Genomic DNA, 55,542 nt, shown 5'->3' with positions numbered 1-55,542 from the left:
TGCATATTGCACGGCACAGCTTCGGTAATATTTCAGGGGATAAAATCCCAATTCAAATGCTTCAGAAATTATATAGGCATTCTTCTATTACAACCACCGTCAATTACCAGTCAAATTTCATGCACAAAGAAACGGATGATGCTTTGGAGAAGGTTCTAAACTTTGATTGAGATGTTACCGTTTGACCATTCGATTAACGCTTATACCTAAATTATTGGTAAAGAATGGACATAATACGTATATTATAGGGTGAAAAATCAAGAATATTACCATACCTTTAACTTTTAACCATTAATCCGATGCAGGTAGTATGTCTACAAGAAGAAGCTTTTTATGCTTTATTTGATAAGGTAGTAGAGCATTTGGAATCTAAACGCAGTGATAAGCCAGCTAAATGGATTGATGGTGAAGAAGCAATGTTATTGCTAAATATAAAATCTACAACCACTTTGCAGAAATTAAGGGATGAAGGTAAGATTAGATTTTCTCAACCGCAAAGGAAAATAATTCTCTATGATCGGGATTCCATTTATGAGTACATTGAAAGGTACGCCCGTGAAACTTTTTAATTATGGAAGAACATCTAAAAGTTGATAAAGATTACCTGGAAGCATTCAATCTTGGCTATGAACTTGCCAAAGAATTAAAGCTAAAGTCTCCAATGTTTAAAAACATTGAATCGGATATTAGTCGTATACACACACTGCAAATTGGTATGGAAGAATACTGTAAGGAAATTACCTTAAATAAAAATATTACTTTGGATGACAGCAAAATCATTCAACAAAAAAATAAAGATAACCAATATGGGAATGAACTCTCCCTTTAAGTAGTATTGTAAAATGCTCGCACATTAAATCAGTCTTCTTGAATCGATATCTTCCGCCTAGAACACTTCTGCAACAATCACGACCCATAAACCTTCTTAAAAATGATGATTCCGTGAATTTTCAGAAAGTTTAGAGATAGGAATGGGAAAAATGAACTTTATAATTAAGTGGCAGATAAGTATATTAAAAGGTGGGAATAATTGCACTATGTTGAATTTAGCGGTGTTCCAAAAAACGTTCATGGCTATTGCGGAACTGGTTTGAAGTATAGGTAGTGTCCCAAAAATGGTTCCGTTTAAGAAACTAGGCTGGGGCTTTTCATAAGATAAGTAGCCAACTGTGACACTATCCCATTAACTGTGTAAGTTAAAAATAACAGGGGTTCGACTTTTATCTAAAGTCTGACCCTTTTTTCATAGATCGTAAGGAACTGGTTTAAAATGATGCCCCAGTTCCTGATGGGCAGCGACCACTTTTTGGTGGCCTCCCTTGTCGCCAAATATACGGATTTCATCACCGCATCGTCCGTCGGGAACGACAGTTTGTTCTTGGTGTACTTCCTGATCTTGCCGTTCAGGTTCTCGATAAGGTTGGTGGTATAGATGATCTTCCTTATCTCTAACGGGAACTCGAAGAACACGGTCAGGTCCTCCCAATTGTCCCTCCAGCTCTTTATCGCATAGGAGTACTTGGTCTCCCATTGTCCCGCAAAATCTTCCAGGGCGGCCTTCGCGGCCTTTTGGTTGGGGGCATTGTAGATATGTTTCATATCGGCGGTGAAGGCCTTCTTGTCCTTCCATACCACATATCTGCATGCATTGCGTATCTGGTGCACCACGCATATCTGGGTCTTTGATTCGGGGAACACGCTTTTGATGGTATCCGTGAACCCGTTAAGGTTGTCGGTGGCCGTGATCAGGATGTCCTCCGTGCCACGGGCCTTCATGTCGGTCAGCACCGACATCCAAAAGGCGGAGGATTCGTTCTTGCCCAGCCAGAGGCCGAGGACTTCCTTTTTTCCGTCCCTGCGCAGGCCTACGGCCACGTATACGGTCTTGTTGATGACCTTGGAACTTTCCCTGACCTTGAAGACGATACCGTCCATCCAAACGATCAGGTAGACCGGCTCCAACGGACGGTTCTGCCAGGCTAAGATATCGTTCGACACCTTGTCGGTGATCCTCGATATGGTGGAGGTGGATACGTCGAAATTATAGACCTCCCTTATCTGCTCCTCGATATCGCTGTTGCTCATGCCCTTGGCATAGAGCGATACGATAACGTTCTCGATACCGTCGACCATGTTGCCCCGCTTGGGGACGACCATAGGGTTGAAGGACGCGTCCCGGTCCCTGGGGACGGCAATCTCGGATTCCCCGAAGGAAGTCCGGACCTTTTTTGACGAATAACCGTTACGGGAGTTATTATCCTTGGATTTTTGGTGTTTGTCATAATCCAGGTGACCATCAAGCTCCCCTTCGAGCATCTTCTCGATGCCACGTTTCTGGAGTTCCTTCAAAAACCCATTGAGTTCGTCGCCGGATCTGAACTGCTTTAAAAACTCATCATTGAACAATTCCTCTTTTTTCATAAGGTGTAAATATTTAAAATTAAACAAAAAAATAGCGGGGGCATGCCCCCGCTATTTTCTATTTACACACTTTATGAGATAGTCCTCCAACTGTTTTTATTTGTCGTCATAATGAAATCGACATTGAATAATTGTACATTTCTGGTCAATTCCCTTTTTACCAGAAACACGGTAAACAAGTCTGTGCTCTCCAGTAATTCTCCTTGACCAAAACCCCTTAAGTCCGTGTTTTAGTGGTTCAGGCTTTCCTAATCCTTTAAAGGGGTTTTGTTTAATTGCCTTTATCAGCTCCTTTATTTTAAGAGCTGTATCAGCATCATTTTCTAACCAATATGTAAAGTCATCCCAAGCGTGTGCGGCGAAATCAATGTTCATTATTGTGCCAGTTGAATTTCATCCTCATTATAAGGAACTAACTCTCCATTGGAAATTTGTTCAATTGATTCTGCAAGTCGTTTTCTATTGGCGTTTGTAGATAATAAATGCTCTGTTTCTTTCAGTGAATTATATTCGCTAATAGACATTATTACAACAGCATCATCTCCTTTAGTTCTTGGAACGATTATAACTTCCATTGATTTAGAAACATAATCAAACTGCTTTTTCATACTCTTTCTTAAAGTCGATATTGTTATAGCTTTCATAATAATATATTTTTATGTACAAAAAAATGTACAAGTAAAAGTACAATATTTATATCAAATGTCCAAATATTTCTTTCTTTGTTCGAATTTAAGCTTTTATGTAAAAAAATAGTTCTTTAAATCGGCCCATAAAAAGTGAGAATGAATAAAGTTGGTGTAGCTGGAAAATCCGGTGATATTGACCACCTAATTCCGGTTTAAACTGACCATGGCATTCCTGAGTATGTTGACCACCCCATTCCGGGGCATGTTGACCACCTAAAATCAAGCGAATTACAGAGAGCTATCGAGGGTTATCTTCGAGCTGTTATTAAACCAAACAGCAAAGGAGATGGCCGGAAAATCGATAGAGATGAGTAAACTAAGAAATGTTATTAAACTACACCTTCAAGGAAAGAGCAAGGTGTTTATCAGTCAGTACCTAGGTATTTCCCGAAACACGGTGAAGAAGTACATAAGGCAATTTAGTGCCTTAAAAATGCCGTATGAGGAGATTGAGGTTTTGAGTGACCTATCCCTAGAGGCTTTATTTATAAATGCTCCCCAGCGGGAGCTCCCTGAGCATTTAAAGGCCTTGTACGCTTTCTTTCCTTATGCAGAGCGGCAACTCAAGAAAACTGGATTTACCAAGATGCTGCTATGGCAGGAGTATAAAGGGCAATACCCGCAAGGAGTCCAAAGTAGCCAGTTTTGTGAACATTACAACCGGTGGAGCCGTAGCATTCATGTCAGGCCTACCATGCACATGACCCACAAGGCCGGAGACAAGATGTATGTGGATTATGCAGGTGAGACCCTTGAACTTATTGATAGGGAAAGCGGGGAGATCATTGATATACAATTCTTTGTAGCTATACTTGGGGCGAGCCAACTCACCTATGCAGAGGCAAGTTTGAGCCAGAAAAAAGAGGACTTTATATCCTCGGTAGAAAATGCGATGCATTATTTTGGCGGAGTTCCGGCTGCCATAGTCCCTGACAACCTTAAGTCGGCCGTGACCAAAAGCAATCGTTATGAGCCTACTTTGAACGAAACGTTTTTGGATTTCTCCGAACACTATGGCACAACGGTATTGCCGGCAAGAGCCTATAAACCCAGAGACAAGTCTTTAGTAGAAGGAGCCGTTAAGATCCTCTATACGCGTATATACAGCATATTAAAGGAACAACAATTCTTCGACCTCAAGTCGCTCAACCAATCCATATTGATTCTTTTGGAGAAGCATAACAATGCAAATATGACGGGAAGGCCATACAGCCGTAGACAGCTCTTCGAAGAGCTTGAAAGGGATCAACTCTGCTTACTTCCCCAACAGTATTATGAGGTCCGTAAACAAGCCCTTGTGACCGTTCTCAATAATGGACATGTTATTTTAGGAGAAGACAAGCATTACTATAGCGTTCCATATCAATATATCCGCAAGAAGGTAAAGATTCTCTATAGCGCAAAAAACGTTGAGATTTTTTATGGCTATGGACGTATCGCCGTGCACCCAAGGGTAAAAAGCCCCCATCATTACAGTACGCTGGCCGAACATATGGCCTCAACCCATCGCTTTGCCAGAGAGTGGACACCCCAGCGTTTTATAGATTGGGCGGCCTCCATCGATCAGGATGTAAAAGTATTGATCACCAACATTCTCAATAAAAAACAACATCCGGAACAAGCCTATAAAAGTTGTATGGGCATACTTTCCCTTACCAAAAAGGTAGGTAAGGAACGTTTGGTCAAAGCCTGTGGAAAATCCCTTGAATATGGGATCTACAATTATATGATGGTGCAAAACATTCTCGATAGAGGACTCGACCAAATGGAAGAAGAACAACAGGAAGAATCAATCCCTTCCCATAAAAACATCAGAGGAAGCAATTATTATAAGTAATCAATAAACACATCTATATGAATCAAACCACGTTATCGAAAATGAAAACCCTTGGGCTTCACGGCATGTACGAAGTCTTTAAAACAACCATTGAAAGCGGCAAGAGCGATCATTATACCATTGACCAACTCATGGCCCAGCTTATTGAAACAGAATACGATTATCGTCAAAATCGAAAGATTGAACGCAGTGTACAAAGTGCCCAGTTCCGCTATAGGGCAGCTTTAGAAGACGTAATCTTTGATGCCTCTCGCAATTTGGACCGTACCAAACTCTTACGCTTAGCTCAAGGAGATTATATCTCTAATGGACAGGACGTTCTCATTACCGGAAGTACCGGGGCAGGTAAAAGCTATCTCGCTACCGCATTAGGCTACCAGGCATGTATAGATGGATATAGGATAAAATATTACAACACCAACCGTTTGATGGCTAAACTAAAGATGGCCAAAGCTGATGGGTTCTATTTGAAAGAACTGGCCAAATTGGAACGTTTGCAGCTTATCATCCTAGATGATTTTGGCCTACAACCAATGGATCAACAAAGCAGAATAGCACTTTTAGAGATTATCGAGGATCGACATGGTAAGAACTCAGTAATCATCACTTCCCAATTACCAGTAAGCCGCTGGTATGATATTATTGGGGAGAAAACCATTGCAGATGCAACTATGGACAGACTTGTGCACCATGCACATTGTTTTGAACTTCAGGGGGAATCTATGCGAAAAAAGAAAAGCAGAGTAGAATAAAAAGCAGCTAAAAAAATCAATAAATTTGTTCAATATGATAGCTCACAAATCGTTCTTTTAGAAACCTGAAAATGACTGGTCAACATACTCCGGAATGGGGTGGTCACTATGACCGGAATATCCATGATAATAAAGGCTTTGTTATAACCAATAAGCGACTTCAGACCAACATCCCGAACATATATGCAATTGGCGATGTAATCGGGGGGGCTATGTTGGCCCATAAGGCAGAAGAAGAGGGAACATTCGTTGCGGAAACCATAGATGGTCAAAAACCTTATTTAGACCACAAATCCATCCCTAATGTAGTATATACTTGGCCCGAAATTGCTTCAGTGGGTCTGACAGAACAGGAACTGACACAGAAGAAGGTTGATTTCAAATCATCAAAAATTCCCTTTTCAGCTTTCGGCCGTGCCCGGGCTGCAGGTGAAAAAGACGGTTTTGTAAAAATATTGGCCCACCCAAAATATGGTGAAATATTAGGTATGCACATTTTTAGCCCAAGAGCGGCAGACATGATCAGCATTGGTGTAACAGCTTTGGTTTATGAAATTACAGATCGGGATATGACCAATATTTCCTACCCACACCCAAGCTATACCGAGGTTATGAAAGAAGCCTTCCTTGAAATATCCGGAAAGGGAACAATTAACCTTTAAGTTGCTACTAATGATGAATTTGAAATTCAGATGTAAGTGTTAACTCGCTTAAGCCTCGAAATATCCTAAAATATAATAAGGCTGAGGAGATAATAAATTTACTTAAAGGGAAGTACCCCAAGCAATTGAATTAAAACAATACATATTTATTATAGGATGTCCATTGTTACCGATTCGCCGATAATTTTGGCCATCCTTTTATGCAAGCCATTTTTAAATAACAAAAGAATATGACAATTGAAATTCAGTCACATTCCAAAAACTGGAAAAGAAAGTATGAACTGGAACGCAAGGTATTAGAGGATATTTTTGGGAAAGAAATTAAAGCGATTGAACACATTGGTAGTACATCTGTTCCTAAATTAAGTGCAAAACCTATCATAGATATTTTTCTTGCTGTTTCTCCATTACATAATGTGTCTTATTACAATGACAAACTACAGGGCTTAAATTACAGATATTCTATTACAGATATGTCAAACAGGCATCTATTCTCCAAATGTACTGCGGCAGAAGTCTGGACGCATAATTTACATATACTCCCATATGATAAAAATTTTTATTTAAGAAGTGAATTATTATTTCGGGATTATTTAAGAAAAAACCCAGAATTTGTTAGTAAGTACACCTCATTAAAGGAGCAATTGGTTTTAATAAATTACAACAACATAGAAGAATACACTAAGTCAAAATCAGAGTTCATTCGGTTTGTTATGGAGCTTGCACGAACAGAGAAAGGTTTGGTAAAATGAACAATCGTTTAAGTACAAATAGTTACAAAAATGGATCCGCAATGTACTAACCACATAAACTTAAAGGATATACCAATTATGGCGGAATACAAAATAGAGGGCTGATTTAAAAACTGGAATATCTTAACAGCTATGTGCCAATGCCAGTTATAGTATTAACCTCTCTATAAATCCTTTCAAAATTCATTCTCAAATCTTCCGGGGTAAAGTAATTCGTTTTAGGTGGAATTTCTTTTTTAATGTTCTGTAATTTGAACCGCAGTTTTTTGTCCCTTCCATCGACAAAGGCAATAAACTCGCCTTGTTGTAGCCTAAAGAACAGATCTGCTCGTCGTTTTGCTACTTCCTTTTCGCCGGTGGTAATGCGCGTATCAAAATTGAGATTATGTCCACGTTTGACACTGGTGGTCTCTTTGCTTACAAATTCAAAAAAGCGTTCGTAGTATTTGGCGGTAGGCCGTACCCTTTGTACCTATATGCATAGATCAGGGGTAAGTTCGACATGGAATAGTCCAAACCAGTTTTGCGAATGATACTGAATGCGATGTGTTTTTCGTGGGCAGGAAGTCCCGATAGGATAGAGATATATAAACTCCGATAAAAATATTCGTCTTATTATCAATTATTAAAATAAACCTAAAGGTGGTTCTGCCGGTAATTCTAACTTTGGCCTATTTTACATTAATCAACTTAGGAATAACCAATAATAAATCACTTCGCGATAATAGCAATGGTAATGTAATTTATGGTTAAGAAAAATAAAGCCCCTAAAAGGGGCTTTATACTTAAGCGAGAAGCCTAAAATCATCTCAGGTCTTCCAACGTTTTTATTCGTTTCAGATCTTCATTCAGATGGTCACGCTGTCTTCTAATTACATTTGCGATGTCAGCCGGCAAACGACCATCAACTAAAATTTCATTATATTCTTCTATTGCAGAATTATCCCCTCTAATAGCTTCCTCCAACATAGCCTCGGCATCATCACCTGAAAAGAATGCTTTAATATCCATCCAAGTTCGGTGCATGGCCCCTAACGTACTACCATCAATTTTTTCCCTAGTAGTTAATGCCGGGGCTACAGATTTTAACTCTTCTAAAAATATACGGCGCTCTCGAGCCTTATTGTGAAAATAGGTCTGCAATCCTGATTCAGTGGTATTCTCAGCAGCCTTTTCGTAACCCTTAATGGAGTCCTCATTTTTCTGAATGATATCATTCAGACGTTCCTCTATATCTCTTACAATATTATTCATGATTAATAATTTAGTGCGGAAACCAATAATGCCTACCGCTTAGCATATTCATAAAATTACAATGCAACGTTAGTCTACTTTAATTCAAATCATATTAATATGAACTCTAATAATTGTGGATTACAAATTAATTGAATAATATGGTTTTTAATTCACCAGGCGCATAGTCCGTTTCTATAAGTTATCTAATCCCACAAGGATGCATTCATTATTAATTAGTTGTAGATGACGAAATGGATATATCCTTAATACGCTCCTCCAAGATAATTATACAGTAAATCGATTTTTTTACTTTAGAATTTATTTCATATTAAATTATAAAATATATTTTTTATCCTCACTTCAGCTGAATCTACTTTTTGGTTTTTCTTCTTGATTGCATGTAACGATAACTAAGATACGCCAATTGAGCACCCACAACCATTATTTTCCATTTACCATTTCTAATGAAAGTAGATGTCAGTCCTAATAAATTTGAAGTTTTCATATGCTTAAAATTTTATATTTTATTAAACCACCTCAGCTCAAATATCACAGTTAATCATCCAATTTATTCCATATTTATCCGTAAAACGGGCAAAAAGGGCTTTCCATTCTCTTTCGCGCAAATCATGGTGAATCCTGCCGCCGGAAGATAATTTTTTAAAAAGGTCCACTGCATTTTTCTTTTGATCCAAGTCAATACTCAAATGTATTTTACTACCAGCTGTCAAAGGAGTATCCGGTGTGGCATCATAGGCCATTAAATGCACTCCATTTCCCTTCAGTTCAGCATGTTGAAGTTTACCTCTGTAAGAAGAAGGGACATCTAATTCCTTATCTGCATAAGTTTGTCTATTCTTAATTTCTGCATTGAAACAATCCGCGTAAAAATTAAGGGCCTCCTGACAATTGCCCCCAAAAGCCAAGTAAGCTTGTACAGTCATATCTTTTATTATTTAGTTTACATTAAAAATACTATAGGACAACCGTTCAAATTGATCGTAAAAGAAATGTTCTTAGTTCTAAAGCAAAAAGGGGTTATTTTATTTTACTTTACTCAACCAATCACATTTGTGTCTTGGATTGCTTAAAAATGTAAGCATTGAATTGAAAGCACTACGCTCTTAAAATTCCTGTAACCATCCAAAAACTTATAGCATGTTTATCTTTTCATCAACAGATATCCAATCTATAATTAGTAAAGGTTTAAAGAATGGAATCCAATAACTACTTATAAAATATATTTGAATATTTCTAATGTACAATTAGACTTATAATCACTTGTAAAATTTAAAATAAAAAAGAATCATAATACCATTCAAGATAGAGGATAACCCATTGGTTATAATTATTGGCCAATCCATTTTTATTGTTCCGTAAATTGTCCATAGGATAACACCGGTTAGTATGGTTACAAACATCCATAACGATATATCACCCACACTTTTGGTTCGGTATGCCTTAATTATTTGTGGCAGCGCACCTATGGTTGTAAAAAAACCCGCAAAAATTCCGATATTATCGACCATTTATTATATTATTTAAGGATTGTTCGGACACATCATTGCATGAAATTGACAATCATTAATTTAGAATCAAATCGTCTACTAAAATTTCAGGCGGTTTTTTATCTTTAGTATCAAGAATATATAGGTTTGTGGACAGCTCAAAAAGGTGTGCTTCGGTTTCATAAAAATGCATCATGTAACCACCAGTATTAATAAATACTACAAAATCACCGATTTCAGGTAATTTTGGAAAAGTTAGTTTTCTTTTCAATATTACGTCCTGCTCCAAACAATATGCGCCAGTAAGATAAAGTTCTACAGCATTACCGTCATTTACCGGTTTCTGATATACTATAAATGGATCTAATAAGAAATCAGCACTTGAGCTTTTAAGCTGACTCATGTTCATTTCCAATCCAACAAGCCAGGTCCCGTTGGCATCTTTCTTTCTATGCGCAACTTTCGCTATAGTCATGCCAACTTCTTGCAATAATGCTCGTCCAGGTTCAATTCTTAATTGGATTTTTCTGTCATTAACCAGTTCATAAACAGACGGACCCGAATTTTTCTTATAAGTCAATATTTTCTCAAGAAATTGCGATCCATTTATTTCATTGTAATAGGGATATGTGTTCAATTCTCCAACTACAGAATTTTCATTATCAGCCTTTCTTAAACCCAAACCGTTGTTCATAAAAGTTATTGGAGAACTTCTTTCCAGAACCGCCATCTGTAACCCTTCCTTAAAATTTTCCCATTCCTCTTTGGAATCCAGGTAATTTATCAGTATACCGCCCCCTATATCCAGAAAAGTAATTTTGCAGCCAGAATTGTTTAATTCGTCCAAAAGTTCCAAAGTTTGCAATATCGCTTCAGCACGTTGTACAATGGAATAGCCGTCTAAATGAAAATGGAAGCCCTTTAAATAAATATTATGGAATTCAGATATTTGTGAAAACCATATCTTTAAATGCTCAATATCTTTATCGATATCGAATCCAAATCTACTGTATAATTTTTTACCATCAACCTTAAAGCCGCTCAATCGTATTCCTATACTTGCAATTACATTTAGATCCTTTGCTATTTTTTGGGTCAATCTTAGCTCATCATGGTTGTCAATAATTATTAATACATTGTTTTCTATGGCATATTTCAACATAGTGGTTGTTTTAACTGCTGCGGTTAAAACCAAATCGTCTGAGCTTGCTCCAAGATCTATGGCCTCTTCAAGTTCATTATAGCTGGCGGTATCAACACCTATTTTAAAATCAATCGCCGCTCTAACCAAACTTTTTGATTTATTGGCCTTCCTGGCAAAGTAAATCTTAGAATCGATATTATATGTTTTAAAGACTTGATTTAAATTATCGATATTTTTTCTAAAAGAAGGTATGTGGTGAAGATTTATTGGGGATCCATATTGCTTTGTCAACTCTTCCAAAAGTTGTACCTCTGCCATAATATCCTTCATCCAATCACTGGTGATAGGAGTCAAAGGGTATTTGCCTTTAGATTTTGAATAGGTCATATTTATCTTAGCGTTTTTATATAACTATTTAATCCGATGTTAGAGTAACTCCTTGCTGTTCGCAAAGCCCAATCGGAAGCAAAATTATTTTTTGTTCGAGAGAGAGAATCATTATCATAGGTTATGCCTTCCGTCAAAGTTCCATATAAAGTAATATCAGGGTTGATATTTCCCTTAGAATCGATCAACCTTCCACTTCTATCTACCTCAGGACAACCTGTATTGTAGCTTTCCTTTCCAGGGACAATAAACTCCCTTAACAGTTCATTATTTTGTAAGCCAATGAGCAATTCAGACCAATTATCCCTGGACGTATTTGTTGGAATCCGCGCATCTACAAGCACTTCGGCATTAACAGGACCTCTATTGGCAACTTTTAATGTCCATTTGTTATTTTTTCTTTTAACAACTGGATTTTTAGAATAATCCAAGTTTAAAATTCCATGCTCTAATAAGGCCAATATCTTTTTCATATTCGTCAAGGGTGGACCATAGGATATGCGATTGAGCTGGGAACGATAATTTAGATCAAAAAAACGATGGGATTCTGCAGTCATTCCTCCAAAATTATATATTTCACTAAACTGTTCACTAATATTTCCCCAGGTCATTACCGCGGCCATGAATGGACTTTTCTCTGAACCCAATTCCGCTTCAGACATCACATATCTCAAATAGGCCAATGGCCCAAGATTATCTGTAGGATTTTGGAAGTCGACAGGTTTGAAGATATTCTCGAAATTAAATGTCTGTTCATTAGGGTAGTCTTTATGGAATTTCAGGATTTGGCATCTAAATCTATCTACATTGTCATCGGGGTCAAGGTTCAATCCTTTTTTATGAAAAGCTACCTTGTAGAAGTTGTATTCAGCCTCCAAAATATAAAGTGGCAAGATATTCTTTAAAAAACTTGGTTTTTCCCCATTTACTATCCGCCCATATATGGATCTTAGAGTAAAAAATACGGGTAGATAAGGCTTTTTTCCTTCTCTGGTTGAGCGTGGGATCATCGGAAGTCCACTACGGCAAAAACCATATATTTTACCAGGTTCCCTTTTCGAAGGCTCATAAATATAGGACTCATCATCCTTTTTTATAAAACGTCCTCCTCGACCTTCTGTCAATGCCAAAAGAGCGTCAATAAAAGTTAATCCCATACCTTTGATTGCTACTTGGGTATTGCTTTGTATTACAGACAATTTGGAATCAACAGGATAAATAAATGGGATAAATGATTTCCGTGTTTCACTAGTGCTTTCGGGCTTTTCTTTTTCTTGAAGTTGTCCCTTCCAACTACAATGACCAGTGGAAATTAATATATTATTTACTGTAAGGAATTGATCCTTTGCATCTAATTCGTCTAGATATCCCAACTCGTATACACCTGCTTTCTTGATTATACTGACAACAGAACTACGATGTTTAACAATACGATAGGAACTAATACCTGCTCTGTACAATTTTTCGAAACACTCCGTTAAATAATATCCCACCATCGATCTTGAAGCAAAATGATCGTTTAAATTTGAATCTTTGTTATAAGTTCCTTTTGCTATCCAATCAGCGAACGATAGTCTATTATCGACCACAGGCTTTAATATTTCCGATGGCCATACATTGATATTGCGGTTAGGATAGTTCATCAGTAAATAACTGGGTTGAACCGGGTCATAAATCTCTCCAGCCCCGAAATTTCCTGATTTTTCAAATAAATGCACTTCAATGTTTTTATCAATTTCCAAGTTGCCAAGTTGTGCTAAAAGACGCTCGAAAGCGTAAAGACCTTTTGGCCCTAAACCCACAATAGCAATTCTATAAGCTTTCATGTTCGATAAATTGATTATAATTTTTTAACACTCTTTCATTTTGAAATTCAGAGGAGATTTGGTCAGAAATAAAATTTTCCCTTATCCATTTAGGGTTGTAGACCGTATCAAGGTAACGTTCACCCTTATCTGGAAATAAAAGCACCGACACTGAATTTTCAGGCAATTTGTATTGATATCTTAAATAAGCAGATACTACTCCACCAGATGAACCTCCAGCAAGAATAGCTTCCTCCTTCAATAATTTCATACAACCTTTAATGCAATCGATATCGGCAACATGCATAACGTCATACACTCTATCAGGGATAAGAAACTGAGAGGGCATGCCTGCGCCATGACCGGGAATTTTTCTCAATTTGGTAGGCCCACCAAATAAAACACTACCAATGGCATCGACTGCCACTAATTTTGTATCAAGTTTCTGTTTCTTGATATAATCTGAACACCCCATCAGACTTCCGCACGTACTTGTAGCAATAAAAATATAATCTACCTGTTTATTGAGTTGCTGCATAATCTCCCGCATAGTTTGGTGGTACGCTTTTGGATTGTTTGGGTTGCGGTACTGGTTTGACCACACACTATTGGGCACGGAATAAAGCAATTCCTTTACTTTATTTAATCGTGCCCCCAAAAAACCACCCTCCGAAGTTGGCTGGTGAACGACAATTATTTCTGCTCCGTACACTTCCAATAGTTTTTTGGTGTGGGGATTAAGGTTTGGATCGACAACTACTTTTAAATTTAATCCATGAAATAAACAAGCTTGAGCAAGGCCAACTGCCATATTACCAGAACTAGATTCGATGACTGTCCCCCCTTTTTGTAATTTACCTTCTCGCATTAATTCGCAGACAATTCGACTGGCCGATCTATCCTTCATACTACCGGCGGGATTAAAGCCCTCCATTTTAGCATAAACCAATCTGGTGTCTTCAAACATTCTATTCAAGCGGATAAGTGGTGTATTACCTATTGAATCCATAATATGAGATGCTATCCTATTCATAGTAGTTATGTTAAAGTTCTAATAAATCTCCGGGCGCATTTAGCCTTGAGTTAAATTTCGAGTAAGATAAATCTTCATTACCTCTAATATTAACTTGATGTCCATAATTATTGATTCGAAAGATAATCTTGTGTAAAAACAGAATATAGGTGATATGCATTTTACATTTTTCCGCTGCATTAAGTTGTCACTATAAAGGTATTTCACTGTATCTGTCTATTCATTTAGGCACATAAGATTATATCAGTTTCCTATTTAGCAAATAGCACTGAATTCTTAATAATGACAAATGAGATAATTTAATTGCTTTATCGGGGTACATTAGGAATTTTTAATTAACTATTTTGCTGACCAATACCCCCGAATATGTTCTGAATACTTTATTAAGTTTTATCAATTTAAATTAACCATATTCCAGAAATACCTTAGAGATGGAAATGAATAAATATACTAGACGAGCTTTTATTGGTGGTTTAATATGCATGATAGTAATTGCACTGAGCACCTTTCTTTTAGGTAAGTTAAGTGGGTACGAAGCCAAAATCCTTATTAAAAGCTCTTTGGATGGAATTAACACATTATGTAATACGATTGCTTTGGCATCAGCAACAATTTTAGCTCTTTTATTAACTTTATTAGGACTTAGTTCTACCACTAAATCAGAATTAAAAAAAGACTATTATCGTGAGGTACTAATAATAGCCAAACTCGATACAACTATTTTTATCGCAGCGGTAATAACATTTCTTATATTCAACTTACCAATTACAGAATCGAGTAATGTGCCAGATAATTGGTTCAGCACACTTTATTATATTTCATTAGGCATTTCAAGTCTATTGAGTGCTGGACTTATTGTAGTTGTACTTTTACTTTATAATACAGTAGTTAATATTATAAAAATAGTCGGTTTAGGCAGAAAAGATCATCCACTAGTTCGTGATGAAAGTAACAAGATAGAAAATTGAGTCAATGTCAAATTCTATATTCCAAACAACCCAATTAATTCATTAGTTGACTTTTTCCTAATTATAAAATTAATAGAGCCATCAATTGAATTCAAGTGACAATATATTGGTTCATGGCTTAGCCTTCCCACAATATTATATTTCCAATTTTCCGATCATTTTTTATGGCGATTAATCTAAAATGAAATTTTTTAATTTGCCCCAAACTTTGTTAGTGATAGCCTTATTTGTCGTTTTGTTTTTGACATTCTTTTGTCAAATCTTTATTTCTCCTTCCAAGCCCATGTCAGTTTGTTCCCCGGGTTTGGTTGCCATTCCTCCTGTCTGGAAAAGTGCTACCATAGAATTTGTTGTGCTATCCCAATAATATCCTTCTGTTGGTTTGATTTGGATAGCTGTAAGATTTGGATCATCAATTCCTTTAAACCAAATGTCGTCATTTTTTTCATAAAGATCTTTTAAAATGTGCATATCGGTTCTAATTAGGGCATCCCCATAAAGAGTCATAAATTGCTCGGATTTAGGGTTCACATAAATCAGTTGAGCCCTTTCCTCATTCCTTATATGGGAGTTATGTTTACTTTGCTTATTACTTAAAAACCAAAAAGCACCCATGTCATCAACTTTTTTTGTGCTCATTGGAACAATGTGAAGAGGTGAAATTTGACAATTAGTTCCCATCATGGCTATTTCTATAGACTCAGCCATTTCTTTCATTATTTTACGTGCTTCTTCATCGTGCATATTATTTGTCCCCATAATTTCAATTTTTTTATAAAGTTATTCATGAACCTTTAGAAGATTTAATTCAAAACAGAAATATGTTAATACAATGAAGTCTTGAAAATGCCATAACCCTCAAAAAAATTAATAAAAGTTATTAGTAAGCAGGAAGTGTAAAAGCATTGAGAAGGTATTGCTTATGCGAATCGTATTGATTTACAGCTCGGCATTGGGAACAAGTACCTTAAGTCGTCCAATCTGGATGATCTATGATCATAATTCAGCTCATTTGCTAATACCTGATCTAGAAAGTTTTACAGGCAATTTTCATCTCTATACTGTTAATAAAGTCCCAAACCAGACTATAATTTTGATGAATAATTAAAAATATACAATTATGAGAAAAGCATTTAGGATATTAAGTTCAGCATTAATAATTATATCATTATTTACTTCATGCAGTAAAGATAATGATCCGGTGGACGACAATCTTTTTGTTGGGACCTACAATGGAACTGTAAGTTATTCCAATAGTGAAGACAGTACCGAAATTTCAACAGATGATGGAAGGGTTACATTGGTTAAGGTAGGTGATTCCTACAATTTTGATTTCTCGGATGGCATTCCCAGTTTAAACGGAATTAAAATGGAAAAAAATGAAAATTTATTTATCAGTTCGGATGGGGCCATTAAAATCGATGAAGGCACTTTGTTAATCGCTTATTCAAAAGACGGTGAAACTTGGGGTGCCAACTGCGACAGATAAATACGATTAATGTAAAATTTGTTAGAGCCGCTGAAGTTCAGTGGCTCTACTATTTTTGTTAATTATCCGCTTATTTCAAAGGATTTCATTTTTGTATGTCCATAATATTATGAAACTGATTATCTATCTGATTGAAAACCGTGTCTTGGAAGAATTCTTTGTTCGCAATAAAATTTTATCACTTCTCGGATAAAAAGCATAACCCTAAAAAGGCTAAAATAGAATATGAATTTCGATCTTATGTTCTATATTCTTGAATCACCATTAAACTTATATCATTGATCCATTTTTTTCAAAAACTCAGGATAACTCATGGATTGTTTCAAGGTAAGGTGTGTTTTCCCGAGAATATCATCAACCAAATCTTGGTTTAATTTAACTAAGCTTTCACCGAACCATTCCAAACCAAAAGTAAACCATTGTGCACCTTTTAAACTAAAATTGCTATATTCAACTTGGCAGCCGAAATCCAAATTTTTATCAGGTGGGAAAACTACAGTTTTATCTGATATGTTCGCTATATAAACAGTATTTCTATTTTTTGAAATGGTTATCCAATTTTCACGCTCCCCGTTTATAATTCCTAAATATTCTAAATCATTAGGATTTGAATTAAAACTCCATCTCGTCCAATCTTCTAAATAACCGGAGGCAAGAGAGGTTAAACAATTTCGGTAACGAGTATTTACACGATGTTTTATTTCTATTTTTTCTTCCCTGAGTTTTATACCGATATTATTATTAGCAATGTTTAAATAGATATCCTCTCTACGTTCCATAGAGTTGAAATCAAGGGAATTAAACCACTGTTGGAGATATTTGTTTTCTCCCTTAAAAAACCACCGCATTTCTTTGCTTATATACATAATCGGATAATTACTTTAAAAAATTAAATGTTTACACTTAAATGGTATCTTGGCAATTATTTGTTTAGCCCGTTCATTAAGGACAAGTAAATCTTTATATACTATAGTTGAAATATTTTACTTCATCATTTCTATTAAAGCCCTGCAATTATGTTAACTGTATATTTGGGTCAAACACAAATGATTAGCCTTCTAAAAATACACTTCATTTCCAAACTGATTTAAATATGGATTCTCTCCATCATTAATGTAAATAAATCAAGATTTACCTCAAAAACCAGTTTTTTTCAAAGATCAAAAACCTCTAATTTCTGTTCGATGGAATATTAACTATGGAAATACAGCCAGATTCATATGAAACTTTCTTCATCCGTCATTGAGGTCGTGGTTGGAGGTTCATGGGCCATACGTTTCTTAAGTCCTGCTGAATCAACGCCAAAAAAATGCAATATTTCCGATCGATTTGAAAGTAATTTGGCTTTATCGCCATTTATCACGATTGGCCGCTGTAGAAGAACCGGGTTGTTATTAATTATTTTCAACCAATCATCAGTTGCAAAATTCTCTTTTCCATTCAAATCAGGAAGGTGTTGGTCTATATCCATGAAAACTTCCCTGAATGGCAAACCAAGATATTCAATAACTTCGAGCCAAATGGTATCGCTTATTTTTTCTTGGGCAATGTCAATGCATTCTACATTTTTTTTAGCCCCTTCTAAATAACCCAGCAGTTGTTTGCCCAAATTTGATAATGAGCTGTAAATAAATGTAATCTGATTTTCATTTCGTGCAAGGACAGGCATATTGACAAATTTTAATTTGGGCCAAAATAGGTAATGGCTTAAAATTATTTTATCCTGATTAACACAAAAATTAGTTTAAATAATTAAATATTCATTTTGACAAGAAATATTATATACTTCAATTCGTATCTTAAAGTATTATTTAACCCCTTTTTTTTTGGATTAAGTAGTAAGGTGTAAGGAAAATCCATTCAAATGATACTTATTGGGCATTGTTCAAATTTGAGTGGTCCGAATGGGGTAAATCACCTTGAATCGAAACTGGCGGGGATATTTAGGGCGAGGCTGAGTGAGTTCAATTCTCTTACATATATTGGAATATGGATTGGAGTTCAAAAAACACAAAGGGAACGAAATGCTTTACGCATTTTACATTCCCTTTGCTAGTATATTTTCCTTAGACAGCATTATCTATCCAGTCACGAGTATCATCTCAGCCATTGCTAATACAATAGCACCCCGAAATATACAGTTTAAAAATAAGAAAAAAATAAATCATAATCAAAACTGAAGCCCAATTTTGCATCGAATTATATGATTTGAGTTAAAGAATTTATTGAATCAGCACATTTCTTCATTTGTATTCTCATTTGAAAAGATTCCATAATACCTACTTTTATTTATTTATTATTATGCAGTTGTTCTTGATCAATCAAATGACTTCTATTTAAAGATCTGTCACTTATGGCAATGTCCTTTGTTTTATGTAATAAAACTTAATTAGGTTGTTTCTACTTAAGTCAAATGTCCTATGTCAATATGTGTAATACTTGTTATATACTGAATGCCGCCGGCTCAATCAACTTTAACTCGGAACTTATGGTATCTTGTTTTTTTAAACTTTTCAATAGGAAATACCCTGAGCAATGTTATAATATCGTTCCAGTAATTCTTAGCAATTGCCATGTTTGGAATAAGCGAAGAAATGGTCTAATGCTACACAAATAAAAACTAGTTCGTACACAATAATAGATTCCGCGACCACTCCTTATAACCAGGATAATCCTTTACGCAATTCGCTCGAAATAACTTACTGTTTAATCTAATTTCCTATGTGGGTAATAAAAAATAAATTAAGTGGTTTCAAAAAGAAATGCTCCACATAAGAGAACAAATAATTCACAGGTCCAGCCCTCGGGGCATTATTCTTTATTTCAAAACAACCTCAAATGACCATCCTTATGTAAAACTTCATACTCCTACTTCCTATCCTTGGTTCGTTACGTATTACGCAATCATCTTTTCATTACCCCTCGTCCGTACCTATTTCCAAAAAATACATCTGACACCTGTACTGAATATCCAGATACGTATGACACAGGATCCTCTCAACTTTAGGACTTAATACCAATCGAAGATATTTGGTCGAACAAGCCAAATGGTAGGGCAACTACAAAACTTTGATTATCCAATGATTTTGGGTAATCTAGCTAACAATCAAGATTACTGCTCAATTTCGTGCGAGGTAAACCTCGATTATTTGTCCCTCTAGAATAAAAAAGCCGCCACTATGAAGTGGCGGCTTAAAAATGGGTGTTCTCATTTAATTACCAATTCTCAATTTCAGCACGAACTTCATTTGGCGTTTTACCAATTCTATTGCCAATTTGCTTTACAGTAAGGTCAAAACGGCCGGGTTCGATTTCAACATCCTCATCAGTAATGTCTGAATACCTTTCACGGTATTCTTGTTCAATTTCGTACCACTTATCTTCAAGTTCTTCTAAATTCAACTGAGTATTTAAATTCGTGGTACCATGATCATCATAATAATCTTCGGAATCTTCGAAGCCATCTATATTAGTTTGCATATTGAAATAAATTAAGGGTTACTGACTCAAAATTAATCGGTATACAAAAAGAGTTGTGAACCAAAAAAATAATAAATTAACCTTAAAAATGATTATTTATCTTTAATGTTTTTAATTCCTATTTACTAATGACCCAATAAGTAACATCTGTCCAATACCACAATTTTTAATATATTGAATTGCGTTAAAATTTTTATTGATTTGATTGTTTCGTATAAATCACTAATAATATTTTTATGAGGTAAGCGCCCGTGTTTGGCTTTTGAAGCTATAGTAATATAAAATTAAAATCTATGTTAGGGAATTCACATTTAAATACAATAATTCTTAAGGGGTTATTCCTTGGATGTGCGCAGGATACATTATAATGAAGCCAACGATTATTATATACATTTTTTGTCCAGGCAAATGAAAATTTCAATTATTTATATTTTAAAATTTTCATACAATAAACACATGCAATTATTCAATGTATCTTCTTCCCTTTATTTTGAAGAGAAAGATTTCTTCAACCAATTTTCAAAAGTAAAATCGACCATCAAGACTCTGAACAAATATAAGAATGCATATATCCTGTTATAGACAGAAGTTAATCTTCAATCCTTAAAAACATTTAAATGGACGAAAAAAATACACCTTATTATTTCATAGAAGGAGGAGGGGAGATGGGGGATCAAATTCGAAAAAAGAACTGGGACAGAACACCTCTGGGCGACCCAAAATCTTGGCCAACTATTCTTAAGAATATGATTTCGATGATACTTGACAATCCGATTGGAATGTATATCGCCTGGGGAAAGGAATATACTCAAATATACAATGACGGATATAGGGCAATTCTGGACACAACAGATCATGCTCACGCCTTGGGTCTTAGTCCTAAGGAAACTTTTCCGGAAATGTGGCATATCATTGAATCAATTTTCGAAAAGGTTATGACCGGAATACCAGTGGCTATAACTGATTTTATGTTTCCACTTAATAGAAAGGGAATCCTGGAAATTTGTCATTTCGATTTCTCTTGTAGTCCCATTAGGGTGGAAAATGGACAAGTTGGGGGTATTCTAATGACTATAATTGAAACAACAAATAAAAGGAAAGCAGAAGATCAACTGAAGGAAAGTAATATTCAATTAAATTTTGCTTTAGAAGCGGCGCAATTGGGTACATTTGATTTGAACCCAATCACCTATGAGTTCACTGCCAATGAAAGACTAAAGCGTTGGTTTGAATTACCCTCGGATAACAATATTCCTTTAAACAATATTATTGAAAAAATTTCAGAAAAGGACCAGGATAGGGTAATTAAGACTCTGCAAAAATCTCTGGAATATCCAATAGATAGTAAGTTTGATGAAATTTTTACCGTCACAAATTACAAATTAAACAAAGACATAATCCTTCATGCAAAAGGACAGACTTGGTTTAATGAGGAACAAGTGGCATTTCGATTGAATGGTATTGTTGAAGATATAACGGAGCGTACCCTAGCTGATCGTAAAATTTCTGAAAGTGGTCAATCGCTTCGTAACATAATTTTAGAAGCACCAATTGGTATATGTGTAATGGATGCAGATACTTTGGTTAGCGAAATAGTAAATGAACAATTTATTGATATAGCGGGTAAGACATATGACGAAATAGTCGGAAAACCATATTGGGTAACCTTTGCTGAGGCACGGAAATATTATGAAAATGCTTTAAAGAGTGTAATAGAAACCGGCAAGCCCTATTTTGCCAACGAAGTAGAAATTACTTTGGTACGACATGGTAAAGAGGATTCTATTTACGTAACGTTCGTATACGCTCCTTTGAAAGATAAAGACGACAAAGTTGTTAAAATTGCGGTTTGGGTTGTTGACAATACCAAGCAGGTCCATGCCCGTCAGAAGGTGGTCCAGAGTGAAAGTAATTTGAAACTGATGATTCATCAAGCTCCTATGGCAATAGCCATTTTTCGGGATCAAGATCATAAAGTCGAAATTGCCAATTCCCATGCCCTGGAAATCTGGGGCCGAACGGAGGAACAAGTCATCGGCAAATCAATATTCTCATCCATGCCTGAACTTCTCGCTCAGGGAATCAAAGACATTTTGGATGAAGTAAATAATAGTAATGTCCGTTTTGCAATTAATGAACTTCCTGTTGAAATATTGAGGAATGGCAAATTAGAAACCGTTTATATTAAATTTTCATATGAGCCACTTTATAATAGTGAAGATAAAATCGATGGTATCATGGCCATCGGTTTTGATGTAACTTCCCAGGTATTATCGAGAAAAAAAGCGGAAGAAAGCGAACAAAGTATTCGTACTCTAATAGAAAATGCCCCATTTCCTATTGGTGTTTACACTGGTGATGAAATGCGTATTACGCTTGCGAATCAATCAATAATGGACGCGTGGGGAAAAGGCAATAATGTCATTGGCCAACTATATACCGATATTTTGCCGGAATTTGACAACCAACATATATTCGAACAAATACGAAATGTTCAAAAAACAGGTAACCCGTTTCATGCCAAAAACAAAAAAGTAGAAATTATAAAAGGAGGCAAGAAGAAAACCTTCTATTTCAACTACAGTTTCACCCCTCTGTTTGACGCTTCCGGCAAAGTGTTCGGTGTTATGAATACAGCGGCCGAGGTTACCGAATTGAACGAAGCCAAACTAAAAATAGAAGAAAGTGAAAAGCGGTTTAGGAATTCAGTACGGCAGGCACCCATGGGGATTGCTATCTTTAGAGGTTCCAATTATGTTGCAGAACTTGCGAATAGAAAATACTTAATGTTGGTTGATAAGGTCGAGGAGGAGTTTCTAAACAAGCCTCTTTTCGAGGTTCTTCCAGAAACAAAGAAAACGATATTACCTTTGTTTGACGAGCTGATGCAAACTGGTCAAGCAATAAACTCCACGGAGTTGACAGTCACACTGGAGCGACAAGGAAAAAAGGACGATGCATTCTTCAATTTGGTGTACCATCCATTAAAAGAAGAAAATGGTGACATTTCTGGTATTATGGTCGTCGCAATCGAGGTAACGGAAACAGTAAAGGCAAGACATTTACTGGAACAAAGTGAGAAACACTTTCGTAATATGGTAATGCAGTCACCAATTCCCATGACCATTTTAAGGGGGGAAGATTTCATAATTGAGTCTGCAAATACAGCTATGTGTGAAAAACTATGGCGCAAAAAAAGGAATACCGTAATAGGTAGAACATTGCTGGAGGTTTTTCCAGAATTGAAAGAACAAAAATACCTAGACTTGCTAGCAAAAGTTTTTAAAACAGGTATTACCCATAGGGAAGAAGAATCCATTGCATTTGTTCAAGGAGATGACGGAACCAAAAAATTTTACCTGGATTTTGAGTACTCAGCCCTTTACGACTCCGATGGTACGATATCAGGAATAATGATTACTGCGAATGATGTCACGGATAAGGTCGAAGCGAGAAGAAAAGTGGAAGATGCAGAAGAAAGAACTCGATTGGCTGCAGAGGCGACAGAACTTGCTACCTGGGAGTTAGACCTAAATACTAGGGACATAATCCATTCTCCTCGACTTGCCCTAATTTTTGGGCATGATATTTCCACTAAGATTTCCCATGCCGATATGCGTAGACAAGTTCATCCAGAAGATATTCATGAGATTGTAGAGAAAGCTTTCGATAAAGCTATGCATACGGGTAAATATGGTTACGAGGCCCGGATTATCAAACCGGATAAAACCATTTGTTGGATTAGGACGCAAGGCAAGGTATTTTTTGATTCCAATAACAAGCCTTATAAGAAAATTGGTACATTACGGGATATCACAGAGGAAAAGCTTAATCAACAAGCATTACAGGAAAGTGAGGCGAAATTTAGATTACTTGCCGATTCAATGCCTCAACAAATCTGGACCTCCGATCCGCAAGGCAATCTCATTTATTTCAATAAAACCGTGTTTAATTTTTCAGGATTAACTCATAATGATTTAGTAAAAAAGGGTTGGTTAACAATTATTCATCCCGATGACCTTAAAAAACATACCAAAGAATGGTTGGAATCTATAAGAACTGGTAAAGATTTTCTGCTTGAACATCGTTTCCGTAGGCATGATGGTGAATATAGGTGGCAATTAAGCAGGGCTAAAGCGCAACGAGATGAACAAGGTACAATAACAATGTGGGTTGGTACAAGTACCGATATTCAGGACCAGAAAATGTTCACATACAATTTAGAGAAACAAGTTGAGGAAAGAACGAAGGAACTAAATAAAAACAACCTTCATTTAGAAAGAATGAATAAGGAATTACAATCTTTTGCATACATCTCTAGTCATGATTTGCAGGAACCATTACGTAAAATTCAAACATTTGCCTCCAGAATAATGGAGAAAGAGGCCAAGAATTTATCAGAACCTGGATTGGATAAATTCCACCGTATTCAAAATGCAGCAAATAGAATGCAAAATCTCATCCAGGATTTGCTTGCTTATTCCCGTACCGATACTGAGGAAAGGATTTTTGAAATAACAGACTTAAAAACAATGGTTGATGAAGTAAAAACGGATTTAAAGGAAGAAATTCTTCAAAAGGGTGCAATTATAGAATCAGGTAAAATGTGCGAAGTTAAAATTATTCCCTTTCAATTCCGACAATTGATTTTTAATTTGATTAGTAACTCTTTAAAGTTTACTGATGAGGGACGCACTCCGCTCATAAAAATAGATAGTCAAGTCGGAACAAGGTCGTCATTCAAGCTAAAAAACCTAGCGAAAGACAAAACATACGTTCATGTTAGTATTTCGGACAATGGTATTGGATTTGAACCAGAATTTAAGGATAAGATATTCGAAGTATTCCAACGCTTACATGGAAGGGAGAAATATAATGGAACGGGAATTGGTCTGGCTATAGTTAAAAAAATTGTTGACAATCATAACGGATTTATTACAGCAATCGGAATACCTAAAAAGGGAGCTAAATTTGATATTTATATTCCGCTTACATGAGGAATATTATCATTCACTCATAGATTTTAAATAGACAAGAATTTAAAGTTCTACATTAAACAACTATAAATCATTGCGCGGTTATTAATGTTCATTTTGATTTAGTGGAATAGTTTAGGGCCCATAATCATGTATTAATTATGGATTGCAGTTGACATTATATCATTCATTATGTATAGTATTGGATGAATGCAAAAACAACAAAAGGTCACAATTTGGACTTACTAATGGCCTGAACCCCTTTTGGCAATACCTTTCATTTATAAAATATACTGATCACTGCCCATATTTACCGTGTATATTGCAATCACTGGGATATATTAGATTGTTATTCATTTACATTTTCAAGTTAATTTAGAATACTTCGATCTCGATCGGTATTTCCAACATTATCTAAGAAATTCTTATTTAGATAATCTATTTTAATCTTTTAAATGGATCAAAATTAAACGCTATAGTGATAACCCCTTGTAATTCAATGCAATAATTTTAAAAAGTCCATATTAGGACAACGGATAGAAAGTAGATAAAGTTTAATTAATTCCATAAAACTATGAAAATTTTTAAATCATTAACATTGGCTCTGATCTTATTTGTTACTGGGTTAGCCTATTCGCAAAAAAATGACACGAATAAATTATTAGCCGATGCAGAAAATGCAAAACAAAAAATGATACAGCAGGATCAAGGGTTGAAGAAATTCTTTAATAATGCATCCGGCTATGTTATTTTTCCCAATGTCGGGGAAGGTGGTTTAATTGTAGGTGCCGCTTCTGGAAAAGGTATCGTTTACGAAAAAGGTAATTCAGTTGGTATTGCGAGCCTTAAAAAGCTTGATATAGGAGTACAGGCTGGAGGACAAGCACTTGCCCAGGTAATCTTTTTCGAAACGAAAGAGGCTTTAAACGAATTTAAAACAGATGATTACGCATTTTCTGCAGAAGTATCTGCAGTAGTCATAGAATCAGGAGCCTCACAGAATGCCAATTACAATGACGGCGTAGTTGTTTTTACCATGCCAAAAGCGGGTTTAATGGTTGATGCATCTGTAGGTGGTCAAAAATTTGATTATGAACCATTTAAATAAATGGACCCAAGCATTGAATAGTCGGTCTTAAAACCGACTTTTTTTTTGGGCTAACTTTTAAATTCACCATAGTTCACTCTGCATATAGAAATCAAACATGTACACTCAGGATGCAAATCATCCAAACGTCAAACTCTACACAGTATTTTAGGGACATAAAGACGATTGGTCGTAATGCAATCTTATAATACAATCGAAAATTCGTCATAATTATTTTAGTAAGGCATACATTAACTCGTTCATAGGAACTGTTGCATATGAAGAGGAATAATCAGACACAGCATATGGAAGCACTAGGCTACCATTATTAATTATTGAACCACAAGAATAAACAACATTAGGGACGTAACCCTCTCTTTCTTCTTCTAACGGTGAAAGTAGAGGTTGGGCCAACCGTCCTATTTCCTTTGTCGGGTCATCCAAATCAAATAGTGCAGCACCAATACAATAACGCCTCATTGGGCCGACCCCGTGTGTAATAACGAGCCAACCGTCTTCCGTCCACAGTGGCGCTCCGCAGTTTCCTATTTGTGTAAATTCCCATGGATATTTAGGTTCTTGGATTTTTATTGGATTATTCCATAAGGTATTCCTTTCAGAAAACATGATATAATTATTAACTCCGTCCACTCGCGCAAGAACTGCATATTTACCCTTGATTTTTTTGGGAAACAAGGCAAAATTTTTATTTTGAGCTGCTTTGCCGAACATTGGCATGATTCGAAATGTATTAAAATCTTCTGTAGATAATAATTTAGGTAATATCGTATGTCCATCAAAAGCGGTATAGGTTGCATAAACTTTAATAGAACCATCATCCTCTGTAAACCTGACAAAACGAGCATCCTCTATTCCTTTACTTTCAGATGGAGACACCGGAAATATTACCCGCTCGGATATATCGGAATCTAGGCTAAATTTCAAATCATAATAGGAATCCACCAGCCAGGTCATTTCTTCAAGGACCAAACGATTACCGGTGCTTATTCCACTGGATAAAACCCTATTTAAAGCGGATTTCAGCTCATGATACTCAAAATGATCAGGTAGGCCGTTCATTATGGCAGAATAATATTGTTTTGAGATCTTCATCTCCTGCAACTTTTGTTCAAAGCGCCCTTTATCATATGATTTTTTCTGGACAATTTGTGGCATATCAATATGATTTCTCACCTTATATAATTGAAAATTGTTATTGGCGTCCAAAACACCTTTCCTAAATACCAATGAGGATAAATGGCCTTCGCCTGTAGCTCGGAATGATATTATCACTCTTTTCTCACCTTTGGCCAAGAATGATTGATCAAAATCTTCAATTATAGATGGGTTAAACATTGCGGCAGACTCAATAGAATATTCCATTGTTGCATATGACCCGAAAAGTAATTTCGCCTTTGGGGAAAATTCATCAATTTTTAATCCCATTTGTTTCATCAGGGGAATATGGTTTTCAAAATGTCGCAAGAAAATTTTGGAAATATTACGATGCCGTCCCGCAAATTCCCTAAGGGTATGACTCAATTCCCGATTTATGTCCTCCTCTTTCAATGAAATTACTCTTTTTAAGAGTTCATGGGTTCGAATTTCCCCATTGTCAAAAAAACGCGCCACTATACGACTACTATCAGGCAAGAATTTAATGTTTTTTCGATTTACGGTTACTTGCATTATAATTTCAATTTATTATCCATTAAATCAATTCCATTGTTGATTGCCCAAACAATGCCTGACAATTCATTAAACTAGAACGACGAAATCCGAATTAGAATTATTAGACTCTGACTGTATAGGTTTAATAGACTTGAACAATAAAGTTTTCAACTGATTGAATGAATTTGGTTTTTTTATATATTGATTCGCCCCGGCTTCTTTCAGTTTATCAATCTCCTTTGCATTAAATGAAGTGGAATAAATTATTACCTTTATGTTGGAAAATTTAGATATGCTTCGAATATCGGCCAAACATTCGAAGCCATCCATTAACGGCATGCGAAGGTCGAGGAATATTGCACTTGGCAGCTCAGTTTCAGATAATAAATCTGCCATCAAATCAACACCATTGTCAAACTCGGTGACAACAGTAGCAATAGGAATATCTTCTAAAGCTTCTAGGAATAAACTGCGGTCATCACAATCATCATCGGCAAGAAAGATTTCAATTGGTTTCATAACATTATATATTAATGACTAGTCGATCGATCAAGTGGATAAATACAACCCGAGTTTCGTAAATAAATACCACAGATTTAATTATCGACTCTTCGTTGAATAAAAAAATTTCTCCACAAAGCAATATTTTGGAAATGTTAAATTAGAAACTATCTTAAATCACATATGCACTAAATGATCAATATTTTGACTTAAAAGATTAAAGTGGAATTTAAAATACTGAGAAACAAATTTCATTTGAGCTTAAAATATATTGAGGGGACACCTCATAATTAAAATAAATTGGATCAGTCCAGAACCGAATAACCATAAAAGTAGACTTTTAACTAGAATTAAGATTACCCAGTGTTTATTACGGGCTAACCAGCTTAGTATCAATTAAATTAATACTGTAATTGTAATTCCATAATCTTCTGTTAAAACGAAAAATTCTATAATAGAATTTATGAATTATATAATACTTCGTAGATCTCTTTTCAGAAATTTGGATAATCTAATAGGAAGACCGATGGACTTTATACCAATTAAGGTTTTACGGTTTAATTAAAAGTTAATTAAGAAACATAGTTAAGTATAACTTATAAAAATAAAAAGTATGGCAACTATATCCATTCAGTCAACAGACACTCAAAATATATTTAATCAGCTAAGCCTATATTTTGGTGAATATTTTAAGGTTAAAAATAACGAATTTGTTTTGAGCTTTAACAACAAATTAGGAAACGGAAGATTCTGTGGAAGATCATTTAAAGATGGTATAACTCACCTTGAAATCGAATTAACCTTGCGAAAAAGTTTTTCTATTCAAAACTATGGGCAAAAAAATCCCCCACTTTATATTGCTTATTGTTCAAGAGGTTATATTTCCCATAGTTTTAAAACCGAAATACAAAAAAGGGTTCTGGAAAATTTTAGAACTGGTATTTTTACAAATGAACCTAATAGTGGTAATATTTTATTTTTTGACAGCGATAAGCATGTTAAATGCTCCATATTTATAATAGATAAATGTCGCCAGAATAATTCAGATGGAACTACTTTGATAACACAGCTACAAAATTCTTTGTTGAAAAATCAATCCCCAAAAAATTATATATTCATTAGTTCCTACAATCTTAAATTAGCAGAAAAACTCGAACAAATTTCTGTTATGAAGCATCGAAGTTATATACGGAATTTGTTTTTAAAAGGGCTTGTTTATGAAGTGCTTGCTATCGCGGTTCAGCAACATGAGGAGGATATAAAAAAGCACAAGTTGGCAGGAAATCTGAGATCCAGTGAGATAGATTCCATCCGGAAAATTTCAGAATTTATAAAGAATAATCCCGATAGACAACTGAACATTACACAACTTTGTTCCAAAACAGGTCTCTCACCGAGTAAATTGCAATATGGTTTCAAATTATTGTATGGAACAACGGTTAACGATTATAGTAGAAAAGTGCGCCTTAAGTATGCAGAACAACTTATAAAAAGTACAGATTTAAACATTTCCCAAGTGGTTTATAGTATTGGTTTTACCAGTCGAAGTTATTTTTCCAAAATATTTAAGAAAAAATATAAGTGCAGTCCAAAACAGTATAAGGTACAACAAAGTAATGTCCCCATTCCTGTATAAGAGTTCAAAAAATACAAGCAAATACAATGATTTAATTTAAAGTCTTTAAACGTGTGCGCAATTAAAGTTACTTTACTGTAAATAAAATAGTATTGGCTAAAAAGGATATGTAGCTCGCTGAATTATTTCGGTAGAATTAAGGACCGATTATGGTCTCCTTTAAAAGCGAAGATTAATCGTAACAACATTTTATTTTTGTATTATCTTCAACGGGGCTCTTAAGAATAGTATATGAGTAAAGTGCATTCCCAAAATTCTACAGTAAATTTAAACTCCACACCAAGTATTTCCATCTACTACTATGATCAATATATACCAGATTAAAGTATTAAGGGAAATTGGCCTCCCTGATTATTGCCCGAGACAACGTGTTGAAAATGAATTGATATGGATTTATTAATGATGTATGTGAGTTCACTAAAATTATTAGGCTTTTTAATAAACATGTTTGCTCCATATTTCGAAGTAGATTCCAAATCTGTTATTGCAGTGGAAGTGGAGTAAATAGCCACAAACATATCCTTGAAAGATGCATTCGTTCTTAAATATTTTAAGCATTCCAAACCATTCATTACCGGCATATTCAGGTCCAAAAATAATAGTTCTGGTAGCATCTTGATCCCGCTGCTCAAATGGTCTATGAAATTAAAGCCATTACTAAACAAAAAAAGTTCAGCCTTTATCTTCAATTCCTCAAACGCTTCCTTGAATAGGAGTCTGTCGTCCTGATCATCATCCACAAGGGCAATCCGGTTTAATTTGTAATTTGCAACATTAAATTTTTCATGTGTCATAGGTATAGATAATGAGTTTATCCACTTTAAACCCTTTAAAGTTTAGATAGTATTGAAAGCTAGGTGTTAAGTTTGGAGAGTGTGACGAAGGTATCAGTGTGACAACTTGCTAAATGGTTGTCAGGGACAATTTATAACATTGGAAAATATAATCATTATGGATTGTTCGATTTCCATATTTCATATTTTTTTAATTGGTCCGAAGAAAGTATCCTCCCCAACTGCCTGTCACGTTCAGAAGGTATTGTACCCATCATTTCTCCATTTGGTGAATTTCTTTGTTTCTCTTTGAATCTTTCCATGGCAGTCTCAAATTCGCGAATTTGATCTTTGGACATCATTATATCTTGATACAATTTGTTATTATCAAATGTCATAGGTGCAGATAAATCAGTTTTATCGCCAATAATATTCGCGTTGCCACCAGTATTCCCATTGGTATTTTGTATTACAGAGTGGCTAATTTGGGAGTGAGTATCATCGGGGGCCTTATTAGTCCTTTCAACATGTTTCATTTCTTTTTCTGAAACTGAATTCTTCTTAGAACTTTGAGACTGTTCCAAATTCGCAGATTTACAAGCTATAAAAAGTCCAGAGACTACTACGCTAATAATATACATTTTTAAGTTCATCCTCTAATTATTTTTAAAATATTTCTCAATTGAAATTTTAGGAAAATTAGCGAGTCATAAATGAATTCTTTGTTACAAAAGATTATTTTTTTGACTTTAACTGATAGTTTCAGTGTTTATCCTATTGTGAGACTTTTAAACATTAAATACCTAGAGCCAGGATTATTAAAATCTTGAGAAGTATATGTATTGGTGGAAATGAATAGGTAGACCTACACTAACAAGGCATCAAATATTACTTGATTAAATTACAACTTCTTTTCTGGATTAATTATTAGCATAATCCAGTTAACTTATTTATTTAGACTTTGGGAAATTAGACTACAATTAATTAAAGGAATTATTAATTTAAAATATTATAATATGCCAAATCCTAGAATTAAAGACGAAGATAAATACCAAGCGCTACGAGATAAGGGTTACAGCAAGGAGAAATCCGCTCGTATTGCCAACACACCCGATTCAGGTAAAAAAGGGGGTAAGGCCAAACGCTATGAGGAGTGGACCAAACAGGAGCTTTACAATCAGGCCAAGAGAGTAGGTATCGATGGTAGATCTCAGATGAACAAGGAGGAATTGATCCATGCCCTTCGGAACAATTGAAAGTAAAATTTATATTTAAAAAAAGTGTGTAAAAGGAGGTATATAATTAATATACCTCCTTTATTTTTTGACAGCCACTAATCATAAATTGATTATCATATTGATTTGGAAACTATAAAAAAGGTGAAATTATCATTGCTTATATAAAACTTAAATCAAAAAAATTGTATAAACCGCTGTCCCGGAAATATTCGTCTTACCATTAATATTCCAGTATATTTTAAGGTAAAATAAATTTTATACTATGATATTTATAATCGCTGTTCCTCCTAAAGTGTTGCGTTTTATTGAGTCTATAGTTCTGTCGAGAGAAGCGATTAGAGATCCATAAGAATTAGGCTTGCGCAAATACCTATTTGCCCCTAGACTGAACAAATGCTCTATTCGATCCAAATCAAACTCTGTGGAGTATACAACAATAGGTATCATATCCAAACCATTGTCATCGCGTATTTCTTTTAAACATTCTTCACCGTCTTTTCGTGGCATGTAGAGATCCAGGAATATTACGTCAGGGTTAGGAGAATCGGTCTTAAGACATAACAATAATTCATCTGCATTATCGAAAGTTTTCAGCTCAACTAAAGTATCAATTTGGGAAATCGCTTCCATAAAAATTTCTTGATCTTCCAAATCATCATCAACAAGATATATTGAAAATATCTCCGGTTTATTTTTCTCTCTCCTCTGCATAACTATGATATTTTATTTACAACCGTAGGCATTTCATTCATCAATTTCGTTTTTCTACGTTGCGCTGGTAAAATTGACCTTTTCTTCCATTATTTTAAAAGTACTTCTAATGTAGTATGCAGAAACAACTGGAAATATCTCTAAAAACATAAGTTTTGACCCAATAGAAATAACTCCGATATTAAACGATTTTAAAATGTTAAAGGATTTTTAGTCAATTTCAGAATTGAAAATTCATTTCTACAAATAACCTTTTTGAATGCCGAACAAAACCAAGGAAGATATAATATGAAAGTCATCATAAAGGTAATCTTACCCGCCTATAATTTCTCCACCGTTAATGTGCATGACTTGTCCAGTCATATAGCTACTATCTTTGGAAGCAAGAAAAACATATGCAGGGCCCACCTCAGCTGGCTGGCCAGGACGACCTAACGGTACGTCTTTACCAAAATTTGTCAAATCATCTCCTTTGAACGTAGCCGGAATCAGTGGAGTCCAAATGGGGCCTGGTGCCACCGCATTAACCCTGATACCCTTGTGGGCCAGTGATTTGGATAAACTGCGAGTAAAAGCCGATATAGCACCTTTAGTGCTAGAATAATCTATTAAATGTTCAGACCCTCTATATGCAGTGACCGATGAAGTGTTAATTATTGTATCATCCTTTTTTAAATACTTAAGAGCTGCTTTGATGATATAGAAAAATGCATAAATATTTGTTTCAAATGTTAAATGCAGATTCTCTGTCGTTATTTTCTCAATAGATTCTTCAGGAAACTGCATTGCCGCGTTATTAACTATTATATTAATAGTACCAAACTTACTAATGGTTTGTTGCACAGCGGCCTTACATAATTCTTCATCCCTTACATCTCCTTTAATCAACAAACATTCTCGATCTTCTGCTTCCACTGCACTTTTTGTGGTCTGAACATCCTGATCCTCGTTTAAATATATAATAGACACATTCGCACCTTCTTTGGCAAAATGCACTGCAATACTTCTGCCGATCCCGCTATCACCTCCTGTAATAAGAGCTACTTTACCACTTAATTTGCTACTACCTTTATAATCGTCTCGGACGGTTACAGGCTCGGTATCCATTAAATATTGTTGACCTGGTTGATGAGACTGCCCTTCATGATTTTTTATTTTGATATTTTCCATGTATTGCTCTTTTTAGTTATATATATATTACAATTGAGTTCTTCAGCAAATAAATATTAAGCATTTGAAAAATATTGATACGATAACAAAAAAAGTGAGCGTAATTAAAAGTTTAAGTTTTGCACTAATACCTGACCCCGACTAATACTCGTTATAAAATTTTTTGTAACTAAAATATATCTCATTATGAAAAGTTTTCTGTTATTATTTTATGAGATTTGATATATACTATCATTTCCTTGATAATGTTTCCTGTTCTCGTCTGTTCATTTGAAAGAGTTAATAATAATTTTATAGGAACAATGCATGACAAGACAAATGAATAAATTTATTTACTCTGATGGCAGGGAATTTTGATTGACAAAAAATTAAAGTAATTTTTAATGAAACTAAGATCGAACGAACCTTTTTGGCTGATAAAAAATGGCATAAAACACTCATATCCCTCTGTAAAAGCGGATATAGAAACAGATATAATAATTATTGGTGCGGGAATCACGGGAAGTCTTATGGCTTATCAATGTATTCAAGATGGGTATAATACGGTAATAATTGACCACCGCGAGGTAGGTCATGGCAGTACATCCGCTACTACAGCCTTATTGCAATATGAAATAGATGTTCCGCTTTACGAGCTTTCAAAAATGATCGGAAAGAAAGCATCCGAACAAAATTATCTCGCCTGTTATGAAGCCATCGATATTTTGGAAGACCTTTCAAAGAAAATAAAGTCACGATGTGGTTTCAAAAAAAAAGAATCCCTGTTTTATGCAGCCTACAAAAAAGATGTCGACTGTTTGAAAAGTGAATTTAAAGCAAGGCAAAATTTAAATTTACCCGTAACCTGGATATCATCTGACTCCATCAACAAAAGATTTGGAATGGAAAATACTTTTGGTGGAATATTATCACAACAGGCTGGAAGTATGGATGCTTTCCGGTTTACACACGATTTATTGCATTACAGTTGTCAAAAAGGCCTGGACATATATGATAAAACTGCCATAGACCATGTAAAATACAACAAAAGTGGTGTCATGGTCCATACCGAAACCGGACATCGTTTGCAGGCAAAGAAATTAATTTATTGCACTGGTTTTGAAAGCACCAATATAATTAGAGAAAAATTTGTCGATTTAGTTTCAACCTATGCCTTTGTTGGGGAACAAGATAAGAAAGGAACAAAAAAATTGAAGGATACAGTATTTTGGAATTCGGCCGATTCCATATATTTATATGAGAGTTACAGACGATGGTCGATTTCTTATTGGTGGGGGAGATGTGGACTTTATAAATAGTAAAAAACGTGATGGGTTGATTAATTCAAAAGTACAGCAACTACATCGTCACATAAATCGAATATTTCCTTCATTTAACATTATTACAGATTTTGCTTGGGCTGGAACATTTGGTAAAACTAAAGATGGTTTACCGTACATAGGTGAACATCCTGATTTTAAAAGCACTTATTTCGTACTTGGTTTCGGAGGTAATGGAATTACCTTTTCAGTAATTGGAATGAAAATTATATCCGATTTATTAAAAGGTACGATGCATGACTTATCCCAGTACTATAGATTTGGAAGGTAGCGTTTTTGGTCTGCGTTTATAATTCTGATGAATTGTGGATTGGGATTTATAAGGGCAATAAATAATTTTAATGAGCTACTTCACAATAGGTTTTACTCCTAGTTTTATATAAAACTAATGTGATTTTAAAATTTAAATAAAATGAAAAAAAAGAAAAGTACCTCATCCAAAATAGAGCAATTAAACCAATATAAAAAGGATTCTTCAAATGAACCTTTAACGACGCGACAAGGAGTCAAAATAAACGACACCAATAATTCCCTAAAAGCCGGGGATAGGGGATCAACCTTACTGGAAGACTTCATTCTACGTGAAAAAATACATAGTTTTGATCACGAACGGATTCCTGAACGCATTGTGCATGCGAGAGGCAGTGGTGCCCATGGTTATTTTGAGTTATATCAAAGCATACCAGAGTATTCGAGGGCCGGTATTTTCACTGACACAGACCGCATAACCCCTGTTTTTGCGAGATTTTCAACCGTAGCCGGCTCCAAAGGTTCAACGGACTTAGCACGAGATGTCCGTGGATTCGCAGTAAAATTTTATACCGAGGAAGGAACATGGGATCTAGTAGGAAATAACATGCCAATATTTTTTATTCAAGATGCGATTAAATTTCCTGACTTGATACATTCCGTTAAGCCCGAACCAAATAAAGAAATTCCACAGGCAGCATCGGCACACGATACTTTTTACGATTTCGTTTCGCTATCCCCAGAGACGTTACATAATCAAATTTGGCTTATGAGCGATAGGGCCATTCCTAGAAGTTTTCGAATGATGGAAGGCTTTGGCATACATACCTTTCGATTGATTAATGACAAAGGAGAAGCCCATTTTGTGAAATTCCATTGGAAACCTTTATTAGGGGTCCATTCTGTAACTTGGGACGAGGCGGTTAAAATCAGCGGTGCGGATTCCGATTTCCATAGACGTGATCTTTGGGAAGCAATCGAATCCGGGCAATTTCCCCAATGGGAACTCGGTCTGCAGATCATTCCAGAGAAGGATGAACACAAATATGATTTTGATATATTGGACCCCACCAAGTTAGTACCGGAAGAAATGGTTCCAGTAAAGATCATTGGAAAAATGACATTGAACAAGAATCCTGATAATTTCTTTGCGGAAACCGAACAGGTGGCATTTCTGCCAGGAAATGTTGTTCCAGGAATTGATTTCACTAATGATCCTTTATTACAGGGTCGTTTGTTTTCTTATCGCGATACACAATTATCTAGGTTAGGTAGTCCTAATTTTCACCAACTTCCAATTAATATGCCTGTCGCGAAATCCAACAATAACCAACGTGATGGACATATGCAAATGGAGATACCCAAGGGGCAAACCGCATATTTCCCAAATACTTTGGGGGGAGGTTGTCCATTTCTCAGTAAAATATCCGAGGGGGCTTTCCAGTCCTATGAAGAGCGCATTGATGGAAAAAAAATAAGGTCAAGAAGTGAAAGTTTCAATGATTTTTTCTCCCAACCAGCCCTTTTTTACAGGAGCCTGAAAGAATGGGAGAAGAATCATGTAATAGATGCCTATTCCTTTGAACTAGGCAAATGTACGCATAAGCATATTCAAAAAAGAATGCTCTGGATGATTGATCAAATTGACAATGATCTTGCTAAAGAGGTTTCTTTAAATTTGGGATTATCAATCCCTCATGATATTGAACGTCCCATCAATCAAGCTATAAGTCCGGATGCGAATTTCCATGATTTTCAACCAGGACCCAAAAAGTTCTACCTAAATGAATCGCCGGCGCTTAGCCAGGGCAACACTAAATTTGAAAGTATTGCTACAAGACAGGTAGCGGTGTTACTCTCCGACGGATTTAGTAACAATAATTATAACGAAATGAAAGAAGTCTTAACAAGTGGCAATGCTGTAGTCAAAATTATCGCGCCAACTGGGGGGGATGTAATCTCTGATAGTGGTCAACAATACCAAGTAGATGCTTCCATTACCACCACAGAAAGTGTACTTTATGATGCTATATATATTCCAGGTGGAAAGCAATCAACTGATGTAATATCAAAAAATGCAAAATTTATAAAATTTGTGAATGAGGCACTAAAGCACTGCAAGCCTATTGCCGCCGATAATGAAGGTGAATCATTTTTAAATAATACCTATGCCATTGATTTCCTTTTGGATAAAGCGGTCTGTATCAATGCAAATCCTACGGAATTTGTCAAGGCAATTGCGTTGCATCGAAATTGGGAAAGAAGTGAAAAAGTTAATTCCATTCCAGTATGAAAACTTAGTAACCAATGACCTTATTTATCCAGTATTTTATGACATGTTATTGCGATATGATGGATGCATCCGTATCCAAAATTGGGGTTGATCCAGATTGGGGATTTCATGAAGATTATTTGTTTAAAATTTTACTGGCCATTTTAGCAGGATGCTTAATAGGTATTGAGCGGGAATATAAGGGAAAGGATGCCGGGATAAAAACAAACATTTTGGTTGCCGTTGGAGCATGTGCATATCTCATATTATCATTGCAGTTCTATGGAAGCGAGGATACGGATATAACCCGCGTTCTAGGCCAAATTGTGACGGGAATCGGTTTTCTGGGTGCAGGGGTAATTCTGAAGAGAGAGGATAAGATTGAAGGCCTGACTACCGCTGCAACAGTTTGGTGTAGCGCAGCTGCTGGATGCATAGCTGCGCTATATATGGTTACAAATTTAATAGTCTTTACAGTGGCAGTGGTTATAATTAATATGATCTTCGGTATTTTAAGTAAAAATATAGCATCATGAATTAAAATAGGCGAAGTATTGATGTCCGTTATAGTTGTCGGATACCCCAGTTGTCATTTCTCGCAGAACGACCTAAGCTATGAAAGTTGCCCGTTCTATTTGCGGTACTTGAGTATATGGCAATTTAGCTGGCCAATTAAATTTTCATAAATGAAATAAAAAACTATTGCGATCTAAATGCGATGTATGGTACTGCCAATTCATTTTCAAAATCTTTTCAATAGATTCACGAAGGTTGCAAAAGTTACTCGGCTTATTTAGATATATATTTGCTCCATTAACAAAAGTCTCTTCAATATCCTTTTCAGAAGAAGACGTAGAATAGATTGCTATGGTAATATCGTTCAAGGACGGGTTGGTACGTATTTCCTTAAGGCATTGCATGCCGTTCTTAAGAGGCATATTTAGATCTAGAAAAATCAGGTCGGGCAAGACGATTTTGGGAAGGTTCAAATAATCCATCAATTCCTGCCCATTATTATACAAGGACAATTTGGTCTTTATTTTAATTTCATCAATAGCTTCCTTAAAAAGAATTCTATCATCTTCATCATCATCGGCCAATGCTATATTTAGAATTTTATTAATTGTACTCATTCGAATTGTACTCATATATTTCTCACTATATATTATTTATTTTTTCCATATAGGGTTGAATACATAAACTTCTGGAATATGTACAATGAAATTCCTAGCTACCGTCATTCTGCCCGTAAACGTCTTATTTAAAAAAAAATTAAAATTTAAATCAAGTATCTTTCTATTTTCCAAACAAGAAGTTCAAACATTCATAGGACTCAAAATATTTATTAATAAAATTAAAAACCCTACATGAGATCATAAATTAACGGCTTTTAAATTCCCCATTCGCTTATTGTACAAAGCGCACGAACCACTAATATAGCGCAATAATTCTCACGACGTATTCGAACTTTAAAATAAAAAATTCTTCATCTCTAAGTAAGATCCATTTTGATAATATAGCTGGAATGGTGGCACAATGATAAATGAAAATTACCATCCATTTTAACATATTAAGTTTTTTTTTTATCATTATTGAACTTTTTATTTTTTTTATTTGACTAGTTGCATTTCAGCTATTAAGCTCTTGGAGTGGGACACCCGATAAAATTATCGATTAAACAATAGGGCAAAGGACTGGTGTTTATAATTATTATATTAGAAGCACACTTAAAAATCAAAAGGACTAATTTTATAAACGCCAATTTTTCTAAAAGAACACATTAACTGCATGAATTTAAAATCATAATAAAGTTCTATATTTAAGCAACATATTACATACCTAGTATTATAATAAGCAATAATTATCGCTGGGCATGTTTTTAATATCTAGGCAATTTTATTTGGCAAATGCGAATAAATTGCCTTATTTCAATTTTTAAATTTAACCTAGCTTCACTAGGATGAACCTTAATGTTCTTGGTAACGGAAATAGATATACTCAATAAAAGATGAAAATACAGGTGCGTGATGTTGCCATTCAACAAATAATGCAAGATTTATCCAAAAGTTTTAAAACAGACTTAAATAAAAATGACGGTGAATTTAGTGTTGAGCTCCCAATCGAATTAGGTAAGGGCCACATCAAAGGAATCTATTTTGACCATGGTCTAGGAGTATTAGAATTCAACTTCATTTTGGAAAAAAAATTGATTTTGGAATATACGAAAGGGGAAGTACATCCTTTGAAATTATTATTTAATCGGGAGTCTTCTTTTCATCACAATTTCGATCAATGTGAAGAATCCCATGAAATAAATCGTTTGGAAAATGTGATACTTTCCAGTACACCACTAAATAATCATGTTTTTATTTTTCCTCCAGACCAACCCATTAGCCTTTTTAGTATTGAGATCAATCGGAAATTATTCGAAGAAAAGATCAGTGGCTTTTTAATGGATATGAATGAGGACCTGATGAAGTTATTCAGGGACGTGAATGGCACACAAATTTTCTATCACAAAGACTTTTACAGTTTGGATATATCCCGGTTTTTAGAAGAATATTCTGAATGTAATCTTGCCGATTTTTTGAAAACAGTCTATCAGGAAGGAAAGGTCTACGAAATTTTGACGCATTTGTTTCAACAATATTTGGACGACTTAAACGGTTCAGGAATGCATAAGATCCTTCGTAAGGCAACTATTGAAAAAATAGAAATGGCGTCCAAAATAATCAAGTCTGAACTGGATAGTATGGATAATATTGTGGACTTGGCGAAAAGAGTGGGGGTAAATCAAAATAAATTACAACAGGGCTTTAAATTCTTGTACAAAACATCAGTAAATGAATATATACAGAACTATAGGTTAGAGAAGGCTAAAGAGCTATTGGAGACCACTGAATTAAATATAACAGAGATCACCTATAAAATTGGAATCAGCTCGAGAAGTTACTTTTCCAAACTTTTCAAAGCCAAATATGGTATTTCCCCAAAGGAATATTGCAATCAGTTCAGAAAACAAGCCCAATAACCTAACTTTTAATTATTTAAATAAAAATTACACTTTAATAAATTACAGAAAACTTAAATTCAAAAACCTTAACCATGGTATTATGCTACCAGTAAATTCATTGTTGATTGGGCAAGGTTGATTATTGCCTCAATTCTATCCAAAAGTTCGAATATGAATTTATAAGAGGTATTCTACTAAAAAATTATTCTTTGTGCTCTTCGTTTATTGACTTGATCGATACCAATATTTTAGGAATTTCATTAGAATGGTAATTTAGACTTGTTCCTTTTTGGAATTGAGAAGCATAATCCGTCATTTTGTTCCTCCTGTCACTTCAACGGATTACTCAAATTTGACAATCTCTACCATATTAAAACACAGTTTTTTGTTACTGCAATCTTTATACTTTGAAGGAATTCCTAATGACTCTCCAATAGGGCTTATGACAATTCAACGAGAAGCAATAACAGTACGATGGGCAAATCAGAAAAAATAGTTGGATTGCGATAAATTTAATCCTTATTGCAACATTTACAGAATGATTCTGATAGTAAATTGTCCTGGATTCTTGTGGTTGTTGTTTAAAGCTTAATCCGATTTAGGCTGTTGATTATGAATTGTTTTGCTTCGAGCTTCACTAACTAAAAATCCACAAAGAACAATATATATTATATCCTAGTTGGATTAAATTAAAATACTATGAAAAATGACATTAATAGTTGGAGCCGCAAAGACTCACAAAAAAAAATAATTTCGAAAACCCTTGGTCATTTATATTTCAATGAATCGCAAAGGACTTACAGTCAAGACAGTAAAAAAATGACAAAAATTGCATGTATATCCACCTATCCCCCTAGGGAGTGCGGTATAGCTACATTTTCCAAGGATCTCCAACTTTCCATTGAAGAGCGATTCGGAGGCAAAATGAAATTGATAATTTTTCCATTGGAGACTCAAACCGATAGCCATAAATACCCGTGTAAGATTGGTGGTGTATTAAACACCGATTATGAAATGGACTTTTTAAAAGTTTCCCAAAGCATAAATAGCAATAAGGATATAGCATTGATCTTAATCCAACACGAATTCGGTTTATTTAAAAATAACGAATCCGCCTTTTTAAAACTAATTGATTCACTTAAGAAACCTGTAGTAATTACTTTCCACACTGTCCTTCCCAATCCCAATAGTGATTTAAGAAAACAAGTGCAAAGTTTAGCTAGAGGCTGCCAAGAAATCATAGTAATGACCAAGGCGTCTGCGGATATCCTCGAAAGGGATTATGCAGTGCAGAGGAATAAAATAGTTGTTATTCCCCATGGTACGCATTTAATTTCAAATGGAGATAAGGATGAATTAAAACATAAATATGAATTATCCGGTAAAAAGGTACTTTCAACTTTCGGATTGCTAGGGCCAAATAAGAATATTGAAACAACTTTGAATGCACTACCGGGCATAGTCAAAAAGTTTCCAGAGGTTATGTTTTTAATAATTGGCAAAACACATCCATCGTTAGTTAAAGATTTTGGGGAGGATTATCGTTTATTTCTGCAACAATTGGTCGACAGGCTGAGCTTGCAGGATAACGTCAGATTTATAAACGATTTTCTTCCCACTCCACAACTTCTCCAATATCTTCAGCTTACCGATATTTATCTATTCACTTCAAAAGACCCCAATCAAGCGGTTAGCGGTACTTTCGCGTACGCCTTAAGCTGTGGATGTCCAATAGTGTCCACACCTATACCACATGCTCTAGAGGTACTGGAAAATCAAGCTGGTGTAGTATTTGATTTTTCGGATTCCAGCCGATTGCAACAAACCGTTATAAGACTTCTCAAAAACCCTCAAACTTTGGCAAATATGAGTTTAAACGGCCTACATACGACCTCCGGTAGTGCCTGGGAAAATGCCGCCATTGCGCACGCCAGAATTTTTGAGCGGGTAGGAAGGGGAATGGTTCACCTTGAGTATAGTTTTCCAGCTCTAAATTTAAAACATATCAAGAAAATGACAACAAACGTGGGCATAGTTCAGTTCTGTAAAATTGATGTGCCGGCATTGGAATGGGGTTACACTTTAGACGATAATGCGCGTGCCATGATAGTTTTTTGCAAGCATTACCAACTTACTGAAGATCCTATGGATCTGGAATATATAAAAAAGTATCTAGCTTTTTTGGATGGCTGTTTTCGACCTGATGGAAAATTTTTAAACTATGTTGATGAATATTGCCATTTCACATCCCAAAATGGAGATGTAAATCTAGAGGATGCCAATGGTAGAGCGATATGGGCGCTAGGTTATCTTCTTTCAATATCCTCAAAGTTTCCATCCAATTACGCCTATCTAAATGATAGGGCTGAATTTCTACTTTCAGAAGCGCTAGATAATCTTTGGAGTTTGAGATCACCACGTGCGATGGCATTTTCCATAAAAGGGTTAAGTTATTACGCCTTGGAACATGGAATTATTAAAGTGGAATCTTTGATAAAGTCAATGGCGGATCGCTTGGTGAGACTTTATTTGAACACTATACAAGACAACTGGCATTGGTTTGAAAGTTCTTTTACATATGGAAATGCTGTGATTCCAAATGCTTTAATGTTGGCATATATTATAACTGGAAAAACAGTTTATAGGGAGGTAGCCGTGACCACTTTTGACTTTTTACTTGACAAAATTTTCATTAATGACATGGTACGGGTCATCTCCAATAAGAATTGGTTTAAAAGAGGTGATACATTCAATCCGGAATTTCAAGGAGGTGAGCAGCCCATTGATGTTGCCTATACTATTCTGGCTTTGGATCTATTCGATTTTGAAATTCCAGATAAAGGGTATGGAGCCCTCAAAGTTCGGGCTTTTGAATGGTTTTTAGGCAATAATCCATTGAACCAAACAATCTACAATCCATGTACAGGTGGTTGTTATGATGGTTTGGAACTTTATAATGTTAATCTTAACCAAGGGGCGGAATCGACCTTAAGTTACTTATTGGCTAGAATGTGCTTTAGGGAAAATCTTTGAGCCATGAAGAAAGTTAGGGAAATCGATGATACAGCAATGTGTATTTCACGAATTAGACGAGGCAAGGGGTATTGCTTTTATAATGAAAATGGTGAAAGAATTACTGATAAAAAAACCTTGACACGTTTGAGAAAATTGGTCATTCCTCCCATGTGGAATGAGGTATACGCCTGCCGTTTTGATGACGGTCACATTCAAGCAACGGGCCGGGATTCAAAAGGTCGTAAACAATATATTTATCATTCGGTCTACGAAAAAAAGCGTCAAGAGGAAAAATTCCGCAAAATGCTGGATTTCTCCAAAGTACTTCCCAAAATCCGCAAACAGGCTCATAGAGATTTAAATATTAAGGAATGGGGCAAAAGTAAATTGCTTGCATTAGTTGTTTTGATTTTGGATGAGTACGGCATTCGGATCGGTAATAAAGAATATAAAAAACAGAATGATTCTTATGGATTGACCACGCTACGTAGAAAACACCTTTCAATAGATGATGATGAGCTTGTTTTATCCTTCAAAGGAAAAAGTAATCAGGAACAACAGGTCTATATAGACAATGAAGAATTGATTCCATTTATAACAAAGGCAGCCAGTTTACCTGGATACGAGATATTTAGATATAAAGACAGACATGGAGTATTTCACGATGTTGATAGTGAAGATGTCAATTGTTATATAGCTGACTATATGGGACCTGGTTATACCAGTAAAGACTTTAGAACTTGGGCCGCCAACCGTTTGGCTGTTGAATTCTACCCAATTGCACTGTTGGATAATAAAATCGGAGGTCGCAAAAAATTCAGTAATATAATTATAAAAATGGTTGCTTCTGAATTGGGAAATACACCATCAGTATGTAGGAATTATTATGTACACCCCGCCATTTTTAATGCTATCGATGAAAAAAGTTTACCGAATCCCAATCCATATCGGAAATCCAAGAATAAATATGGACTTACGCCTAGTGAAAAATTAGCTAGAAAGGTGATTGAAAAAAGCTCTAAAGAATATTAATGCTAATGTATCATTGTGCATTACTACCAAAATTTAGTTGAGGATGTTGGATCTTCAAAAAAACAATAGCTTCAAGAACTATGATCACAACTGGATATTTGGTGATGTTACCTTTGATCACTAATATATTAGACAATAATGCCATGGAATTATCAATAATTGTTGTTGCCGGATTATTGGGCACCTCCTTCATGACCATATTCAGCCAAATACTTGGAAAAGTAATGGGGCAAAATTTTAATGAAGCTGAACTGATCAACAAATTGCTCAATAGAAGGGGTAGAACCTATCACTATTTGGGTTGGTATATTCATTATGCTATAGGGTTCATTTTTGCTGCCGGTCTTAGGGCCCTTTACCTACTCACGGAATTTGAACGATATATAATAATTGGAATTCCGATAGGGTTAGGACTGGGTGCCTTTGGGGGGATGTGTTGGTATATATTTTTCTTTAAAAAAACAGAAACGCCAAATTTAGAATTTAAGAATTTTTTTGGGCAACTATTGATCGCTCATGTAATCTTTACTGTTGTCGTACTTTCCATCTTTCAAATCATGAACCAATTGTGATTTTCTTCCTACACCTCCCTCACAATTTCAACATAACTGACCCTAGAAAAATTTAGATCGTTATCCCATAAAAAAACTGGGCAGAAGAATTTACAGTAACCTTTTTTTTAAGTTAATAATGCCTTCAATCGGGATAATAAAGTCTGTATATGTCTATTATCTTCATTCAACATTTATAATTTAAAACATTATACTTATAATTTAAAAATATCACACACTATGAAAAATTTGGAGGATTTATTCGAGCATCAATTACAGGATTTGTACAGTGCTGAAAAACAATTGATAAAGGCATTGCCCAAAATGGAAAAAAATGCCAATAACAGCAAGTTAAAAGAAGCTTTTGCCAGTCATTTGGAGGAAACAAAAAATCAAAAAAAAAGGTTGGAGGACATTTGTGATCAACTGGACATTGATCCATCAGGAGAAAAATGTAAAGCCATGGAAGGTTTGATCAAGGAAGCGGAAGCCTTTATAGATGAGGCCGATAACGATAAAATAATGGATGCAGGCCTTATTGCTGAAGCTCAACGAGTTGAGCATTATGAGATATCAGGATATGGGACCGCTGTCCGCTACGCTAAGGAATTGGGACATGCCGATATCGCCAAAGAGCTCCAAAAAACTTTGGACGAGGAGTATAACGCTGACAATAAATTGGATAAATTGGCAGAAGGGCGTCTTAATAAAGAAGCAATGGCGTAATATCTGGCATTAAATTATTTAGGCGTCTCTGGTTAATTTGAGACGCCTTTTTTTTATCAAATGGACATTAATCATTTACATTATAGATTATGAAAAATATTATTTGGGCATTAGTAGCTCTTCTAATTATAGGTTGGTTATTGGGTTTTATTGTATTTAAAATTATGGGAGGGTTGGTACATCTACTTCTAATTCTTGCGATAATTTTATTAATTTTCAACTGGTTCAAGGGACGGTCAAAAACTCCAAAATAACTTCCACTTATAAAAGCAAATTATGCGGCCATGGCATTATCGCTCCAATTAAAATCATTTCTCTCTGGGGTGATTCTTGGAACTTTACGCACATCGGCAAAAATACCTATCAATCGGAACCCATTCATATAAAAATACATTCGGGAAGACAGATGTCTAATAATTAGAGAATAATAATTTATTCTCTAATTCTTCCAGATCCCAGGAATGCCTACTAGCATAAGATAACTTAGGAAGACACACTTTTAGGGATTTATACTAGTTTTTTCAAAAAACACTCCTGAAAGGTAAATACCCAGAATTAATAGAATCAAAAAAAATACTATTATAATAAATCCGGTTTTGGTTATACCGTTCTTTTGAAAGATATAGTTCCTTGTAGGTTCTTTTTCTTCTTTGACAAATTTAGTATCCTGATCATTTTCTTTTTTATCTTTCATACGTTTTTAGATTAATTGCACTTAATATTTATATATTAATTTTCGATCAAATTATCTCAAAATGAACTGGGACGTTACTCTTATAAAAAATATAATTGTCCCAATAACAAATATTGATTTGACCAATCTAGACGTAAGGGTTCATATCATTATCCGGCCCTAAGTAAAATGAGGAAATTAAAAAGGGTCTTAATTCCGAATGGATTGAGACCCTTTTCTTGATGCTGGACTTGCTAAGATATTACTTGGTTACATATCAATTGAATTCCCATCCTTATCGAAGTACAAAGCACCTGAAGTACCGTTTTCCAAGGTTACTTCTACCTTGTATTGTTCACTTTTATTTACATAAGCGTCACCAATGGTGGAATTCGGATAATCTCTCTTAATCGCGTCCGAAATTGCTGCCGGTAGGTCAGATTGATCGATTTTTTTAAAATCGTCCTGAGTCTGTTCTACGGCAACTTCTTGTTGCGTCTGTTCTTTATTTTGGGCGTAAGTAGTAAACCCTACAATTGAAAACACTGTCATTACTATTAACTTTTTCATGATATAAATATTTAGATTATTAATTTAATTACCATAACCAATGAAAAGATCATACCATTTCGAAATATTTCATAACTAACTAATAATTAAAGATTTATGTATTTAAGTGTATTTTAAATTGTATAAAGCTGTGTAAAGAATTATGATGTAGTATCATAACTTCACAATTTTACACAAAAGTATAATACATTAGAAATCAGTAGTACAATACAATAGAGATCGTTTATTTTAGTATATTTTCAAATAATATATGGGTATTTGCGTAGTTAAATATCAATTCCTCGTTTGGTACCAATGAATGCAAGTTAGAATCAGGACCTTAGGTTGCCGACAATAATAGACATGAAATCGAAAAAATAGGATTTTAGCCCTATAAGCTGCGCTTGCAACAATTCCTATAAATCAAAAGTGGCAGATACAATTGTCTAATTATCTAAGGTAATTGCACATGGAATTATAGCTGAATATTTGATGACTTAAAATTGATTAAAACTTGGATATCCTTTAACAGTGAATGTTCAAGAACAACTATTTTATACGGACTTTTTAATCTAATTGTGATCCAATATTCAGATCCAAATAATAGTTAAACCTTCTAACATCAACATCAAGAGTATAAACATGTAATACAATTGTGGAATTGGATAGATACTTAAGGCCTTGAGAATTGTTGAATTGCCATATCGGATCAAGAGTTGTACATTACCTTGTCCATAACTATATCATACTTTTGATATCATTTGTCCAGGTTGGATAGGTGAAAATGGTATTTTTTAATTTATCAATAGTAATATCATGATTGATAGCCATTGCAAAAATGTTGATAGTTTCTGCTGCATTTGATCCCAAGAGATGGGCCCCTAAAATTAATTTTGTACTATTATTCCAAATTACTTTAAAGGTATAAGCTGGAGAATTTATTCGTTTGGCGCTAAACCAATCTTGACCAGAGTTATAACTGACACTAACATTATTATATTTACGTTTGGCCTCTTCTTCAGACATTCCAACAGATGCCAAATTTGGCAATGTAAAAACGGCAGAAGGTACAACAGGGGTATTTACTTTTTTACTATTACCATTAAGAATATTATGTGCTACAACTTCACCTTGGATGGCAGATATAGGTGTAAGAGGCAAGCCATGTTCCGATACATCGCCACAGGCATAAACCCTAGGATTTGAAGTATTCTGTAGGAACTCATTGACAACAATACCTTGTTCAGAAAAGTTTACATTTGCTTTTTCTAAGTTCAACATTGCGATTGAGGGTTCCCTTCCCGTTGTATTAAAGACCATGGAAGTATTTATGATATTTACTTTGTCAGACTGTTTAAATTCAACGTTATAAGCGTTACTCACATTTTCAATTTTTATTACCTCGGCATTAAGAACAATCCTGATCCCTAAATCTTGAGTAACATTGGTTAAATAACTTGTCATATCTTTATCAAAAGAGGATAATATCCTTGACCCGTGTTCAATAATAGTTACTTTACTACCAGCTCTCGCCGCCATATGGGAGAATTCCATACCTATATATCCTCCACCGATAAATACTATTTCTTCTGGTAAATTATTCAAGTTCAGAAAATCATCGCTAATATTCAAGAATTCGGCACCTTTGACATTAAGTAGGCGTGGTACATATCCGGTAGCAATGACAATTTTTCCCGCTTTAATTTTTGAATTTTCTACCTCAAGAGTGTCACTACTGATAAATCTTGGAGATTCATGGAAGAGTTGGATTCCTAACTCCCCTAAATCCTTTTCTGTGGATTGTGGGACATTTTTTGTGAATTCAAGTTTAAAACGTTGAGGTCAAGCCAGTTTAATTCAGGTGGTCGAGATATACCCTTACCTAATAAATTGGAAGCCATTTCACATACTTCCGTAGGTCCTAATAGTACTTTTTTAGGGTCACACCCTCTATTGGCACAGGTACCTCCGAATTCGCGATTATCGGAGATAGCTACCTTTAGACCTGCCTTGACACAACATTTTGCCACTGTTCGCCCTGCGCCACCACTACCTATAACAAAAACATCTACTTCTTTCATAGTCGGAAAGTTATCTTTTATCTATGTCAATCTTGGATGTTTTCCAATAATTAATTAGCTCAAGAGTCAAGCATATACATACATATATGTATATATGCAAAACTCCAAAGCCGACAGATATTATTCACTTATTATCAAGGCAAATTTTATGGAGATATTAATTGTAGAAGTTACCATTCCCTTCATAATCATGACTTGATCCATTGTAATTTGTGGTTTAATCATAAGGATGATTCGCCAATGATTTAATTAGATATCGGTTCAATCTTCAATTTATTAATTAAGAACAATTTCAAAATTTTAACGCACAGGTTGCTTGGCCAAGGACAAAACCAAATCCATTTATTTATAAAAAACAAATTATTTTCAAATAAAGTACCCATCATAATATACATTTTCCACATTGTAAAATGACCAACCTACCCGGTTAATTTTTTCTTTAAATGGGCTAAAACCCCTTTTCCAATGTTCCTAATTTTAACTAACAATTTGATGTAATAATCAAAGTAAAAGAATAATAACACTAAAAGTAGAAACTATGGAAAAATTAAAAATTTTAACTATATGTGCTCTTGTGATTGGCGTATATGCCTGTAATGGGCATAAGGAAAAAAACAATATGGACTCGTCAAATAGGTTAGAAGACACAAGAAAGGGGGACTATGCAAATAAAGAGCCAGACGCTGGCAGTCATGTGAATTCGGCATCTAGGCCCTCTGACTGGAGGAAGGAGTATGATTCACATATGGACATTTCCGACATATATGGCAGTTTAAACATGAGTGATTCTCAAATAAGGGAATACGAATCAGCTTCCAAAACCCAAGGAGATAATTGGCAAAGGAAAAATAAAACCAACATAGACAATCAGGCTATATTGGTACGTCGCGACAGCAGTCTACAATCGGTCCTTACACCGGAACAATATCAAAAATATAAAGAGATGTCCAAGGACAAAAAAACTGAATAATAAGCAAAACCATTTATCAATTTTATTAATCCGTTAAAACAAATAAAGATGAACACAGAAAGATTTTCAAATACAAGAATAGATAGAGTTTTCAATAACACTCAAAGTGCCCACGACTATTATGACAGCCTGATTGACAGGGGTTATGACAAGGACGATATCACTATTTTAATGTCCAAAGAGACCAAGGACAAATATTATGATTCCGAGAACGAGGACACGGGAAGCGAGGCCTTAAAAGGAGCAGGAGCAGGCAGTGCTATCGGAGGTGCAGCTGGAGCTATAGTAGGTGCAATTGCCGCTATTGGCACTAGTTTGGTACTTCCTGGCATCGGCCTAGTGGTAGCCGGACCTTTGGCTGCTGCCTTTGCCGGCGCTGGAGTCGGTGGTGCAGGGGGGGCCATTGTTGGAGCTCTCACTAAAGCTGGGCTTTCTGATTCCAAATCAGCTGAATACGTCGATTATTTGGAAGAAGGTAAAATAATAATTTCAGTTGATCCCAAAAGCTATGAAGATAGAACCTATTTACGGAATCAGGACGGAATTATTTATTATGACGACAATTACTAATACCTCAATTATTTACTGTAACTGGAGCACCATTGCATTATGGTGCTCTATTTTTATAATTGTCCACAAACACCTATTTAACAATGTTTCATGCATACTAATTCTTATAACCAGGCCATTTTTAAAGGTATTTATATTCTGATATAGGTCAATTGTATCTCGAGTAAATATAGATTTTTGTGTATGGTTACTGTTGGACTTGCACTAATGACCTTAAGTCCATTAATTACTTTCCAAATCCTATGTTTTCAAATCCTTTCTAATTAAAAATTACGAATCATGATAAAGCATAAAGTAATTCGTCAGATATTTACACTTTTTTTGATTCTTTTGATGGGGGGTCTTATCTTCAAGGAAATGGCACCTTATCTTTCAGGTGTCCTTGGAGCCATAACGATGTATGTAGTGCTCATCAAACCTTTAAATATATTGGTCTCCAAAGGCTGGAATAAGTACGTAGCCACAATAATGTTAATGGTTATATCATTTATTGCCATATTGTTACCAGTAGCAGGTGCCATTATTATGCTTGGAAATAAAATTGGCAGCGCAGTAAAGAATTCAGAAAAAGTTGTAACGGCATTTAAGACACAATTAGGGAATTTGGAGAATCGCTTGGGGTACGATTTAACCTCACAGATCGATGCTTCGGCGGTATCTGGTTGGGTATCAAAAAATCTGCAGGGGATTGCTGGAGGTACTTTTGACACTGTAATTGCCATTTCTATAATGTATTTTTTCTTGTTCTATATGTTGACCAATCGTAAAAAATTACTCCAATCCTTGTTCGAATATATACCTATAAATGACAACCATCTAAACCTCATTGGTAGCGAAACTCGTGAAATGGTGAGAGCAAATGCCATAGGGATTCCATTGGTCGCCATAGCACAAGGAATTGTTGCCCTACTTGGATTTATTATTTTTGATATTGAAAATCCATTCTTTTGGAGCGTTATAGTAACTATAGGTTCAATGATTCCTTTTATCGGTAATTTTTTAGGAACTATTCCGGTCTTTATTCTATCCCTTTCTAGTGGTGATACCTTTCAGGCCTGGGGTATTCTGTTATACGGCATTGTGGTTATTGGTATAACCGATAATGTCATACGCTTGTACGTACTTCAAAAACTGGACGATGTTCATCCGCTTATTACCCTTACAGGAGTAATTGTTGGAATTCCTTTATTTGGATTCATCGGGTTGATTTTTGGACCATTACTAATTAGTCTTTTTCTTTTAATAGTTAAGATATATAATGCCGAGTACGGTAGGAACAAGAAGATTATAATATAATTGAGCTCGATTATTTCTGGGTTTTATTACATGAACCTCGCTTATGGGTGGTAGCCTATTCCTATATGTCATCCTAGGCGTTGTTAAGGACTTTTAAGGGCTGTAAATATCGCCCAGATTGCGGCTCATATTGTAAAATACGGAATGTAAGTGAACAAAAAATGCCGGTAAACCCGGCAATTTATGGTACTTTAACAGTTAAATCTTCAAAAGTTCCCCAATCATTGAAGCTCTAAGGAATTGAGCTGATTTGATCCGATTACTGGTTTATCACCATGATCGAATCTAGATTGAGAGTTCATAAAAAATGAGACCAACTTGTTATTTTGATTGTCCCAATAATCAGCTGTTTCAATTTTAAGGCGCACTAACATTAGTTCAGAATTATCTTTTACTTTAAACCATGCATACATTAGTGGAATCCATAATTCTGACATCTTATCAGTATCATTGACGGGTTCTGCAGTCCCAAATATAGTGATGCAATTATGGCTGCTGGGATCGTTATATATAATCTGGACCCTATTGTCAAACTGAATTGTTGTGCAAATTGCATTCAGTTTTGAAGTTATAAACCAAAGATTACCTTGCTCGTCCATATGCTGCAATGTCATGGGACACACAGAGTAGGGTAACTTTTCAAGTTCACTGGTCATTGTTACGTATTTGGGCATATTCAACAAGGTTTTCAATTTTAGTAAACCGTGTCTATCCAAAGAAAATCTTTTTGTTTTCATTTTTTCAAAAGTGTTATTTATTAATTATTTGATCAAGTCTTACGAATTCTTACCAATTCATGTGTTTCCGCTCTTATACCGGACTTTGTTAGACGGATTCCATTATCCATTTAAAAAAAGGAAATGTGCAATCGCTAAGCATGTTGATGTACGTGTTTTCCTTCCATTATTTCTTCAATAAGCTTTCCGCAAAAAGCTGGTAGATCTTTAGGATTTCTACTTGTTACAAGACCCTGATCGACAACGACTTCCATATCTACCCAATCTGCACCCGAGTTAATTACGTCATCCTTGATACTCTTGTAAGAGGTTATTTGACGATTTCCTATAACTCCTGCACTGATTAGTAGCCAAGGTGCATGACATATAGCACCAACTGGCTTGTTGTCTTCGAAGAATGACCGTATAAAATTTAGGGCTTTCTTATCGGTACGGAGAGTGTCCGGATTCAAAACACCACCAGGTAAGACCAAAGCATTATAAACGGAAGCATTGACTTCGTCCAAATTTTTATCGACCTTTATGGAAGCCCCCCAGTTGGTCTTGTCCCAACTTTTTATTTTCCCCAACTTATTAGAGACAATATGCACGGTTGCCCCTTCAATTTTTAGTGCCTCCAAAGGCCTAAAGAGTTCTGACTTTTCAAATCCGTCCGTTGCTAGTATAGCTACTTTTTTGTCTTTTAATTTCATGGTATTTTAAATTTGTTCAATTATATATTATATAAATATTCCTATTAAAAACTTGGTTTGAAATTAATTCAATTGGACAAGATTGAGTTGTTCATTTTTGACTATGGTGAACTGTATCAATCATAATGGATATTACTTTTGTAAAGCCTCAATTTAGGAGCATTGTAATTATTATCTAGGCGTACCAACGAGGACTCTACTTCTTATGCCTTTCTATAACTAACATTCTTACAAGTTAATTTTTTATGGAATTAGATCAATCCACAATAAATTCTCGATTTAATTTTCACTGTAGTTGGCCTGTACGTTCAAAACAAAAACCATTATGGTGTTATTGAAAATAACGAAGGGGGCTAAGTGAGTATGAACAAGAAATCATTCTATCAAAATATAATAGATGTCAATAATATATTCTAAAATATGAATTACGATGATTTAACTACTTTGGGAATTGCTTTTGGTCTAGGTTTATTGGTAGGTCTTCAGCGCCAGCACGCCGATACCAAAATGGCCGGTGTACGTACATTCACCTTAATCTCAATTTTGGGTGCGGTAAGCGGACTATTATCCCGTGATTATAACAATCCATATATTTTACCGGTTTTCGGTATAGCCATTGCTGCCTTAATGGTGACAGCCAACAATATTAATAGGAAAGAGGGGAACAATGACGTAGGTCAGACTACTGAAGTGGCGGCATTATTGATGTTTGCCATTAGTGGATATCTAGTAATGGGTGATAGGGTCTTAGGGGTAATTGTCGGTGGTGCCATGTCCATCTTGTTGTACGCAAAGCAACGATTACATGATTTTATCGACAAGTTAAAGGACAAAGACCTAAATGCTATTATGACCTTTGCTGGAATTTCCTTAATTGTACTTCCGATTTTACCCAACCAAACATATGGACCATTGGATGTGTTGAATCCGTATAACATATGGTTGATGGTAGTATTAATTGTAGGACTAAGTGTAGTGGGATATTTTATTTACAAATTTGTTGGGAAAAGTACTGGTACCATATCGAATGGAATTTTAGGTGGGTTAATAAGCAGTACGGCAACTACGGTAAGTTATGCAAGAAAAACGAAGGACTCGAAGAATATAGATATTATGGCCGCCTTTGTAATTACGACAGCTTCCGCCATTGCTTTGGTTAGAGTACTTATTGAGGCAGGGTTAATTATTCCGGATAAATTACATCGCATAATACTTCCCCTTGTAGTACAATTTATCATCATGGGCTGTCTTTGTGGACTACTTTTTTATTGGATTAAAAAAAATGGGGAAGAGGAAGAGATGCCAGAACCAAAAAATCCTGCACAATTTAAAAGCGCTTTAATCTTTGGCTTACTTTACGGCTTAATTTTAATGGCGGTGGCTTTTACGAATAAAGAGTTTGGTGAACAAGCACTTTACGCTGTTGCAATAATTAGTGGACTCACCGATGTCGATGCAATTACTTTGTCACTTTCCCAATTAATGAAAAATGATGGTTTGACTACGACTAAAGGGTGGAGACTAATTTTAATGGCCACACTTTCCAATTTATTGTTTAAGGGAATTATGGCAGCTGTTCTTGGAAGTGCACGGCTAACAAAATATATAGCTCTTTCATTTGGGATTTCGATTGTGGTGGGATTGATATTAATATGGGTTTGGCCAGAGTCATGGCATTTATAGAAAATAATTAAGGTTGAATACCAAAAATGCCATTGCCATTGTGTCCAATTTTTAGTTTTCTACTTAGGCACCTTCAGAAGTAGATTAAACACTTGATATTCAGCATATTAATTCGTATTTTAGATAAAACAAAACCCCGAATATGAGTCTCCAGCTCTAAAAACGGGGTATTATCTTAATTACGTATG

At 35.2% G+C, this 55,542-nt stretch carries 52 protein-coding genes and 1 pseudogene; 27 read left to right on the top strand and 26 right to left on the bottom strand.

What is annotated here, in order from left to right:
• The 3 genes and pseudogenes from QSE00_RS21455 to QSE00_RS21445 all read left to right on the top strand — a co-directional run.
• A pseudogene (locus QSE00_RS21455) lies at positions 1 to 170 on the top strand (site-specific integrase); the annotation flags it as partial.
• 129 nt (positions 171 to 299) lie between these two features.
• Positions 300 to 569 (top strand): helix-turn-helix domain-containing protein, encoded by a 270-nt coding sequence (locus QSE00_RS21450; RefSeq protein ID WP_286107453.1) that lies wholly within the window; start codon positions 300 to 302, stop codon positions 567 to 569.
• Between the two features lie 2 nt (positions 570 to 571).
• Positions 572 to 829, top strand: a complete 258-nt coding sequence (locus QSE00_RS21445; protein ID WP_286107452.1) for a hypothetical protein — start codon at positions 572 to 574, stop codon at positions 827 to 829.
• Positions 830 to 1,224: 395 nt separating this feature from the next.
• Here QSE00_RS21445 and QSE00_RS21440 read toward each other — a convergent pair whose 3' ends face one another.
• The 3 genes from QSE00_RS21440 to QSE00_RS21430 all read right to left on the bottom strand — a co-directional run bounded on the left by QSE00_RS21440 (position 1,225) and on the right by QSE00_RS21430 (position 3,065).
• Entirely contained in the window at positions 1,225 to 2,421 is a 1,197-nt protein-coding gene (locus QSE00_RS21440; protein ID WP_286107451.1) for an IS256 family transposase, read from the bottom strand.
• Between the two features lie 96 nt (positions 2,422 to 2,517).
• Complete coding sequence (locus QSE00_RS21435) at positions 2,518 to 2,796, bottom strand: Txe/YoeB family addiction module toxin (protein ID WP_286107450.1); 279 nt, start codon at positions 2,794 to 2,796, stop codon at positions 2,518 to 2,520.
• Positions 2,796 to 3,065, bottom strand: a complete 270-nt coding sequence (locus QSE00_RS21430) for a type II toxin-antitoxin system Phd/YefM family antitoxin (protein ID WP_247097545.1) — start codon at positions 3,063 to 3,065, stop codon at positions 2,796 to 2,798. The genes QSE00_RS21435 and QSE00_RS21430 overlap by 1 nt, the downstream gene beginning before the upstream one ends.
• Positions 3,066 to 3,417: 352 nt before the next feature.
• Between QSE00_RS21430 and istA the strand changes: the two genes are divergently transcribed.
• The 4 genes from istA (at position 3,418) to QSE00_RS21410 (ending at position 7,113) form a co-directional block, all read left to right on the top strand.
• Positions 3,418 to 4,947 carry an IS21 family transposase gene (istA, locus tag QSE00_RS21425; RefSeq protein WP_286107449.1) on the top strand — a complete coding sequence of 510 codons (1,530 nt, stop codon included), beginning with the start codon at positions 3,418 to 3,420 and terminating at the stop codon, positions 4,945 to 4,947.
• Between the two features lie 17 nt (positions 4,948 to 4,964).
• Positions 4,965 to 5,699 carry an IS21-like element helper ATPase IstB gene (istB, locus tag QSE00_RS21420; RefSeq protein ID WP_286107448.1) on the top strand — a complete coding sequence of 245 codons (735 nt, stop codon included), beginning with the start codon at positions 4,965 to 4,967 and terminating at the stop codon, positions 5,697 to 5,699.
• A 71-nt stretch (positions 5,700 to 5,770) separates the two neighbouring features.
• Positions 5,771 to 6,361 (top strand): FAD-dependent oxidoreductase, encoded by a 591-nt coding sequence (locus tag QSE00_RS21415; protein ID WP_286107447.1) that lies wholly within the window; start codon positions 5,771 to 5,773, stop codon positions 6,359 to 6,361.
• A gap of 230 nt (positions 6,362 to 6,591) precedes the next feature.
• Positions 6,592 to 7,113, top strand: coding sequence for a GrpB family protein (locus tag QSE00_RS21410; protein ID WP_286107446.1), 522 nt, complete (start codon positions 6,592 to 6,594; stop codon positions 7,111 to 7,113).
• 804 nt (positions 7,114 to 7,917) lie between these two features.
• Here QSE00_RS21410 and QSE00_RS21400 read toward each other — a convergent pair.
• The 6 genes from QSE00_RS21400 to sbnA form a co-directional block, all read right to left on the bottom strand.
• A complete protein-coding gene (locus tag QSE00_RS21400; protein ID WP_286107445.1) occupies positions 7,918 to 8,367 on the bottom strand; it encodes a ferritin-like domain-containing protein in 450 nt (149 codons plus the stop codon).
• 524 nt (positions 8,368 to 8,891) lie between these two features.
• Positions 8,892 to 9,293, bottom strand: coding sequence for a VOC family protein (locus tag QSE00_RS21395; RefSeq protein ID WP_286107444.1), 402 nt, complete (start codon positions 9,291 to 9,293; stop codon positions 8,892 to 8,894).
• 333 nt (positions 9,294 to 9,626) lie between these two features.
• Positions 9,627 to 9,878: a SemiSWEET family sugar transporter gene (locus tag QSE00_RS21390; RefSeq protein WP_286107443.1), complete on the bottom strand. Its 252-nt coding sequence runs from the start codon at positions 9,876 to 9,878 to the stop codon at positions 9,627 to 9,629.
• Between the two features lie 55 nt (positions 9,879 to 9,933).
• Positions 9,934 to 11,388: a type III PLP-dependent enzyme domain-containing protein gene (locus QSE00_RS21385; RefSeq protein ID WP_286107442.1), complete on the bottom strand. Its 1,455-nt coding sequence runs from the start codon at positions 11,386 to 11,388 to the stop codon at positions 9,934 to 9,936.
• A gap of 2 nt (positions 11,389 to 11,390) precedes the next feature.
• Positions 11,391 to 13,214, bottom strand: coding sequence for an FAD/NAD(P)-binding protein (locus tag QSE00_RS21380; protein WP_286107441.1), 1,824 nt, complete (start codon positions 13,212 to 13,214; stop codon positions 11,391 to 11,393).
• Positions 13,201 to 14,226: a 2,3-diaminopropionate biosynthesis protein SbnA gene (gene sbnA / locus QSE00_RS21375; protein ID WP_286107440.1), complete on the bottom strand. Its 1,026-nt coding sequence runs from the start codon at positions 14,224 to 14,226 to the stop codon at positions 13,201 to 13,203. Before sbnA ends, QSE00_RS21380 begins: the two co-directional genes overlap by 14 nt.
• 431 nt (positions 14,227 to 14,657) lie before the next feature.
• Between sbnA and QSE00_RS21370 the strand changes: the two genes are divergently transcribed.
• On the top strand, positions 14,658 to 15,194 hold the full coding sequence (locus QSE00_RS21370) for a hypothetical protein (RefSeq protein ID WP_286107439.1): 537 nt from the start codon (positions 14,658 to 14,660) through the stop codon (positions 15,192 to 15,194).
• Positions 15,195 to 15,449: 255 nt separating this feature from the next.
• Here the strand turns inward: QSE00_RS21370 and QSE00_RS21365 are convergent, their stop codons facing one another.
• Positions 15,450 to 15,953, bottom strand: a complete 504-nt coding sequence (locus QSE00_RS21365; protein ID WP_286107438.1) for a pyridoxamine 5'-phosphate oxidase family protein — start codon at positions 15,951 to 15,953, stop codon at positions 15,450 to 15,452.
• A gap of 361 nt (positions 15,954 to 16,314) precedes the next feature.
• Between QSE00_RS21365 and QSE00_RS21360 the strand changes: the two genes are divergently transcribed.
• Positions 16,315 to 16,683 (top strand): hypothetical protein, encoded by a 369-nt coding sequence (locus QSE00_RS21360; protein ID WP_215948519.1) that lies wholly within the window; start codon positions 16,315 to 16,317, stop codon positions 16,681 to 16,683.
• Positions 16,684 to 16,958: 275 nt separating this feature from the next.
• On the opposite strand, the gene QSE00_RS21355 is transcribed toward QSE00_RS21360, so the two are convergent.
• From QSE00_RS21355 to QSE00_RS21345, 3 genes are all read right to left on the bottom strand, one after another.
• Positions 16,959 to 17,549, bottom strand: coding sequence for a hypothetical protein (locus QSE00_RS21355; protein WP_286107437.1), 591 nt, complete (start codon positions 17,547 to 17,549; stop codon positions 16,959 to 16,961).
• Between the two features lie 350 nt (positions 17,550 to 17,899).
• A complete protein-coding gene (locus tag QSE00_RS21350) occupies positions 17,900 to 18,352 on the bottom strand; it encodes an arsenate reductase family protein (protein WP_286107436.1) in 453 nt (150 codons plus the stop codon).
• A gap of 1,547 nt (positions 18,353 to 19,899) precedes the next feature.
• Entirely contained in the window at positions 19,900 to 20,163 is a 264-nt protein-coding gene (locus tag QSE00_RS21345; protein WP_286107435.1) for a hypothetical protein, read from the bottom strand.
• 935 nt (positions 20,164 to 21,098) lie between these two features.
• Between QSE00_RS21345 and QSE00_RS21340 the strand changes: the two genes are divergently transcribed.
• Together QSE00_RS21340 and QSE00_RS21335 are read left to right on the top strand one after the other, a co-directional pair.
• Positions 21,099 to 25,160: a PAS domain-containing protein gene (locus QSE00_RS21340; RefSeq protein ID WP_286107434.1), complete on the top strand. Its 4,062-nt coding sequence runs from the start codon at positions 21,099 to 21,101 to the stop codon at positions 25,158 to 25,160.
• A 553-nt stretch (positions 25,161 to 25,713) separates the two neighbouring features.
• On the top strand, positions 25,714 to 26,247 hold the full coding sequence (locus QSE00_RS21335; protein ID WP_286107433.1) for a lipid-binding SYLF domain-containing protein: 534 nt from the start codon (positions 25,714 to 25,716) through the stop codon (positions 26,245 to 26,247).
• Positions 26,248 to 26,457: 210 nt separating this feature from the next.
• On the opposite strand, the gene QSE00_RS21330 is transcribed toward QSE00_RS21335, so the two are convergent.
• Positions 26,458 to 27,681: a glycoside hydrolase family 130 protein gene (locus QSE00_RS21330; protein ID WP_286107432.1), complete on the bottom strand. Its 1,224-nt coding sequence runs from the start codon at positions 27,679 to 27,681 to the stop codon at positions 26,458 to 26,460.
• A gap of 303 nt (positions 27,682 to 27,984) precedes the next feature.
• Positions 27,985 to 28,416, bottom strand: a complete 432-nt coding sequence (locus tag QSE00_RS21325; RefSeq protein WP_215948512.1) for a response regulator — start codon at positions 28,414 to 28,416, stop codon at positions 27,985 to 27,987.
• A 595-nt stretch (positions 28,417 to 29,011) separates the two neighbouring features.
• Here QSE00_RS21325 and QSE00_RS21320 point away from each other — a divergent pair.
• Complete coding sequence (locus tag QSE00_RS21320; protein WP_286107431.1) at positions 29,012 to 30,034, top strand: AraC family transcriptional regulator; 1,023 nt, start codon at positions 29,012 to 29,014, stop codon at positions 30,032 to 30,034.
• Between the two features lie 320 nt (positions 30,035 to 30,354).
• Here QSE00_RS21320 and QSE00_RS21315 read toward each other — a convergent pair whose 3' ends face one another.
• Positions 30,355 to 30,828 (bottom strand): response regulator, encoded by a 474-nt coding sequence (locus QSE00_RS21315; protein WP_286107430.1) that lies wholly within the window; start codon positions 30,826 to 30,828, stop codon positions 30,355 to 30,357.
• A gap of 155 nt (positions 30,829 to 30,983) precedes the next feature.
• Positions 30,984 to 31,460, bottom strand: coding sequence for a hypothetical protein (locus QSE00_RS21310; protein WP_286107429.1), 477 nt, complete (start codon positions 31,458 to 31,460; stop codon positions 30,984 to 30,986).
• A gap of 363 nt (positions 31,461 to 31,823) precedes the next feature.
• Between QSE00_RS21310 and QSE00_RS21305 the strand changes: the two genes are divergently transcribed.
• Positions 31,824 to 32,063, top strand: coding sequence for a DUF7218 family protein (locus QSE00_RS21305; protein ID WP_215948508.1), 240 nt, complete (start codon positions 31,824 to 31,826; stop codon positions 32,061 to 32,063).
• A gap of 237 nt (positions 32,064 to 32,300) precedes the next feature.
• On the opposite strand, the gene QSE00_RS21300 is transcribed toward QSE00_RS21305, so the two are convergent.
• Complete coding sequence (locus QSE00_RS21300) at positions 32,301 to 32,756, bottom strand: response regulator (protein ID WP_286107428.1); 456 nt, start codon at positions 32,754 to 32,756, stop codon at positions 32,301 to 32,303.
• A 312-nt stretch (positions 32,757 to 33,068) separates the two neighbouring features.
• On the bottom strand, positions 33,069 to 33,926 hold the full coding sequence (locus QSE00_RS21295; RefSeq protein WP_286107427.1) for an SDR family oxidoreductase: 858 nt from the start codon (positions 33,924 to 33,926) through the stop codon (positions 33,069 to 33,071).
• 383 nt (positions 33,927 to 34,309) lie between these two features.
• Here QSE00_RS21295 and QSE00_RS21290 point away from each other — a divergent pair, with 383 nt between their 5' ends.
• The 4 genes from QSE00_RS21290 (at position 34,310) to QSE00_RS21275 (ending at position 38,302) form a co-directional block, all read left to right on the top strand.
• The gene (locus tag QSE00_RS21290) at positions 34,310 to 35,224 is read left to right on the top strand and encodes an NAD(P)/FAD-dependent oxidoreductase (RefSeq protein WP_286107426.1); all 915 of its coding nucleotides are present in this window, start codon (positions 34,310 to 34,312) and stop codon (positions 35,222 to 35,224) included.
• Positions 35,163 to 35,516, top strand: coding sequence for an NAD(P)/FAD-dependent oxidoreductase (locus QSE00_RS21285; protein WP_286107425.1), 354 nt, complete (start codon positions 35,163 to 35,165; stop codon positions 35,514 to 35,516). Before QSE00_RS21290 ends, QSE00_RS21285 begins: the two co-directional genes overlap by 62 nt.
• Positions 35,517 to 35,657: 141 nt before the next feature.
• The gene (locus tag QSE00_RS21280; RefSeq protein WP_286107424.1) at positions 35,658 to 37,787 is read left to right on the top strand and encodes a catalase; all 2,130 of its coding nucleotides are present in this window, start codon (positions 35,658 to 35,660) and stop codon (positions 37,785 to 37,787) included.
• 14 nt (positions 37,788 to 37,801) lie between these two features.
• Complete coding sequence (locus tag QSE00_RS21275; protein ID WP_286107423.1) at positions 37,802 to 38,302, top strand: MgtC/SapB family protein; 501 nt, start codon at positions 37,802 to 37,804, stop codon at positions 38,300 to 38,302.
• Between the two features lie 144 nt (positions 38,303 to 38,446).
• On the opposite strand, the gene QSE00_RS21270 is transcribed toward QSE00_RS21275, so the two are convergent.
• A complete protein-coding gene (locus QSE00_RS21270) occupies positions 38,447 to 38,899 on the bottom strand; it encodes a response regulator (RefSeq protein ID WP_286107422.1) in 453 nt (150 codons plus the stop codon).
• Positions 38,900 to 39,774: 875 nt separating this feature from the next.
• Between QSE00_RS21270 and QSE00_RS21265 the strand changes: the two genes are divergently transcribed.
• The 6 genes from QSE00_RS21265 (at position 39,775) to QSE00_RS21240 (ending at position 46,357) form a co-directional block, all read left to right on the top strand.
• On the top strand, positions 39,775 to 40,797 hold the full coding sequence (locus tag QSE00_RS21265) for a helix-turn-helix transcriptional regulator (protein WP_286107421.1): 1,023 nt from the start codon (positions 39,775 to 39,777) through the stop codon (positions 40,795 to 40,797).
• Positions 40,798 to 41,478: 681 nt separating this feature from the next.
• Positions 41,479 to 43,812 carry a glycosyltransferase gene (locus QSE00_RS21260; RefSeq protein ID WP_286107420.1) on the top strand — a complete coding sequence of 778 codons (2,334 nt, stop codon included), beginning with the start codon at positions 41,479 to 41,481 and terminating at the stop codon, positions 43,810 to 43,812.
• Between the two features lie 3 nt (positions 43,813 to 43,815).
• Positions 43,816 to 44,826, top strand: a complete 1,011-nt coding sequence (locus QSE00_RS21255; protein ID WP_286107419.1) for a DNA topoisomerase IB — start codon at positions 43,816 to 43,818, stop codon at positions 44,824 to 44,826.
• Between the two features lie 80 nt (positions 44,827 to 44,906).
• Entirely contained in the window at positions 44,907 to 45,398 is a 492-nt protein-coding gene (locus QSE00_RS21250) for a hypothetical protein (protein WP_286107418.1), read from the top strand.
• Positions 45,399 to 45,617: 219 nt separating this feature from the next.
• Positions 45,618 to 46,103 (top strand): YciE/YciF ferroxidase family protein, encoded by a 486-nt coding sequence (locus tag QSE00_RS21245; RefSeq protein ID WP_215948499.1) that lies wholly within the window; start codon positions 45,618 to 45,620, stop codon positions 46,101 to 46,103.
• An 89-nt stretch (positions 46,104 to 46,192) separates the two neighbouring features.
• On the top strand, positions 46,193 to 46,357 hold the full coding sequence (locus QSE00_RS21240) for a lmo0937 family membrane protein (protein WP_286107417.1): 165 nt from the start codon (positions 46,193 to 46,195) through the stop codon (positions 46,355 to 46,357).
• Positions 46,358 to 46,602: 245 nt separating this feature from the next.
• Here the strand turns inward: QSE00_RS21240 and QSE00_RS21235 are convergent, their stop codons facing one another.
• The 4 genes from QSE00_RS21235 to QSE00_RS21220 form a co-directional block, all read right to left on the bottom strand.
• The gene (locus QSE00_RS21235) at positions 46,603 to 46,797 is read right to left on the bottom strand and encodes a hypothetical protein (protein ID WP_215948497.1); all 195 of its coding nucleotides are present in this window, start codon (positions 46,795 to 46,797) and stop codon (positions 46,603 to 46,605) included.
• Between the two features lie 249 nt (positions 46,798 to 47,046).
• Positions 47,047 to 47,346 (bottom strand): hypothetical protein, encoded by a 300-nt coding sequence (locus tag QSE00_RS21230; RefSeq protein ID WP_286107416.1) that lies wholly within the window; start codon positions 47,344 to 47,346, stop codon positions 47,047 to 47,049.
• 717 nt (positions 47,347 to 48,063) lie between these two features.
• A complete protein-coding gene (locus QSE00_RS21225; RefSeq protein ID WP_353477489.1) occupies positions 48,064 to 49,065 on the bottom strand; it encodes a dihydrolipoyl dehydrogenase family protein in 1,002 nt (333 codons plus the stop codon).
• Positions 49,066 to 49,106: 41 nt separating this feature from the next.
• On the bottom strand, positions 49,107 to 49,406 hold the full coding sequence (locus QSE00_RS21220) for an FAD-dependent oxidoreductase (RefSeq protein WP_286107415.1): 300 nt from the start codon (positions 49,404 to 49,406) through the stop codon (positions 49,107 to 49,109).
• A 538-nt stretch (positions 49,407 to 49,944) separates the two neighbouring features.
• Between QSE00_RS21220 and QSE00_RS21215 the strand changes: the two genes are divergently transcribed.
• From QSE00_RS21215 to QSE00_RS21205, 3 genes are all read left to right on the top strand, one after another.
• Positions 49,945 to 50,376, top strand: a complete 432-nt coding sequence (locus QSE00_RS21215) for a hypothetical protein (RefSeq protein ID WP_286107414.1) — start codon at positions 49,945 to 49,947, stop codon at positions 50,374 to 50,376.
• A gap of 48 nt (positions 50,377 to 50,424) precedes the next feature.
• A complete protein-coding gene (locus tag QSE00_RS21210) occupies positions 50,425 to 50,946 on the top strand; it encodes a hypothetical protein (RefSeq protein ID WP_286107413.1) in 522 nt (173 codons plus the stop codon).
• A gap of 279 nt (positions 50,947 to 51,225) precedes the next feature.
• Positions 51,226 to 52,242, top strand: coding sequence for an AI-2E family transporter (locus QSE00_RS21205; RefSeq protein ID WP_286107412.1), 1,017 nt, complete (start codon positions 51,226 to 51,228; stop codon positions 52,240 to 52,242).
• Positions 52,243 to 52,463: 221 nt separating this feature from the next.
• Here the strand turns inward: QSE00_RS21205 and QSE00_RS21200 are convergent, their stop codons facing one another.
• Positions 52,464 to 52,979, bottom strand: coding sequence for a pyridoxamine 5'-phosphate oxidase family protein (locus tag QSE00_RS21200; protein ID WP_286107411.1), 516 nt, complete (start codon positions 52,977 to 52,979; stop codon positions 52,464 to 52,466).
• A 134-nt stretch (positions 52,980 to 53,113) separates the two neighbouring features.
• On the bottom strand, positions 53,114 to 53,671 hold the full coding sequence (locus QSE00_RS21195; protein ID WP_286107410.1) for a type 1 glutamine amidotransferase domain-containing protein: 558 nt from the start codon (positions 53,669 to 53,671) through the stop codon (positions 53,114 to 53,116).
• A gap of 420 nt (positions 53,672 to 54,091) precedes the next feature.
• On the opposite strand from QSE00_RS21195, the gene QSE00_RS21190 reads away from it, so the two are divergent.
• Entirely contained in the window at positions 54,092 to 55,354 is a 1,263-nt protein-coding gene (locus QSE00_RS21190; RefSeq protein ID WP_286107409.1) for an MgtC/SapB family protein, read from the top strand.
• Positions 55,355 to 55,542 lie beyond the last annotated feature (188 nt).

This window comes from Arenibacter flavimaris (assembly GCF_030291335.1).
Lineage (GTDB): Bacteria > Bacteroidota > Bacteroidia > Flavobacteriales > Flavobacteriaceae > Arenibacter.
The sequence above is the reverse complement of the archived record's forward strand: the minus strand, read 5'-3'. Positions and strand labels throughout refer to the sequence as shown.

Coding starts and splice junctions, on each gene's coding strand:
- QSE00_RS21450 (WP_286107453.1), top strand. CDS start 300: ATGCAGGTAGTATGTCTACAAGAAGAAGCTTTTTATGCTTTATTTGAT.
- QSE00_RS21445 (WP_286107452.1), top strand. CDS start 572: ATGGAAGAACATCTAAAAGTTGATAAAGATTACCTGGAAGCATTCAAT.
- QSE00_RS21440 (WP_286107451.1), bottom strand. CDS start 2,421: ATGAAAAAAGAGGAATTGTTCAATGATGAGTTTTTAAAGCAGTTCAGA.
- QSE00_RS21435 (WP_286107450.1), bottom strand. CDS start 2,796: ATGAACATTGATTTCGCCGCACACGCTTGGGATGACTTTACATATTGG.
- QSE00_RS21430 (WP_247097545.1), bottom strand. CDS start 3,065: ATGAAAGCTATAACAATATCGACTTTAAGAAAGAGTATGAAAAAGCAG.
- istA (WP_286107449.1), top strand. CDS start 3,418: ATGAGTAAACTAAGAAATGTTATTAAACTACACCTTCAAGGAAAGAGC.
- istB (WP_286107448.1), top strand. CDS start 4,965: ATGAATCAAACCACGTTATCGAAAATGAAAACCCTTGGGCTTCACGGC.
- QSE00_RS21415 (WP_286107447.1), top strand. CDS start 5,771: ATGACTGGTCAACATACTCCGGAATGGGGTGGTCACTATGACCGGAAT.
- QSE00_RS21410 (WP_286107446.1), top strand. CDS start 6,592: ATGACAATTGAAATTCAGTCACATTCCAAAAACTGGAAAAGAAAGTAT.
- QSE00_RS21400 (WP_286107445.1), bottom strand. CDS start 8,367: ATGAATAATATTGTAAGAGATATAGAGGAACGTCTGAATGATATCATT.
- QSE00_RS21395 (WP_286107444.1), bottom strand. CDS start 9,293: ATGACTGTACAAGCTTACTTGGCTTTTGGGGGCAATTGTCAGGAGGCC.
- QSE00_RS21390 (WP_286107443.1), bottom strand. CDS start 9,878: ATGGTCGATAATATCGGAATTTTTGCGGGTTTTTTTACAACCATAGGT.
- QSE00_RS21385 (WP_286107442.1), bottom strand. CDS start 11,388: ATGACCTATTCAAAATCTAAAGGCAAATACCCTTTGACTCCTATCACC.
- QSE00_RS21380 (WP_286107441.1), bottom strand. CDS start 13,214: ATGAAAGCTTATAGAATTGCTATTGTGGGTTTAGGGCCAAAAGGTCTT.
- sbnA (WP_286107440.1), bottom strand. CDS start 14,226: ATGAATAGGATAGCATCTCATATTATGGATTCAATAGGTAATACACCA.
- QSE00_RS21370 (WP_286107439.1), top strand. CDS start 14,658: ATGGAAATGAATAAATATACTAGACGAGCTTTTATTGGTGGTTTAATA.
- QSE00_RS21365 (WP_286107438.1), bottom strand. CDS start 15,953: ATGGGGACAAATAATATGCACGATGAAGAAGCACGTAAAATAATGAAA.
- QSE00_RS21360 (WP_215948519.1), top strand. CDS start 16,315: ATGAGAAAAGCATTTAGGATATTAAGTTCAGCATTAATAATTATATCA.
- QSE00_RS21355 (WP_286107437.1), bottom strand. CDS start 17,549: ATGTATATAAGCAAAGAAATGCGGTGGTTTTTTAAGGGAGAAAACAAA.
- QSE00_RS21350 (WP_286107436.1), bottom strand. CDS start 18,352: ATGCCTGTCCTTGCACGAAATGAAAATCAGATTACATTTATTTACAGC.
- QSE00_RS21345 (WP_286107435.1), bottom strand. CDS start 20,163: ATGCAAACTAATATAGATGGCTTCGAAGATTCCGAAGATTATTATGAT.
- QSE00_RS21340 (WP_286107434.1), top strand. CDS start 21,099: ATGACCGGAATACCAGTGGCTATAACTGATTTTATGTTTCCACTTAAT.
- QSE00_RS21335 (WP_286107433.1), top strand. CDS start 25,714: ATGAAAATTTTTAAATCATTAACATTGGCTCTGATCTTATTTGTTACT.
- QSE00_RS21330 (WP_286107432.1), bottom strand. CDS start 27,681: ATGAAACAAATGGGATTAAAAATTGATGAATTTTCCCCAAAGGCGAAA.
- QSE00_RS21325 (WP_215948512.1), bottom strand. CDS start 28,416: ATGAAACCAATTGAAATCTTTCTTGCCGATGATGATTGTGATGACCGC.
- QSE00_RS21320 (WP_286107431.1), top strand. CDS start 29,012: ATGGCAACTATATCCATTCAGTCAACAGACACTCAAAATATATTTAAT.
- QSE00_RS21315 (WP_286107430.1), bottom strand. CDS start 30,828: ATGACACATGAAAAATTTAATGTTGCAAATTACAAATTAAACCGGATT.
- QSE00_RS21310 (WP_286107429.1), bottom strand. CDS start 31,460: ATGAACTTAAAAATGTATATTATTAGCGTAGTAGTCTCTGGACTTTTT.
- QSE00_RS21305 (WP_215948508.1), top strand. CDS start 31,824: ATGCCAAATCCTAGAATTAAAGACGAAGATAAATACCAAGCGCTACGA.
- QSE00_RS21300 (WP_286107428.1), bottom strand. CDS start 32,756: ATGCAGAGGAGAGAGAAAAATAAACCGGAGATATTTTCAATATATCTT.
- QSE00_RS21295 (WP_286107427.1), bottom strand. CDS start 33,926: ATGGAAAATATCAAAATAAAAAATCATGAAGGGCAGTCTCATCAACCA.
- QSE00_RS21290 (WP_286107426.1), top strand. CDS start 34,310: ATGAAACTAAGATCGAACGAACCTTTTTGGCTGATAAAAAATGGCATA.
- QSE00_RS21285 (WP_286107425.1), top strand. CDS start 35,163: ATGAGAGTTACAGACGATGGTCGATTTCTTATTGGTGGGGGAGATGTG.
- QSE00_RS21280 (WP_286107424.1), top strand. CDS start 35,658: ATGAAAAAAAAGAAAAGTACCTCATCCAAAATAGAGCAATTAAACCAA.
- QSE00_RS21275 (WP_286107423.1), top strand. CDS start 37,802: ATGACCTTATTTATCCAGTATTTTATGACATGTTATTGCGATATGATG.
- QSE00_RS21270 (WP_286107422.1), bottom strand. CDS start 38,899: ATGAGTACAATTAATAAAATTCTAAATATAGCATTGGCCGATGATGAT.
- QSE00_RS21265 (WP_286107421.1), top strand. CDS start 39,775: ATGAAAATACAGGTGCGTGATGTTGCCATTCAACAAATAATGCAAGAT.
- QSE00_RS21260 (WP_286107420.1), top strand. CDS start 41,479: ATGAAAAATGACATTAATAGTTGGAGCCGCAAAGACTCACAAAAAAAA.
- QSE00_RS21255 (WP_286107419.1), top strand. CDS start 43,816: ATGAAGAAAGTTAGGGAAATCGATGATACAGCAATGTGTATTTCACGA.
- QSE00_RS21250 (WP_286107418.1), top strand. CDS start 44,907: ATGATCACAACTGGATATTTGGTGATGTTACCTTTGATCACTAATATA.
- QSE00_RS21245 (WP_215948499.1), top strand. CDS start 45,618: ATGAAAAATTTGGAGGATTTATTCGAGCATCAATTACAGGATTTGTAC.
- QSE00_RS21240 (WP_286107417.1), top strand. CDS start 46,193: ATGAAAAATATTATTTGGGCATTAGTAGCTCTTCTAATTATAGGTTGG.
- QSE00_RS21235 (WP_215948497.1), bottom strand. CDS start 46,797: ATGAAAGATAAAAAAGAAAATGATCAGGATACTAAATTTGTCAAAGAA.
- QSE00_RS21230 (WP_286107416.1), bottom strand. CDS start 47,346: ATGAAAAAGTTAATAGTAATGACAGTGTTTTCAATTGTAGGGTTTACT.
- QSE00_RS21220 (WP_286107415.1), bottom strand. CDS start 49,406: ATGAAAGAAGTAGATGTTTTTGTTATAGGTAGTGGTGGCGCAGGGCGA.
- QSE00_RS21215 (WP_286107414.1), top strand. CDS start 49,945: ATGGAAAAATTAAAAATTTTAACTATATGTGCTCTTGTGATTGGCGTA.
- QSE00_RS21210 (WP_286107413.1), top strand. CDS start 50,425: ATGAACACAGAAAGATTTTCAAATACAAGAATAGATAGAGTTTTCAAT.
- QSE00_RS21205 (WP_286107412.1), top strand. CDS start 51,226: ATGATAAAGCATAAAGTAATTCGTCAGATATTTACACTTTTTTTGATT.
- QSE00_RS21200 (WP_286107411.1), bottom strand. CDS start 52,979: ATGAAAACAAAAAGATTTTCTTTGGATAGACACGGTTTACTAAAATTG.
- QSE00_RS21195 (WP_286107410.1), bottom strand. CDS start 53,671: ATGAAATTAAAAGACAAAAAAGTAGCTATACTAGCAACGGACGGATTT.
- QSE00_RS21190 (WP_286107409.1), top strand. CDS start 54,092: ATGAATTACGATGATTTAACTACTTTGGGAATTGCTTTTGGTCTAGGT.